General features: G+C 71.5%; 51 protein-coding genes, 2 tRNA genes and 1 riboswitch (2 of these 54 cut by a window edge). Of the genes, 39 read left to right on the top strand and 14 right to left on the bottom strand.

Features of this window, described 5'->3' with window-relative positions:
- On the bottom strand, positions 1 to 615 hold the 5' portion of the coding sequence (locus tag ACFYYN_RS15065) for a magnesium transporter CorA family protein (protein WP_500546127.1). Its footprint begins 351 nt before the window's first position; the window shows 615 of its 966 coding nt (coding positions 1-615); it begins with the start codon at positions 613 to 615; its stop codon lies beyond the left edge, outside the window.
- A 324-nt stretch (positions 616 to 939) separates the two neighbouring features.
- Between ACFYYN_RS15065 and ACFYYN_RS15060 the strand changes: the two genes are divergently transcribed.
- From ACFYYN_RS15060 to ACFYYN_RS15050, 3 genes are all read left to right on the top strand, one after another.
- Positions 940 to 1,302: a hypothetical protein gene (locus ACFYYN_RS15060; RefSeq protein ID WP_500546126.1), complete on the top strand. Its 363-nt coding sequence runs from the start codon at positions 940 to 942 to the stop codon at positions 1,300 to 1,302.
- A 709-nt stretch (positions 1,303 to 2,011) separates the two neighbouring features.
- On the top strand, positions 2,012 to 2,278 hold the full coding sequence (locus ACFYYN_RS15055; protein ID WP_500546125.1) for a hypothetical protein: 267 nt from the start codon (positions 2,012 to 2,014) through the stop codon (positions 2,276 to 2,278).
- Between the two features lie 915 nt (positions 2,279 to 3,193).
- Positions 3,194 to 4,426, top strand: a complete 1,233-nt coding sequence (locus ACFYYN_RS15050; protein WP_500546124.1) for an ice-binding family protein — start codon at positions 3,194 to 3,196, stop codon at positions 4,424 to 4,426.
- 384 nt (positions 4,427 to 4,810) lie between these two features.
- On the opposite strand, the gene ACFYYN_RS15045 is transcribed toward ACFYYN_RS15050, so the two are convergent.
- Entirely contained in the window at positions 4,811 to 5,278 is a 468-nt protein-coding gene (locus ACFYYN_RS15045; protein WP_500546123.1) for a DUF5994 family protein, read from the bottom strand.
- A 433-nt stretch (positions 5,279 to 5,711) separates the two neighbouring features.
- Here ACFYYN_RS15045 and ACFYYN_RS15040 point away from each other — a divergent pair, with 433 nt between their 5' ends.
- On the top strand, positions 5,712 to 5,933 hold the full coding sequence (locus ACFYYN_RS15040; RefSeq protein WP_500546121.1) for a tyrosine-type recombinase/integrase: 222 nt from the start codon (positions 5,712 to 5,714) through the stop codon (positions 5,931 to 5,933).
- A gap of 154 nt (positions 5,934 to 6,087) precedes the next feature.
- Here ACFYYN_RS15040 and ACFYYN_RS15035 read toward each other — a convergent pair.
- A tRNA-Gly gene (locus tag ACFYYN_RS15035) sits at positions 6,088 to 6,158 on the bottom strand.
- A 111-nt stretch (positions 6,159 to 6,269) separates the two neighbouring features.
- On the opposite strand from ACFYYN_RS15035, the gene ACFYYN_RS15030 reads away from it, so the two are divergent.
- The 5 genes from ACFYYN_RS15030 (at position 6,270) to clpX (ending at position 10,946) form a co-directional block, all read left to right on the top strand.
- Positions 6,270 to 6,346, top strand: a tRNA-Pro gene (locus ACFYYN_RS15030).
- A 165-nt stretch (positions 6,347 to 6,511) separates the two neighbouring features.
- Entirely contained in the window at positions 6,512 to 7,906 is a 1,395-nt protein-coding gene (gene tig / locus ACFYYN_RS15025; protein ID WP_500546120.1) for a trigger factor, read from the top strand.
- Positions 7,907 to 8,147: 241 nt separating this feature from the next.
- Entirely contained in the window at positions 8,148 to 8,750 is a 603-nt protein-coding gene (locus ACFYYN_RS15020; RefSeq protein ID WP_319156002.1) for an ATP-dependent Clp protease proteolytic subunit, read from the top strand.
- A gap of 99 nt (positions 8,751 to 8,849) precedes the next feature.
- Entirely contained in the window at positions 8,850 to 9,485 is a 636-nt protein-coding gene (locus tag ACFYYN_RS15015) for an ATP-dependent Clp protease proteolytic subunit (protein ID WP_499516835.1), read from the top strand.
- Positions 9,486 to 9,659: 174 nt separating this feature from the next.
- A complete protein-coding gene (gene clpX / locus ACFYYN_RS15010) occupies positions 9,660 to 10,946 on the top strand; it encodes an ATP-dependent Clp protease ATP-binding subunit ClpX (protein ID WP_329187895.1) in 1,287 nt (428 codons plus the stop codon).
- A gap of 67 nt (positions 10,947 to 11,013) precedes the next feature.
- Here the strand turns inward: clpX and ACFYYN_RS15005 are convergent, their stop codons facing one another.
- A complete protein-coding gene (locus tag ACFYYN_RS15005; protein WP_500546119.1) occupies positions 11,014 to 11,886 on the bottom strand; it encodes a hypothetical protein in 873 nt (290 codons plus the stop codon).
- 407 nt (positions 11,887 to 12,293) lie between these two features.
- Between ACFYYN_RS15005 and ACFYYN_RS15000 the strand changes: the two genes are divergently transcribed.
- The 18 genes from ACFYYN_RS15000 (at position 12,294) to obgE (ending at position 39,636) form a co-directional block, all read left to right on the top strand.
- The gene (locus ACFYYN_RS15000) at positions 12,294 to 14,930 is read left to right on the top strand and encodes a valine--tRNA ligase (protein ID WP_500546118.1); all 2,637 of its coding nucleotides are present in this window, start codon (positions 12,294 to 12,296) and stop codon (positions 14,928 to 14,930) included.
- Between the two features lie 127 nt (positions 14,931 to 15,057).
- Positions 15,058 to 16,542: a bifunctional tetrahydrofolate synthase/dihydrofolate synthase gene (folC, locus tag ACFYYN_RS14995; protein ID WP_500546184.1), complete on the top strand. Its 1,485-nt coding sequence runs from the start codon at positions 15,058 to 15,060 to the stop codon at positions 16,540 to 16,542.
- 24 nt (positions 16,543 to 16,566) lie between these two features.
- Positions 16,567 to 16,902 (top strand): DUF4233 domain-containing protein, encoded by a 336-nt coding sequence (locus ACFYYN_RS14990; RefSeq protein WP_499511878.1) that lies wholly within the window; start codon positions 16,567 to 16,569, stop codon positions 16,900 to 16,902.
- 96 nt (positions 16,903 to 16,998) lie between these two features.
- On the top strand, positions 16,999 to 17,412 hold the full coding sequence (gene ndk / locus ACFYYN_RS14985; RefSeq protein WP_500546117.1) for a nucleoside-diphosphate kinase: 414 nt from the start codon (positions 16,999 to 17,001) through the stop codon (positions 17,410 to 17,412).
- A 315-nt stretch (positions 17,413 to 17,727) separates the two neighbouring features.
- Positions 17,728 to 18,747 carry a rod shape-determining protein gene (locus tag ACFYYN_RS14980; protein ID WP_499516833.1) on the top strand — a complete coding sequence of 340 codons (1,020 nt, stop codon included), beginning with the start codon at positions 17,728 to 17,730 and terminating at the stop codon, positions 18,745 to 18,747.
- A 122-nt stretch (positions 18,748 to 18,869) separates the two neighbouring features.
- Complete coding sequence (gene mreC, locus ACFYYN_RS14975; protein WP_500322934.1) at positions 18,870 to 19,817, top strand: rod shape-determining protein MreC; 948 nt, start codon at positions 18,870 to 18,872, stop codon at positions 19,815 to 19,817.
- Positions 19,814 to 20,422, top strand: coding sequence for a rod shape-determining protein MreD (gene mreD / locus ACFYYN_RS14970; RefSeq protein ID WP_500546116.1), 609 nt, complete (start codon positions 19,814 to 19,816; stop codon positions 20,420 to 20,422). The genes mreC and mreD overlap by 4 nt, the downstream gene beginning before the upstream one ends.
- Before the next feature lie 85 nt (positions 20,423 to 20,507).
- Complete coding sequence (gene mrdA / locus ACFYYN_RS14965; protein WP_500546115.1) at positions 20,508 to 22,718, top strand: penicillin-binding protein 2; 2,211 nt, start codon at positions 20,508 to 20,510, stop codon at positions 22,716 to 22,718.
- A complete protein-coding gene (gene rodA, locus ACFYYN_RS14960) occupies positions 22,715 to 23,911 on the top strand; it encodes a rod shape-determining protein RodA (protein ID WP_500322937.1) in 1,197 nt (398 codons plus the stop codon). Before mrdA ends, rodA begins: the two co-directional genes overlap by 4 nt.
- Before the next feature lie 60 nt (positions 23,912 to 23,971).
- Entirely contained in the window at positions 23,972 to 25,507 is a 1,536-nt protein-coding gene (locus ACFYYN_RS14955) for a CYTH and CHAD domain-containing protein (protein ID WP_500546114.1), read from the top strand.
- 138 nt (positions 25,508 to 25,645) lie between these two features.
- Complete coding sequence (locus ACFYYN_RS14950; protein WP_500337119.1) at positions 25,646 to 27,574, top strand: TIGR03960 family B12-binding radical SAM protein; 1,929 nt, start codon at positions 25,646 to 25,648, stop codon at positions 27,572 to 27,574.
- A gap of 314 nt (positions 27,575 to 27,888) precedes the next feature.
- Positions 27,889 to 30,765 carry a bifunctional glycosyltransferase/CDP-glycerol:glycerophosphate glycerophosphotransferase gene (locus ACFYYN_RS14945; RefSeq protein WP_500546113.1) on the top strand — a complete coding sequence of 959 codons (2,877 nt, stop codon included), beginning with the start codon at positions 27,889 to 27,891 and terminating at the stop codon, positions 30,763 to 30,765.
- Positions 30,762 to 31,907: a glycosyltransferase gene (locus ACFYYN_RS14940; RefSeq protein WP_500546112.1), complete on the top strand. Its 1,146-nt coding sequence runs from the start codon at positions 30,762 to 30,764 to the stop codon at positions 31,905 to 31,907. The genes ACFYYN_RS14945 and ACFYYN_RS14940 overlap by 4 nt, the downstream gene beginning before the upstream one ends.
- A gap of 238 nt (positions 31,908 to 32,145) precedes the next feature.
- Entirely contained in the window at positions 32,146 to 32,919 is a 774-nt protein-coding gene (locus ACFYYN_RS14935) for a TIGR03936 family radical SAM-associated protein (RefSeq protein WP_500546111.1), read from the top strand.
- Positions 32,920 to 33,137: 218 nt separating this feature from the next.
- Complete coding sequence (locus ACFYYN_RS14930; protein ID WP_500546110.1) at positions 33,138 to 37,259, top strand: Rne/Rng family ribonuclease; 4,122 nt, start codon at positions 33,138 to 33,140, stop codon at positions 37,257 to 37,259.
- Between the two features lie 232 nt (positions 37,260 to 37,491).
- Positions 37,492 to 37,812 carry a 50S ribosomal protein L21 gene (gene rplU, locus ACFYYN_RS14925; RefSeq protein WP_018556584.1) on the top strand — a complete coding sequence of 107 codons (321 nt, stop codon included), beginning with the start codon at positions 37,492 to 37,494 and terminating at the stop codon, positions 37,810 to 37,812.
- A gap of 14 nt (positions 37,813 to 37,826) precedes the next feature.
- A complete protein-coding gene (gene rpmA / locus ACFYYN_RS14920) occupies positions 37,827 to 38,081 on the top strand; it encodes a 50S ribosomal protein L27 (protein ID WP_449706282.1) in 255 nt (84 codons plus the stop codon).
- A 115-nt stretch (positions 38,082 to 38,196) separates the two neighbouring features.
- Positions 38,197 to 39,636 (top strand): GTPase ObgE, encoded by a 1,440-nt coding sequence (obgE, locus tag ACFYYN_RS14915; protein ID WP_500322943.1) that lies wholly within the window; start codon positions 38,197 to 38,199, stop codon positions 39,634 to 39,636.
- A 93-nt stretch (positions 39,637 to 39,729) separates the two neighbouring features.
- Here the strand turns inward: obgE and ACFYYN_RS14910 are convergent, their stop codons facing one another.
- Complete coding sequence (locus tag ACFYYN_RS14910; protein WP_500546109.1) at positions 39,730 to 40,803, bottom strand: CDP-alcohol phosphatidyltransferase family protein; 1,074 nt, start codon at positions 40,801 to 40,803, stop codon at positions 39,730 to 39,732.
- Between the two features lie 265 nt (positions 40,804 to 41,068).
- Here ACFYYN_RS14910 and galE point away from each other — a divergent pair, with 265 nt between their 5' ends.
- Complete coding sequence (gene galE / locus ACFYYN_RS14905; protein WP_500546108.1) at positions 41,069 to 42,052, top strand: UDP-glucose 4-epimerase GalE; 984 nt, start codon at positions 41,069 to 41,071, stop codon at positions 42,050 to 42,052.
- A gap of 90 nt (positions 42,053 to 42,142) precedes the next feature.
- Here galE and ACFYYN_RS14900 read toward each other — a convergent pair whose 3' ends face one another.
- From ACFYYN_RS14900 to ACFYYN_RS14890, 3 genes are all read right to left on the bottom strand, one after another.
- Positions 42,143 to 42,616: a C40 family peptidase gene (locus ACFYYN_RS14900; RefSeq protein WP_500331259.1), complete on the bottom strand. Its 474-nt coding sequence runs from the start codon at positions 42,614 to 42,616 to the stop codon at positions 42,143 to 42,145.
- A 3-nt stretch (positions 42,617 to 42,619) separates the two neighbouring features.
- Positions 42,620 to 42,773: riboswitch (cyclic di-AMP (ydaO/yuaA leader) on the bottom strand.
- A gap of 348 nt (positions 42,774 to 43,121) precedes the next feature.
- Positions 43,122 to 43,427 (bottom strand): hypothetical protein, encoded by a 306-nt coding sequence (locus tag ACFYYN_RS14895; RefSeq protein WP_500546107.1) that lies wholly within the window; start codon positions 43,425 to 43,427, stop codon positions 43,122 to 43,124.
- Positions 43,428 to 43,433: 6 nt separating this feature from the next.
- Positions 43,434 to 44,075, bottom strand: a complete 642-nt coding sequence (locus ACFYYN_RS14890; protein ID WP_500534845.1) for an ATP-dependent Clp protease proteolytic subunit — start codon at positions 44,073 to 44,075, stop codon at positions 43,434 to 43,436.
- An 84-nt stretch (positions 44,076 to 44,159) separates the two neighbouring features.
- Between ACFYYN_RS14890 and ACFYYN_RS14885 the strand changes: the two genes are divergently transcribed.
- From ACFYYN_RS14885 to ACFYYN_RS14845, 9 genes are all read left to right on the top strand, one after another.
- Positions 44,160 to 44,453: a type II toxin-antitoxin system Phd/YefM family antitoxin gene (locus tag ACFYYN_RS14885; protein ID WP_500331264.1), complete on the top strand. Its 294-nt coding sequence runs from the start codon at positions 44,160 to 44,162 to the stop codon at positions 44,451 to 44,453.
- 101 nt (positions 44,454 to 44,554) lie between these two features.
- The gene (locus tag ACFYYN_RS14880; protein ID WP_500546106.1) at positions 44,555 to 44,692 is read left to right on the top strand and encodes a hypothetical protein; all 138 of its coding nucleotides are present in this window, start codon (positions 44,555 to 44,557) and stop codon (positions 44,690 to 44,692) included.
- 115 nt (positions 44,693 to 44,807) lie between these two features.
- Positions 44,808 to 45,110, top strand: a complete 303-nt coding sequence (locus tag ACFYYN_RS14875) for an urease subunit gamma (protein ID WP_499510356.1) — start codon at positions 44,808 to 44,810, stop codon at positions 45,108 to 45,110.
- Between the two features lie 10 nt (positions 45,111 to 45,120).
- Positions 45,121 to 45,432 (top strand): urease subunit beta, encoded by a 312-nt coding sequence (locus tag ACFYYN_RS14870; RefSeq protein WP_500546105.1) that lies wholly within the window; start codon positions 45,121 to 45,123, stop codon positions 45,430 to 45,432.
- The gene (locus tag ACFYYN_RS14865) at positions 45,425 to 47,146 is read left to right on the top strand and encodes an urease subunit alpha (protein WP_500546104.1); all 1,722 of its coding nucleotides are present in this window, start codon (positions 45,425 to 45,427) and stop codon (positions 47,144 to 47,146) included. The genes ACFYYN_RS14870 and ACFYYN_RS14865 overlap by 8 nt, the downstream gene beginning before the upstream one ends.
- A 16-nt stretch (positions 47,147 to 47,162) precedes the next feature.
- Positions 47,163 to 47,837: an urease accessory protein UreF gene (locus tag ACFYYN_RS14860; RefSeq protein ID WP_500546103.1), complete on the top strand. Its 675-nt coding sequence runs from the start codon at positions 47,163 to 47,165 to the stop codon at positions 47,835 to 47,837.
- A gap of 11 nt (positions 47,838 to 47,848) precedes the next feature.
- Positions 47,849 to 48,544: an urease accessory protein UreG gene (gene ureG, locus ACFYYN_RS14855; RefSeq protein ID WP_500326860.1), complete on the top strand. Its 696-nt coding sequence runs from the start codon at positions 47,849 to 47,851 to the stop codon at positions 48,542 to 48,544.
- Complete coding sequence (locus ACFYYN_RS14850; RefSeq protein WP_500546102.1) at positions 48,541 to 49,302, top strand: urease accessory protein UreD; 762 nt, start codon at positions 48,541 to 48,543, stop codon at positions 49,300 to 49,302. The genes ureG and ACFYYN_RS14850 overlap by 4 nt, the downstream gene beginning before the upstream one ends.
- Positions 49,299 to 49,742 (top strand): type II toxin-antitoxin system PemK/MazF family toxin, encoded by a 444-nt coding sequence (locus ACFYYN_RS14845; protein WP_500546101.1) that lies wholly within the window; start codon positions 49,299 to 49,301, stop codon positions 49,740 to 49,742. Before ACFYYN_RS14850 ends, ACFYYN_RS14845 begins: the two co-directional genes overlap by 4 nt.
- Before the next feature lie 60 nt (positions 49,743 to 49,802).
- Here ACFYYN_RS14845 and ACFYYN_RS14840 read toward each other — a convergent pair whose 3' ends face one another.
- Both ACFYYN_RS14840 and ACFYYN_RS14835 read right to left on the bottom strand, forming a co-directional pair.
- A complete protein-coding gene (locus tag ACFYYN_RS14840; RefSeq protein ID WP_499510349.1) occupies positions 49,803 to 50,114 on the bottom strand; it encodes an antibiotic biosynthesis monooxygenase family protein in 312 nt (103 codons plus the stop codon).
- A 51-nt stretch (positions 50,115 to 50,165) separates the two neighbouring features.
- The gene (locus tag ACFYYN_RS14835; protein ID WP_500546183.1) at positions 50,166 to 51,026 is read right to left on the bottom strand and encodes a LysR substrate-binding domain-containing protein; all 861 of its coding nucleotides are present in this window, start codon (positions 51,024 to 51,026) and stop codon (positions 50,166 to 50,168) included.
- 245 nt (positions 51,027 to 51,271) lie between these two features.
- Here ACFYYN_RS14835 and ACFYYN_RS14830 point away from each other — a divergent pair, with 245 nt between their 5' ends.
- On the top strand, positions 51,272 to 52,873 hold the full coding sequence (locus ACFYYN_RS14830) for an alpha/beta hydrolase (RefSeq protein WP_500546100.1): 1,602 nt from the start codon (positions 51,272 to 51,274) through the stop codon (positions 52,871 to 52,873).
- Between the two features lie 81 nt (positions 52,874 to 52,954).
- Here ACFYYN_RS14830 and ACFYYN_RS14825 read toward each other — a convergent pair whose 3' ends face one another.
- The 4 genes from ACFYYN_RS14825 to ACFYYN_RS14810 form a co-directional block, all read right to left on the bottom strand.
- Positions 52,955 to 53,317 carry a cupin domain-containing protein gene (locus ACFYYN_RS14825; protein ID WP_500326867.1) on the bottom strand — a complete coding sequence of 121 codons (363 nt, stop codon included), beginning with the start codon at positions 53,315 to 53,317 and terminating at the stop codon, positions 52,955 to 52,957.
- Between the two features lie 9 nt (positions 53,318 to 53,326).
- A complete protein-coding gene (locus ACFYYN_RS14820) occupies positions 53,327 to 54,157 on the bottom strand; it encodes a TIGR02452 family protein (RefSeq protein WP_500546099.1) in 831 nt (276 codons plus the stop codon).
- Between the two features lie 38 nt (positions 54,158 to 54,195).
- Positions 54,196 to 55,254 (bottom strand): NAD-dependent epimerase/dehydratase family protein, encoded by a 1,059-nt coding sequence (locus tag ACFYYN_RS14815; RefSeq protein WP_500546098.1) that lies wholly within the window; start codon positions 55,252 to 55,254, stop codon positions 54,196 to 54,198.
- 107 nt (positions 55,255 to 55,361) lie between these two features.
- Positions 55,362 to 56,078, bottom strand: coding sequence for a lysophospholipid acyltransferase family protein (locus ACFYYN_RS14810; protein WP_499510343.1), 717 nt, complete (start codon positions 56,076 to 56,078; stop codon positions 55,362 to 55,364).
- Between the two features lie 244 nt (positions 56,079 to 56,322).
- On the opposite strand from ACFYYN_RS14810, the gene ACFYYN_RS14805 reads away from it, so the two are divergent.
- A protein-coding gene (locus ACFYYN_RS14805; protein ID WP_500546097.1) for a S1 family peptidase crosses the window boundary here: on the top strand, positions 56,323 to 57,186 show its 5' portion. It continues 327 nt past the right edge of the window; only the first 864 of its 1,191 coding nucleotides appear in the window; its start codon is at positions 56,323 to 56,325; its stop codon lies beyond the right edge, outside the window.

Raw genomic sequence — 57,186 nt, 5'->3', positions numbered from 1 at the left:
CTGCCGCTCCTCCGGGAAGCTGCCGCTCATCATCCGCCGGGTGATGGTCTCGTCGGTCGCCTGCAGGTACGGCAGCAGGGCGTGGTGCAGCAGCGCCGCGCGCCGCCGCAGCTGTGCCAGCCGGTACACCTGCCGCGGGTTCCGGCTCTCGAACATCTCGTCCTCGAGGTCCTCCACCTGCAGCAGCGACTCCACGGCGGACTTGCGGAAGGTCTCCAGGGCGTCCTCCAGCAGCAGGAAGAGCGCGGCGGTGGTGTCCGCGGGCCGTTCGTGCGGCAGCCGGGTGATGAACCGCCCGACGAGCGTGTTCGGCCCCCGGCGGACCGTGACCAGGTACCGTCCGGTCACGAAGACGTGGAGGTGGGCGACCTCGTCGTCCTCGATGACCGGTACGACGAACCGGGCGTTGTCCCCGTGGAACTCCGCCCGCGCGCTCTCGCCCGCCCTGCCCAGCCATGCCAGGTCCTCCGCCTCCAGGCCGAGTTCGTGGGCGATCGGCGCCTCGTCGGGCCGTCCCTCCCCGGGCACCTCGATGTCCACGAGCAGGAAGCGCGACGCCGCGAGCCGCTCCCGCGCCTCCGACACGGCGGCGCGGGCGACGGTGCCCTCGGGCATCGACACCACCGTAACGATCATCGTTCCTCACCGTGGATCACCGGCACATCTCCCAGCCTGCGCAGACTCCGGCGTCCACGCATGCGGAGGTGCCCGGTCCAGGGGATCCGCGGTACCGGCGGGCCGTCTTTTAACCAGCCCCCGACCACATGTCAAGCCCCGAAATGCAGCGACGTGACGCGGGCCGAACGCCGGGGCTTACTGGAGTCAAGAGGTCGCGCAATACCGACCGAAAGGAACCACCGGGACATTCCCCCCGGTGCCGGAATACCCGAAAAGGGGTCATCCGGAATCCCCGCCCCGCATCGCCTGAGGAGAACCGCCATGTCCCGCACCCGCAAGATCGTCATGCTGACCGCCGCCACCACTCTTGCCGCCGGTGGCGCCCTGCTCCCGACCAGCGCGTTCGCGGCCGCCCCCGCCCACGTCAGCGCCGTCCAGGCCGCACCCCAGCAGCAGAGCCTTCACGTCGGTGACGGCGGCGGGGTGAACAACAACATCCCCCTCTTCAACAACACCGGTGGCTTCTTCGGAGGCCAGGTGAACAACAACATCCCGGTCTTCAACAACGGCGGCGGTGGTTTCTTCGGGGGCGGGGTGAACAACAACATCCCGGTCTTCAACAACGGGGGTGGCGGTTTCTTCGGGGGCGGGGTGAACAACAACATCCCGGTCTTCAACAACTGATCCCCCAGACTGATCCCCCAGCCCACCACCCAGGCGCGGCCGGCCCCCACCCCGGCCGCGCCACCCCGTCGGGGTGGTCCGGCAAGTGGCCCGCACGCCCACGGGCTTCGGGCGGCGGGGAACGGACGAGGCCCCGGGCCGGCGAACATGCCGCTGACCTGGGGCCTTCGCCTGCAGAGCGGGCGACGGGAACCGAATCCGCGTAGCCAGTTCGGAGGACGACGTACGCGCCGCTTCCCTACCCCTGGTCGCGGTACGGGTGCCCGGGAGCGGTGTCGCGCCCGGGATTCCCCGCTGTTCCCCCTCGATGGCCCTCGTTACGGGCACGTGGCGGGCACGAGGCCTCTGGCTGCGAGGCCCCCACCGCACAGCCCACAGGTGGTGGGGGCTCCCTCCGCCGCGCGGTGGCTGATGAGCGCACGAGACGGCCCCCGGCGCTTCTCGGCGTCGGGGGCCCGGCTCTCGGCCGAGGGGGCCGTCGGGGTGGAGGTGACGAACCCTCATGCACGGGCCCGATCCTGCCCCCCGCGGGCTGCGGCTGCCAGCCGGGGGACCCGGGCAGGCGACAGGGGCGACCCCGGGAGTACCCCGATCGGCTGGCCGACGGGCGTCGGGCTCGGCTGGGCCTGCCCGCATCCACAGAGTCGAACGTGTGCGCGCGTGGCGTGATGCGGTGAAGGTGTCGCTCCGGGAGCCCGGGGAGCCTCCCGTGTGCGTCGAGCCCGTCCCGGAGTACCGCTGGCAGCGCATGGGCTTCCAGTTCGACGGCCGCCTGTACCGCGGTGCGGCGACCGAGCGCCGCGAGCCCGTAGTGCACACCCTGCTGTGGTCGGAGGAGATCCGCGAACCGGATGACCTGTCCTCGGCGGCCCCGGTGACCGAGCGGGAGCGGGAGTTCGCAGAACTGCTGATGGACCAGCTCGCAGGGGTCAACTCCGGCGAGCCGCACGACGATTACGCGGCGGCACTTGAGTAGCTGGTGGTGGCGAAGATGACCGGCGCGGGGCCGCATGAGCCGGAAGAGCGGGCACCGGCCGTGGCTGGAGGAGAGCGTCCGGGAAGCGGGCAACCGCTGGCGGGGGCCCTGCGGTGCGCCGATAACCCTGTGCCCTTCTGCCTCTGCGTCGTGACCACCGCCTCACCAGTTCGTGCACAGCTGTATGTGTGCGCTGCCACCGCAGCGGCCGAGGGCAGGCATCCTGCTACCGCCAAAGTCCCGCGCATACGGTTTCGTTGTCGTTATCTCCTGCCGTGAGGAGCCGCAAGGCAGACCGGCATCCCGTCGATGCCGGTCGCACTCGGGAGGGATTCCTACCCTGGGCACGCCGGAGCCGGTCGATCCCCGGACGCGGCTTCACTCCGTCCCGGTGTGCTCATGCCGGCGCCGTCAAGCACGGCGGAGCAGTTAGCCCTTGGCCAGCGGCCCACTGTGCCCGCTCGAGGTCCGGCACGCCGGCAGATGACCACCGAGGTGCCCGGGCTTCCGCCTGTCGGACCTGGCCCAATGCCCCCGGTTGCGCGGAGACGCCACCAGCAGAGTGAACCAGGCGCGACCCATAACTCCTTTGGCTCTCCGCGCATATGCCCTTTATAGGATCATTGCTAGCTTTTGGCTGGTGAGCGGCGGTTTGTCGCTTTCTCCGGTGAGCACTTGCTCGCCGGCCCCCTTTGGTCGCGGACCGCTGATTTGGACACGCGACTGAGGTTCGGCGACCGGAGCTCACTACCCACGTTCGAAGTCCCCCTCGCAGGGGTGGCCGGGCTCGGCCACAAGAAAGGGTCTCTCCCTACGTCAGAGGTTTCCGTCCTGCCCGCTCCGCCCGGCAGGCGACGTATACGCGTACACAAGGGGCTCAAGGCACCGATGCTCTTGATACCTATCGCGGTGCTGATGGCGACGCTCACCATGATCACGACCCTCGCCCACGCCGTATCACCTCCGGCGGTGGGACTGGGAACCGCCAAGACCTACGGGGTCCTGGCCGGTTCAACGGTCACCAACACGCTCGGAACCATCATCATCGGGGATCTGGGGCTCAGCCCCGGCACTTCGGTAACAGGCTTTCCGCCCGGACGTGTCATCGGAGCGACGCACGTAGCCGACGCTGTCGCCGGTCAGGCGAAGTCAGACTTGGTCACGGCCTACAACGACGCGGCCGGCAGGCCGTCCAACGGCGTCGCGGGACCCCAGCTCGACACCCAAGCCTATTTTCCCGGCGTCTACTCTGCCGGGACGGCGCTCGATCTCGCCGTCAACGGGACTGTCACTCTCGACGCACAGGGCGACCCCAACGCCGTCTTCATCTTCCAGGTCGGCTCCACCCTGGTCATGAACGTGGGGAGCACCGTCCGGCTCATCAACGGAGCGCAGGCCTGCAACGTGTTCTGGCAGGTGGGCAGCTCCGCCACCATCGGGACCAATGCCGACTTCAAGGGCACCATCATGGCCCTGACGGACATCTCCGTGGGCGCCGACGCGGCGATCGCGGGCCGGTTGCTGGCGCGAAATGGCCAGGTCACCCTGATCAGGGACAACATCACGGTCCCGACTTGCGGTGTGGCTGGTCCGACCGGACCCACCGGCCCGACCGGACCCACTGGTCCGTCCGGTCCTGCCGGTCCCTCTGGTCCTCCCGGTGACACCGGCCCGACCGGCCCTGCCGGACCCACTGGTCCCTCTGGCCCTGCCGGCCCCTCGGGTCCTGCCGGTCCCTCTGGTGCTCCCGGTGACACTGGCCCGACCGGTCCTGCTGGACCTGCCGGACCTGGTGGTCCGGCTGGCCCCGCCGGCCCGTCCGGCCCGTCCGGCCCGTCCGGTCCTGCTGGTCCGAGTGGTCCCGCCGGCCCGACCGGTCCTGAAGGTCCGGCAGGTCCTGAAGGTCCTCCCGGGCGTCCCGGGCGTCCCGGCTACCCCGGCGGCTTCCCCGGCTACCCCGGTCTCCCCGGCGGTCCGGGCCTTCATGACCACCGCGACCACGACGGCAAGTACGACCACGGCGGCAAGTACGAGGACGGCGACGAGTACGACGACGAGCACGGCAGCAACTGCCACGCCAAGCCGCCGTGGAAGGAACCGGACGACGACGAGTTGGCATGGAGCTTCCAAATGACGTGCCGGGACTGAGCCAAGCCCCGTCCTCATCGCCTTGAGGAAGGAAGACCCCAGGGGGTGCCCCGAACAAGGGGCGCCCCCTGGGGTATCTGCGGCTTCGGCGAGTCCGCGAACCATTCGCTTGCGAGGCCGACGCTTCTCACACCCGTGCGCGGCGGGACCGGCGGCGTTGGGGCGGGCGCAGTCGCCCACGCCCCCCTTCGCGGTGGTCACGGCGGTCGTGCCTGACGGGAGGCGGCGCCGGCGGCGCCGGCGTGGTCGGTACGGTCCCGACCGGGAGGCGCGGGCCATGACCGCGTGTTCCCCCGTGCTGTGTGTCGCGCAGATGATTCATGAGCGCTCTCAGGGTGTTCGCCGCGTCAGCGAGGGCAGCGGTGACGCCGGCGTCCGAGCCCCTCATGTGCTTCCCGCCATGTGCGAGCGCTCCACTGCCAACAAACCGCCGGCGGTGGCGCTGATGCGGGGATCGGCTGCGGCGGACAACAAGCGGGCGGCGGTGTCGGAGTCCGTCTCCGGCGCAATGACCAGAAGGTCCCAGCGTCCGGCATCGCGGGAGAGCAGCAGGAGCTTGTGGGGGTCCTGGTCCGCTGTGAACCAATCGACGGGCACCACGTGCCCGGCCACGGCCACCCTGCGGGGGACGGCCGGCCAGAAGTGCGGGTTCACGGCGACACGGGCGATCCGCCCCCATGGGGCGTCCGGAGTGGCCGTAAGTGCGGAGATTTCCGCCGCCAGATCCCGTGAGCGGGGCCACCAGGCTCCGTCGAGGGGGCCCGAGGCGGCGCTGACCGGCTTCAGTGAGAGTCGTACGCCGTCAGGGCCGAGGGATTCATCGTGGGTCGTGTGATCAAGGATCAAGCCCATACGTTCACTTGCCCGGCTAGGCATTCGCCGAAAACGACGCCGGCACGGTAGCCGGGGTACGGAATGCCTTCGGTTCGTCCACCGTACTCTGCTGATGAGGCTTCCGTGCTTGCCGCATCCGGCAACCATGAGTGCACCTGCGGCCCGCTCCGGTGGTGGGCCGCAGGCATGTTCGGGCCAGGCTCCGTAACGGCGGCACGGTGCGCACCCCAGAGCGGCCTGGCGTCCATTTCGGAGGCTTTCGCCATTGCTGAGGCCATGCACCCGCGGTACAAGGCGCTCGTCCTCCTGGTGGCCTTCTACGGCGTCCGATGGGGTGAGTTGATCGGCTTGCGTCGTCACGATGTTGACCTCGACCACGGCATGATCCGCGTACGCCGTTCGGTGGCCGAGCTCACCAGAGACCGGCGCCACCGGGCGTGTCTTCGTCGGGGTGAAAGGCGCCACCCCGCGCCGGAATCACTTCAATCGGTGGTGGCACAAGGCATGCGGCAAGGCCGGCGTGAACGGCCTTCGAGTTCATGATCTTCGGCACACCGGCAACACCTTGGCGGCCTCGACGGGCGCGAGCACGAAGGAACTCATGACCCGGATGGGGCACAGCTCGCCCCGTGCCGCGTCTATCAGCACGCCAGCGCCCAGCGAGAACGCGTGATCGCCGACGCCGTGAGTGCCCTTATCGAATCGGCTCGCCAACGGCCGACGTGATCCGTGTGGCACGTGTGTGGCACGGTGGCCCGGATCGGACCGTGAACGACGTAGGCCCAGGCCGGGGAAAACCACCCCTGACCTGGGCCTACGTCCTGCAGAGCGGGCGACGGGAATCGAACCCGCGTAGCCAGTTTGGAAGACTGGGGCTCTACCATTGAGCTACGCCCGCAACGGCCAGTCATTCTGGCACATCAGATCGTAGCCGATCGACCCGGCTCCCGCGCACGGCACATATGGCCTTCAGGGTGTGCGGAGGCATGTACTCTACGTGTCGCACCGACGGGGTGTGGCGCAGCTTGGTAGCGCGTCCGCTTTGGGAGCGGAAGGTCGTCGGTTCGAATCCGGCCACCCCGACCAGTGCTCGGCCGCCCTGTGCCGAGCAGGGCCCGGCCGCAGGATTGTGGTACCGGTAGGATGGGTCGTCGGCCACTGAAACGCGGAAAAGCCAGGTCGAACACCAGCCGCCCCGCACGATCGCCGAGCGGCCGCCCATCAACGTAAAGCCCCCAAGGAGACCCAACCGTGAAGAGCGCCGTCGAGACTCTGAACCCGACCCGGGTTCGACTCACTGTCGAGGTGCCCTTCGAGGAGCTCAAGCCCAGCCTCGACGCGGCGTACAAGAAGATCAACCAGCAGGTCACGGTGCCGGGCTTCCGTAAGGGCAAGATCCCCGCGCGCGTCATCGACCAGCGGTTCGGCCGTGGCGCGGTCCTCGAAGAGGCCATCAACGACGCACTGCCGAAGTTCTACACGGAGGCGGTCAACGAGGGCGAGCTCAACGTCCTCGGCCAGCCCGAGGTGGACATCACCGAGTTCAACGACGGCCAGGAGCTGAAGTTCACCGCCGAGGTGGACATCCGCCCGGTCATCGAGATCCCGGACTATTCCGGCATCGAGGTCACCGTCGACGCCGTCGAGGTGTCCGACGAGGACGTCGACAAGGCCCTGGAGCAGCTGCGGGAGCGCTTCGCCTCCACCACCGTCGTGGAGCGTGCCGCCGCCGACGGCGACGTCGTCGTCGTGGACCTGGAGGCCTCGGTCGAGGGCGAGGTGCTGGAGGACGGCGTCGCCAGCGGCGTCACCTACACCATCGGCTCCGGCCAGCTGCTCGACGGCATCGACGAGGCCGTCACCGGCCTGGAGGCCGGCGGTTCGGCCACCTTCACCTCCGAGCTCAAGGGCGGCTCCGCCGCCGGCAAGCAGGCCCAGGTCAAGGTGGACGTCACCACCGTCCAGGCCCGTGAGCTGCCCGAGCTGGACGACGACTTCGCCCAGCTGGCGAGCGAGTTCGACACCCTCGAGGAGCTCCGCGCCGACGCCGTGAAGCGCCAGGAGCGCATCAAGCAGTACGACCAGGCCACCCAGGCCCAGGAGAAGGTGCTGGACGCCCTCCTGGAGCTGGTCGACATCCCGCTGCCGGAGAAGCTGCTCAAGGACGAGATCGAGACCCGCGTCCACAACCTGGAGCACCACCAGTTCCCGGCCATGGGCCTGGACTGGGACTCCTTCCTGGAGAACGAGGGCAAGACCCGCGAGGAGTACGACGAGGAGATCGAGGGGCAGGCGAAGAAGGGCATCAAGACCCAGTTCGTCCTGGACGAGCTCGTCTCCACCGAGAAGCTCTCGGTCAACCAGGAGGAGCTCACCGAGCACCTCATGCGCCGTGCCGCCTCCTCCGGCATGAGCCCGGACCAGTTCGCCCAGGCGGTCGTCGAGGGCGGCCAGGTGCCGCTGCTCGTCGGCGAGGTCGCCCGCGGCAAGGCGCTGGCCCTGGTCGTCGAGGCCGCCACGGTCAAGGACACCAACGGCGAGGTCGTCGACCTGGAGGACGAGGAGGACGAGACCGGCGAGACGGTCGAGGCCACCTCCGAGGACACGGACGCCGAGACCGCCAAGGGTGAGGGCTCCGAGGCCTGAGCCTCGCCCCGCAGCACCATCCGACGGGCCCGGACGACCAGTTCGTCCGGGCCCGTTCTGTTCGGTTTCGCTCTCCGCTTACACCCTGCCTGCGCTGACAGCGAACAGTTCCGCGTGGGGGATTGCTGGGCCCCACCTGCGCGTTAGGGTCCGTAAGTACGAGGGCCCGTGCCCTACGAGAAGACCCTGTGACGGCGTCCGCGCCGTCCGACAACGAGCAGGTGGATACGTGACGACTCCGATGCCTTCCGCCGCCGGCGAGCCGACCATCGGTGGCCTCGGCGACCAGGTCTACAACCGGCTGCTCGGCGAGCGGATCATCTTCCTCGGCCAGCCGGTGGACGACGACATCGCCAACAAGATCACCGCGCAGCTGCTCCTCCTTGCCGCCGAGCCGGACAAGGACATCTACCTCTACATCAACAGCCCCGGCGGTTCCGTGACGGCCGGCATGGCGATCTACGACACCATGCAGTTCATCAAGAACGACGTGGTCACCATCGCCATGGGCCTCGCGGCCTCCATGGGCCAGTTCCTGCTGACGGCCGGCACCCCCGGCAAGCGCTTCTCGCTGCCGAACACCGACATCCTGATGCACCAGCCCTCCGCCGGCCTCGCCGGCTCGGCCTCGGACATCAAGATCCACGCCGAGCAGCTGCTGCGCACGAAGAAGCGCATGGCCGAGCTCATCGCGGAGCACTCCGGCCAGAGCGTCGAGGCGATCACCCGTGACTCCGACCGCGACCGCTGGTTCTCCGCCGAGGCGGCCAAGGAGTACGGCCTGATCGACGACGTCATCACGCACGCCGTGAACGTGCCGGGCGGCGGCGGCACCGGGGCCTGACCGGGCCTGACGCCCGTACTGCCCCGCAGGACCGACCCCAGCCCACTGCTCATCTTCAGGACGGTGAACGTGACCACCCAGAACTTCCCCGGCAGCGGCATGTACGACCGCACGAACGCCGCCGAGGCCCGCTACGTGGTGCCGCGCTTCGTGGAGCGCACCTCGCAGGGCATCCGCGAGTACGACCCGTACGCGAAGCTCTTCGAGGAGCGCGTGATCTTCCTCGGGGTGCAGATCGACGACGCCTCCGCCAACGACGTCATGGCGCAGCTGCTGTGCCTGGAGTCGATGGACCCGGACCGCGACATCTCGGTCTACATCAACAGCCCCGGCGGCTCCTTCACGGCGCTGACGGCCATCTACGACACGATGCAGTTCGTGAAGCCCGACATCCAGACGGTCTGCATGGGCCAGGCGGCCTCCGCCGCGGCCGTGCTGCTCGCCGCCGGCACGCCCGGCAAGCGGATGGCGCTGCCGAACGCCCGCATCCTGATCCACCAGCCGTACAGCGAGACCGGCCGCGGCCAGGTCTCGGACCTGGAGATCGCCGCCAACGAGATCCTGCGGATGCGGGCCCAGCTGGAGGAGATGCTGGCCAAGCACTCCAGCACCCCGATCGAGAAGATCCGCGACGACATCGAGCGCGACAAGATCCTCACGGCCGAGGAGGCCCTCTCCTACGGTCTGGTCGACCAGATCGTCTCGACCCGCAAGGGTTCGGCGGTCGCGGTCTGACGCCCGGCAGGGCATTCTGCGACAAGAAGTCCCCTCTTGGAGCCGCGGGGTTGTGCAGGTCACGGCCCAGTAGCTCCAAGGGGGGCCCGCACTGGGGGCGCGGCAAGGTACCGTCGATAGGCAAGCACCAGGACTCGTCGAACTGACGGGACCCAGGCGAAGGGGAAGCACCTCGTGGCACGCATCGGTGACGGCGGCGATCTGCTCAAGTGCTCGTTCTGCGGAAAGAGCCAGAAGCAGGTGAAGAAGCTCATCGCAGGACCCGGTGTGTACATCTGCGACGAGTGCATCGACCTCTGCAACGAGATCATCGAGGAGGAGCTCGCCGAGTCCTCCGAGGTGCGGTGGGAGGACCTGCCGAAGCCGCGCGAGATCTACGAGTTCCTCGAGAGCTACGTCGTCGGCCAGGAGCCGGCGAAGAAGGCGCTCTCCGTGGCGGTCTACAACCACTACAAGCGGGTGCAGGCCGGTGAGAACGGCGGCGGCCGCGGCCACGACGACGGCATCGAGCTCGCCAAGTCCAACATCCTGCTGCTCGGTCCCACGGGCTCCGGCAAGACCCTGCTCGCCCAGACCCTGGCCCGGATGCTGAACGTGCCGTTCGCCATCGCGGACGCCACCGCGCTGACCGAGGCCGGGTACGTCGGCGAGGACGTCGAGAACATCCTGCTCAAGCTGATCCAGGCGGCCGACTACGACGTCAAGAAGGCCGAGACGGGGATCATCTACATCGACGAGATCGACAAGGTCGCCCGCAAGAGCGAGAACCCGTCGATCACCCGCGACGTCTCCGGCGAGGGCGTGCAGCAGGCGCTGCTGAAGATCCTGGAGGGCACCACCGCCTCGGTGCCGCCGCAGGGCGGGCGCAAGCACCCGCACCAGGAGTTCATCCAGATCGACACCACCAACGTGCTCTTCATCGTCGGCGGTGCCTTCGCCGGGCTGGAGAAGATCATCGAATCACGGGCCGGCGCCAAGGGCATCGGTTTCGGCGCGACCATCCGCTCCAAGCGGGAGATCGACTCCGCCGACCAGTTCTCCGAGGTCATGCCGGAGGACCTGGTGAAGTTCGGCATGATCCCCGAGTTCATCGGCCGTCTGCCGGTCATCACCAGCGTGCACAACCTCGACCGTGAGGCGCTGCTGCAGATCCTGGTGGAGCCGCGCAACGCCCTGGTCAAGCAGTACCAGCGGCTCTTCGAGCTCGACGGCGTCGAGCTCGAGTTCGAGCGCGGCGCCCTGGAGGCCATCGCCGACCAGGCCATCCTCCGCCAGACCGGCGCCCGCGGCCTGCGCGCCATCATGGAGGAGGTGCTGATGTCGGTGATGTACGAGGTGCCCTCGCGCAAGGACGTCGCCCGCGTCGTCATCAGCGAGGACGTCGTCCACTCCAACGTGAACCCGACCCTGGTCCCGCGCGAGCCCCGCATCATCGGCAAGGGCGAGCAGAAGAGCGCGTAGCGCACCCCGGCACACGAAAGGGGGCGCCCGGCAGCTGCCGGGCGCCCCCTTCGCCGTACGGGGCGGGTCACTTCTTGACGCGGACCTCGTCGCGGATCTTCACGGTGCTGTCCGCCCACTCCGTGAGGGAGGGGGGCTCGGTGGCGCCGGTGATGTCGACGTTCATGTCCATGGCCATGGCGACCGTGCTGTCGTCGGCCCATGCGCAGTACGGGAAGCTGACCCCGGCCGAGCCGATCGTGCCGCACTTCATGATGTCGCCGTCGAAGCCCGTGGGGTGGACCTCCTTCGGGGCCTCGCCGCCGGAGCTGCCGGCCTTGGAGGTGAAGGCGGCGAGCATCTTGTCCAGCACGCTGCCCGGGTCGCTGACGTCACCGTAGGCGCCGGTGACGATCAGCTGCTCGGTGGCGCCCTTCTTGTAGTTTCCGGAGACCGTGGTGGCGTCGTCGATGCCGGTGTCGTCCCCGGTCTCGCCGTTGCTGAGTCCGGGGTCGTTGCCGGACTTGGTGTACTGACCGTCCAGCAGCGTGGCCGGCATGGCGAGCTTGTGGTCACTGCCGCTGCCGCCGCTGCCCGTGAGGGCGAGGATGCCGCCGCCTATGACCGCGACGGCGACCACGACGCCGACCACGATGCCGATGATCTTGCCCTTGCCCCCGGACGGCGGCGGCGGGGCACCCCAGGCGCCGGGCTGCTGACCGTAGGGGCCCGGCTGCTGGGCGTACGGGCCGGGCTGCTGACCGTACGGGCCGGGCTGCTGCGGGTAGCCGTAGCCGGGGGCCGGCTGCGGGGCCGTGGGCTGCTGCGGGTAGCCGTAGCCCGGTGCGGGCTGCTGGGGCGGGCCGGGCGGGACCGGTGGCTGCTGGGGGTGGCCGGGCTGGCCCCCGTAGCCAGGCTGGCCGCCGTAACCCGGCTGCGGCGGCTGCTGGTTGAAGCTCATCGGTGAGTCCCCTCGTTGAACTGCTGTCTCCTCGTACTCATCCTTGCGGATTGTTTAGGCCGTCTTTACACCGACGTCGTCAGGACTTGGTAACAAGACGGTGCAGATGCCCGGTTGATCACCCTGACCACCGGTGCGGACGGGTACCACCGACCCGTCCGGTCTGCCGGTTTCCCGTCAGGAGTCGCTCGTCCGACGGTGGTTCGGAGGCGGTGGCCCATCCCCGGGGACCGGCGGGGGTCTCCCGGCTCCCGGCTCCCGGCACCACGCGCCCCCGGAACCGGACCGCGAGCGCCCCCGCCGGGCCCCGCGGCGGGCGTGCGTCGTCGGGGGCCCCGTCCCCGCGTCTCGCGCCCGGGCACCGGCGGATTCGTAACGGGGCCCGCCCCGCCCGTAAACTGAGCGCCGTGACCGACAACACTCAGCAGGCCGCCGAGAGCGGACCGAACAGCGCGACCCCCGAACTGCCGACCCAGTACGCGCCGGCCGAGGTAGAGGGGCCCCTGTACGAGCGCTGGGTAGAGCGCGGTTACTTCGAGGCCGACGCCAAGAGCGACAAGAAGCCGTACACCATCGTCATCCCGCCGCCGAACGTCACCGGCAGCCTCCACCTGGGCCACGCCTTCGAGCACACGCTGATCGACGCCCTCACCCGCCGCAAGCGGATGCAGGGGTACGAGACGCTGTGGCAGCCCGGCATGGACCACGCCGGCATCGCCACGCAGAACGTCGTCGAGCGCGAGCTCGCCAAGGAGGGCAAGTCCCGCCACGACCTCGGCCGCGAGGCGTTCATCGAGCGCGTCTGGCAGTGGAAGGCGGAGTCCGGCGGGCAGATCTCCGGGCAGATGCGGCGCCTCGGTGACGGCGTCGCCTGGTCGCGTGAGCGCTTCACCATGGACGAGGGCCTGTCCAAGGCCGTCCAGACCATCTTCAAGAAGCTCTTCGACGACGAGCTCATCTACCGTGCCGAGCGCATCATCAACTGGTGCCCGCGCTGTCTGACGGCCATCTCGGACATCGAGGTCGAGTACCAGGACGACGACGGCGAGCTGGTCTCGATCCGCTACGGCGAGGGCGAGGACTCCATCGTCGTCGCGACGACCCGCGCCGAGACGATGCTCGGCGACACCGCCGTCGCCGTCCACCCGGAGGACGAGCGCTACCGGCACCTCGTCGGCCGCGAGATCGAGCTGCCGCTGACCGGCCGCCGCATCCCGGTCGTCGCCGACGAGCACGTCGACCCGCAGTTCGGCACGGGCGCCGTCAAGGTCACGCCCGCGCACGACCCGAACGACTTCGAGATCGGCCAGCGCCACGGTCTGCCGAACCTCGCCGTCATGGACGAGCGCGCGGTCATCACCGCGCACGGTCCCTTCCAGGGACTGGACCGGCTGGAGGCCCGCTCCGCCATCGTCGCCGCGCTGCGCGCCGAGGGCCGGATCGTCGCCGAGAAGCGCCCGTACGTCCACTCCGTCGGCCACTGCTCGCGCTGCAAGACCACCATCGAGCCGCGGTTGTCCATGCAGTGGTGGGTCAAGGTCGGCCCGCTGGCGAAGGCCGCGGGTGACGCCGTCCGCGACGGCAAGGTCAAGATCCACCCCCAGGAGATGGAGAAGAGGTACTTCGACTGGGTCGACAACCTCCACGACTGGTGCATCTCGCGCCAGCTGTGGTGGGGTCACCGCATCCCCGTCTGGTACGGACCGGACGGCGAGATCGTCTGCGTCGGTCCCGACGAGGAGCCCCCGGGCGGCGAGGGCTGGACCCAGGAGACCGATGTCCTCGACACCTGGTTCTCCTCCGGTCTGTGGCCGTTCTCCACGCTCGGCTGGCCCGAGGAGACCGAGAGCCTCGCGAAGTTCTATCCGAACTCCGTCCTGGTCACCGGGTACGACATCCTCTTCTTCTGGGTCGCCCGGATGATGATGTTCGGTCTCTACGCGATGGACGGCACCCCGCCGTTCCACACCATCGCCCTGCACGGCATGGTCCGCGACCAGTTCGGCAAGAAGATGTCGAAGTCCTTCGGCAACGCGGTCAACCCGCTGGACTGGATGGACACCTACGGCTCCGACGCGCTGCGCTTCACGCTCGCGCGCGGTGCCAACCCCGGCACCGACGTGCCGATCGGCGAGGACTGGGTCCAGGGCTCCCGCAACTTCACCAACAAGATCTGGAACGCCACGCGCTTCGCGCTGATGAATGGCGCCACGGTCGAGGGCGACCTGCCCGCGCCCGAGGAGATGTCGGCCACCGACCGCTGGATCCTGTCCCGGCTGAACGCCACGGTCGCCGAGGCCGACGAGCTCTACGACGACTACCAGTTCGCCAAGCTCAGCGACGTCCTGTTCCACTTCGCGTGGGACGAGGTCTTCGACTGGTACGTCGAGCTGTCCAAGACCACCTTCCTGGCGGGCGGCCGCCCGGCCGAGGTCTCCCGGCGCGTGCTGGGCGAGGTCCTGGACAAGCTGCTGCGGCTGCTCCACCCGGTGGTCCCCTTCGTGACCGAGACGCTGTGGACCACGCTCACCGGGCGCGAGTCGGTCGTCATCGCCGACTGGCCGGCCGACTCCGGCTTCCGCGACGCGGCCGCCGAGAAGGAGATCGCGGCGGTGCAGTCGCTGGTCACCGAGGTCCGGCGGTTCCGCGCCGACCAGGGCCTGCAGCCGGGCCAGAAGGTCCCGGCCCGGCTCGACCTCGGCTCCACCGGCCTGGAGGCCCACGAGGCGGCGGTCCGCCAGCTGCTGCGCCTGCAGCCGGAGGGCGAGGGCTTCACCGCGACGGCGACCCTCCCGGTCGCGGGCGCGACGGTCGCGCTGGACCTCTCCGGGGCGATCGACGTCGACGCCGAGCGGAAGCGGCTCGCGAAGGACCTGGCCGCCGCCGAGAAGGAGAAGGCGCAGGCCACGGCGAAGCTGGGCAACGAGGCGTTCCTCGCGAAGGCACCGGAGCCCGTCGTCGCCAAGATCCGCACCCGCCTGGCGGCGGCCGAGGCGGACATGGCCCGCATCACCGCGCAGCTGTCCTCGCTGCCGCAGGGCTGACGCACCCGGGGTGGGCAGGCGGAAACGCCTGCCCACAACCCGGATCCACCTGGCCGCTTCGTACAATGTGGTCGTGAGCAACCCGCGCCCCGAGAACGACGAGCCCCTTTCCGACCCGCTGGCCGCGATGGGTCTGGGCGGCGACGAGGACGACGCCGACATCGACCCCGGCCGCGAGGCCGACCTGGCGGTGATCGAGGCGGGCAGCCGTACCCTCCGGGCCGGAGGACCGGTGCCGCAGGACGACGGCGTACCGGCCCGCCCCGCCGACCCGGAGGTCGACAAGGCCCTCCGCGAGGTCGAGGCGGAGCTGGCCGGCCGCTGGCCGGAGACGAAGCTGGAGCCGTCCCTGGACCGGATGACCGCGCTGATGGACATCCTGGGCGAGCCTCAGCGCTCCTACCCCTCGATCCACATCACCGGCACCAACGGCAAGACCAGCACCGCCCGCATGATCGAGCAGCTGCTGCTCGCCTTCGACCTGCGCACCGGCCGCTACACCAGCCCGCACGTGCAGTCCGTCACCGAGCGGATCAGCCTCGACGGCCGTCCCATCGCGCCGGAGAGCTTCATCGAGACGTACCGCGACCTCGAGCCGTACGTGCAGATGGTGGACGCCTCGCAGCCGTACCGGATGTCGTTCTTCGAGGTGCTGACCGGCATGGCGTACGCCGCCTTCGCCGACGCCCCGGTGGACGTGGCCGTCGTCGAGGTCGGCATGGGCGGCAGCTGGGACGCGACCAACGTGGTGGACGGCACGGTCGCCGTCGTGACCCCGATCGACCTGGACCACACCGACCGCCTGGGCGAGACGGCCGGCGAGATCGCGGTGGAGAAGAGCGGGATCGTCAAGAAGGACGCCACCGCCGTGCTGGCCCAGCAGCCCGTGGAGGCGGCCCAGGTGCTGCTGAAGCGGGCCGTCGAGGTGGACGCGACGGTGGCCCGGGAGGGCATGGAGTTCGGCGTCACGCACCGCGAGGTGGCCGTCGGCGGGCAGATGCTGACCCTGCGCGGTCTGGGCGGGGAGTACGAGCAGGTCTTCCTGCCGCTGCACGGTGAGCACCAGGCCCACAACGCGGCGGTGGCGCTCGCCGCGGTGGAGGCCTTCTTCGGCATCGGCACCCTGCACGCCCGCACCCTGGACGTCGACACCGTCCGCACCGCCTTCGCGGGCGTCACCTCGCCGGGCCGGCTGGAGGTCGTGCGCCGCAGCCCCGCCGTGGTGCTGGACGCGGCGCACAACCCGGCGGGGGCCCGGGCGGCGGCCGCCGCGCTGGGCGAGGCCTTCGGTTTCACCCACCTGGTGGGCGTGGTCGGGCCGAGCGGCGACAAGGACGTACGGGGGTTGCTGGAGGCCTTCGAGCCGGTCTTCACCGAGGTCGTGGTGACCCAGAACTCCACCCACCGCGCCATGGACGTGGACGAGCTGGCCGCGCTCGCGGTCGAGGTCTTCGGCGACGAGCGTGTGCAGGTCGAGCCGCGGCTGGACGACGCGATCGAGGCGGCCGTGACGCTCGCCGAGGATCAGGGGGAGTACTCCGGCGCCGGGGTGCTGATCACCGGTTCGGTGATCACCGTGGGAGAGGCCCGGCTGCTGCTGGGCCGGAAGTGACGAGCGGGAAGCGGAACCAAGCGGATGCGGACCCTGTGCGCGAGCACCCTGATCGGTGAGTTCTTCGTGATCGGCTTCGCCGGTCTGGTGGCGATGAAGCAGCCGGAGCTGACGGCCGGCACGGTATGGACGGTCAGCGGCATCGCCATGGCCCTGTGCGTGCTGCTGTGCGGCATGCTCGGGCGCCGCGGCGGGCTGGCCGTCGGCTGGCTGCTGCAGGCCGGGCTGATCGTGAGCGGCTTCGCCGTCCCGGTGATGTTCTTCCTCGGCGCGGTCTTCGCCGCCCTGTGGTGGGCCGCCGTCCACTTCGGCCGGAAGGTCGACGAGGCCAAGGCGGCGCGGGCCGCGCAGCCGGCCTGATCGCACGCCTCGTGCCCCGGACCCAGGGGGTGCCGTGGGCCGTGGGGATCCCCGGTAATGTCGTCGTACCCGCACCCCGCACATAGGAGTCACACCGTGTCCCAGCGCACCCTCGTCCTTCTCAAGCCGGACGCCGTACGTCGCGGCCTGGTCGGCGAGATCCTCGGCCGCATCGAGCGCAAGGCGGGCTGGAGCATCACCGCGCTGGAACTGCGCACGCTCGACCGCGCGATCCTCGAACAGCACTACGCCGAGCACGTCGGCCGGCCCTTCTACGAGCCGCTGGTGGAGTTCATGGCCTCCGGCCCTGCCGTCGCCCTCGTCGTCGAGGGCGAGCGGGTCATCGAGGGACTGCGCACGCTGGCCGGCCCGACCGACCCGATCGCCGCCGCCCCCGGTTCGATCCGCGGCGACTTCGGCACGATCGTCCGGGAGAACCTGATCCACGCCTCGGACTCCGAGGAGTCCGCCGAGCGCGAGATCAAGATCTTCTTCCCCGGCCTGGCCTGATCCTCCGCGACGATTCGCCCCGAATTCACTGCTGACGCCCGATCAGCTCAACGGGCGGCCGGAAATTTCCCGGCCGCCCGCAGGCATATGCCGGGGGTTCGGGGGAACCAATTCCGCCGACACGGCGTCACCATTGCAGAGGACAGCTGTGTGTTCTGATGACAATGGCGGCGGAACCCTGACCCCGTGCCCTGTCGGGCGCGACTACCATGGAATCTCCGCACCTCCGGCTCAGCGCACAGCAGCGCATCCGCCGTGCTCACCCCCACATCGCTCCAGCTCGGGAAGGCCAGACGTATCCTCATGGCGAACAACATGTCGTTCATCGGCCGTGACATGGCTGTCGACCTCGGCACCGCCAACACGCTGGTGTACGTCAGGGGTCGCGGGATCGTCCTCAACGAGCCATCCGTCGTCGCCATCAACACCAATACGGGCGGCATCCTGGCGGTCGGCTCCGAAGCGAAGAAGATGATCGGCCGGACCCCCGGCAACATCGTCGCGGTCCGTCCTCTCAAGGACGGGGTGATCGCGGACTTCGAGATCACCGAGCGCATGCTGCGCTACTTCATCCTCAAGATCCACAAGCGCCGCTACCTTGCGCGCCCCCGCGTCGTGGTCTGCGTGCCCTCCGGCATCACCGGCGTCGAGCGCCGCGCCGTCATCGAGGCGGCCACCCAGGCCGGCGCGCGCCAGGTGCACATCATCGAGGAGCCCATGGCCGCCGCGATCGGCGCCGGGCTCCCGGTCCACGAGGCGACCGGCAACATGGTCGTCGACATCGGCGGCGGCACCACCGAGGTCGCCGTCATCTCGCTCGGCGGCATCGTCACCGCGCAGTCCATCCGGGTGGCGGGCGACGAGCTGGACAACGCGATCATCCAGCACATCAAGAAGGAGTACAGCCTCCTGCTGGGCGAGCGCACCGCGGAATCGATCAAGCTCACCATCGGCTCGGCCTTCGCGGTCGAGAACGAGGAGCACACCGAGATCCGCGGCCGCGACCTGGTCTCCGGCCTGCCCAAGACGGTGGTCATCTCCGCAGCCGAGGTGCGCAAGGCGATCGAGGAGCCGGTCAACGCCATCGTCGACGCGGTCAAGACGACCCTCGACAAGTGCCCGCCCGAGCTGTCCGGCGACATCATGGACCGCGGCATCGTCCTGGCCGGCGGCGGTGCGATGCTGCGCGGCCTGGACGAACGGCTGCGCCACGAGACCGGCATGCCGATCCACATCGCCGAGTCCCCGCTGGACTGCGTGGCCCTCGGCGCCGGCAAGTGCGTCGAGGAGTTCGAGGCGCTGCAGCAGGTCCTGGACGCGCAGCCGCGCAGATGAGTCCTCACGATCCGTCGTACGGGTGAAGTCCCGCCCGTACGCCGGATCGTTCTACCTCCCGGCACGGCCCATCGGGCCCACGGGCTCACACGCTCTGACGAGGAAGGCACGGACTGGCCCCCGTGAGGGACACACGAGAGAGCCGGCTTCTGCTGGTACTGCTGGTGGCGATCGCTTTCGCGCTGATCACCGTCGACATCCGCGGCGGTGAGGACTCACCGCTCGACGGCGCCCGGTCCGCCGCGGCCGCCGTCTTCGGCCCCGTCGAGGACGGGGTCGCGGCCGCGGTCGACCCGGTGGACAACGCGGTGGACGCGGTACGCGACTCCGGCGACCGCAGCAGCCGCATCAGCGAACTGGAGCGGGAGAACGCCGAGCTGAAGCAGCAGCTCGGCAGCAAGGACGTCACGCGCGAGCGGGCCCGCGAACTAGACAAGCTGCTCAAGCTCGCCGGAGCCGGTCAGTACCGGGTCAAGGGCGCGCAGGTCATCGCGATAGGAGCCGCCCAGGGCTTCTCCTGGACGGTCACCATCGACTCCGGCGCCAACGACGGCATCCAGCGCGACATGACGGTCGTCAACGGTGACGGACTGGTCGGCCGGGTCACCACCGTCGGCCCCTCCACCTCGACCGTCCTGCTCGCCTGCGACCCGGACTTCACGGTCGGCACCCGGCTGGAGAAGTCCTCGGAGCTCGGCTTCGCCACCGGCCAGGGCAACCGGCCGATGCGGGTGCAGCTCCTCAACGGCAAGGCCCACGTGAAGAAGGGCTCCCGGCTGGTCACCTTCGGCTCGCAGGCGGACAAGCCCTTCGTCCCCGGCGTGCCGGTCGGCACGGTCGCCAAGGTCGACCCCGCGGGCGGCGGCCTCACCCGTACGGTCGAGGTCACCCCGTTCGTCGGCTTCACCAAGCTCGACATCGTCGGCGTCGTCGTCCAGGGCCCGCGCAAGGACCCGCGTGACGCGGTGCTGCCGGCCGGGCCGAAGCCGGTCCCGACGGTCACCGTCACGGCGACGCCCAGTGTGAGCCCCTCTCAGTCCTCGCTCTACGGACAGGAGGAGGTCCGATGAAGCGCGCGCTGCTCGCCACCGGCCTCGTCGTCGCCGGCATGGTCGTCCAGGTGTGTGTCCTGGCCCGCCTCCACCTGCCCGGCGCCGTCCCCGACCTGCTGCTGCTCGTCGTCCTCGGCCTCGCACTGACGTACGGCCACGTGGCCGGCTGCCTCATCGGCTTCGGCGCCGGCCTGCTCGCCGACCTCGCCCCGCCCGCCGACCACGCCGCCGGCCGCTACGCCCTGGTGCTGTGCGTCGTCGGCTACATCGCGGGCCTGGTCAAGCCCGACGGCGGCCAGCTGCGGTCGGCCACCCGGCCGATGCTGGTCGTGGTGGGCGCCGCCGTCGGCTCCACGGTGCTGTACGCGGCCGTGGGCGCCCTCGTGGGCGACACCGCGGCCCAGCACGTCGGCCTGGGCAAGCTGCTGTTCACCGCCGCCCTGTACGACCTGCTGCTCGCGCCGTTCACCGTGCCGTGGATCATGGCACTGGCCCGCCGGTTCCAGGGCGACCCGCTCGGGGAGGACGCCTCCGGCCCCGGCTTCGGCGCACGCATCGGCGGCCAGCGTTCGAGCCTTCTGGGCAGGGTGGGGAGCGTCGCCAAGGGAGGGCGGCGCTTGTGAGCGACGCACGCGAGGCCGCCGGGCCGCGGCCGACGACGAAGCGCGCGGTGTCGTGCCGGGCGGGCGGAGAAGCGGGAGTGGCGGCGTGAGCAACATCCCTGAGACGGGGCGGACGCCGCGGGTCACGATCCGGCTGGTGGTCCTGCAGATCCTCGTCCTGTCCCTGCTGTTCACCCTCGGCGGGCGGCTGTGGTTCCTGCAGATCCGCAACGGCCAGGAGTACACGGCGCAGGCCAACAGCAACAACGTCCAGGAGGTCGTCGCGCCCGCCGTCCGCGGGTCGATCCTGGACGACAAGGGCGTGGCGCTCGCCGACAACGAGACCCGGCTGGTGGTCTCCGCGAGCCGCACCGACCTGCTGAAGCAGAAGGACGACGGCAAGGCGGTGCTGACCCGGCTCGCGGACGTGCTGCACATGAAGCCGGAAGAGGTCCTGGGCAAGGTCCGGCTCTGCGACTCGCAGACCCCCAAGCCGTGCTGGAACGGCTCGCCGTACCAGCCGATCCCGATCACCGACGAGGCCACCACCCAGCAGGCGCTGCAGATCATGGAGCGCCGTGAGGACTTCCCCGGCATCACCGCCGAGCCCACCGCGGTGCGCCGCTACACCTCCCCCTTCGGGTCCAACACCTCCCAGGTCCTCGGCTACCTCTCGCCCGTCACGGACGACGAGCTGACCGCCGCGGAGAAGAAGGGCCGGTCCCTGCTGCGCTCGGACCAGATCGGCCGTTCCGGCCTGGAGCGCACCTACGACAGCGAGCTGCGCGGCAAGGCCGGCGTCACCCGCTACGAGGTGGACAACCTCGGCCGGGTCATCGGCAAGGCGGGCGAGACCGCCGCGGAGCCCGGCAGCCACCTGGTCACCAGCATCGACGCCCGCGTCCAGAGGGTCGCCGAGAAGGAGCTCGACGAGGCGATGAAGGTCGCCCGGAAGACCTTCGACAAGGTCACCGGCAGCCTCTACAAGGCGGACTCCGGCGCGGTCGTCGTCATGGACGTGCACACCGGCCAGGTCATCGCGATGGCCAGCGCGCCCACCTACGACCCGAACGTCTGGGTCGGCGGCATCTCCGCCAAGGACTACGCCAAGCTGACGGGCAAGAAGTCCAACTTCCCGCTGCTCAACAGGGCCATACAGGGTCAGTCGGCCCCCGGCTCGACCTTCAAGGCGATCTCCACCTCGGCCGCCGTGAAGGCCGGCTACGACATCAACGGGCGCTACCCCTGCCCGTCGTCGATGACCATCGGCGGCCGGGTCTTCAACAACTTCGAAGGGGAGAGCGCGGGCTCCATCACCCTCGCGCACGCCCTGGAGATCTCCTGCGACACCGTCTTCTACGGCCTGTCGTACGACCAGTGGCTGAAGGACGGCGGCACCAAGCCCAAGAAGCACCCCAAGGACTGGTTCTACAAGACCGCCAAGGAGTACGGCCTCGGCTCGGTGACCGGCATCGACCTGCCCTCCGAGGTGACCGGCCGGATCCCGGACCGGCAGTGGAAGCGGGACTACTACGAGGCCAACAAGAACTACTGGTGCAAGGTCGCCAAGAGCGACAAGCAGGACTACGCGAGCCAGATCGCGCGCGAGAACTGCGTCGACGGCTACGTGATGCGCGCCGGTGACTCGGTCAACTACGCCATCGGCCAGGGCGACACGCTGGTCACCCCGATCCAGATGGCCAACATCTACTCGGCCATCTCCAACGGCGGCACGCTCTACCAGCCCACCATCGGCAAGGCGATCATCAGCGCCGACGGCAAGAAGGTCACCCGGATCAAGCCGAAGGTGAACGGGCACGCGCCGGCCACCAAGAACACGCTGAAGTACATCAACGAGGCCCTGGAGGGCGTCGTCACGCACGGTACGGCCGCGTGGCGGTTCGGCGGCTGGCCGCAGGACAAGATCCCGCTGCACGCCAAGACCGGTACCGCGGAGGTCGCCGGCAAGCAGACCACGTCGTGGTTCACGACGTACAGCAAGGACTACGCGATCGTCATGACGATCTCCCAGGGTGGTACCGGTTCCGGTGGTTCCGGTCCGGCCGTCCGCAAGATCTACGAGGCGATGTACGGCGTCCAGGAGGACGGGTCGATCGACAACAAGAAGGCGCTGCTCCCGCACCCCTTGAGCAAGCTGCCGAAGATCGACTCCGACGGCACCATCAAGATCACCAAGGCCTCCTGGGCCGACGTGCCGCAGGTGCCCTCCGCGCCGCGGGACACGGCGCTGGCCGCCGCCGCGCTGCCCCCGGAGCGCACCGAGAAGCTCCTGCTGGGCAGGAGGTACTGGTCATGAGCGCGCACGGCTACGCGACGCGTCGCTTCACCCCGGAACGCGGCACCCTGGGCAAGCTCCTGGCCCGGGACTCGATACTGCGCCGGATGGACTGGCTGCTGCTCGGCGCCGCCCTCGCGCTGTCCCTGATCGGCACGGCGCTGGTGTTCTCCGCGACGCGCAACCGCACCGAGCTCACCCACGGGGACCCGTACTACTTCCTGCTGCGGCACATCCTCAACACCGCCATCGGCTTCGCCCTCGCCGCCGGCACGGTGGCGCTGGGCCACCGGCGGCTGCGGGGCGCGGTGCCGGTGCTCTACGCCATCTCGGTGCTGCTGGTGACCGCGGTCCTCACCCCGCTGGGGTCCACGGTCAACGGCGCGCACGCCTGGATCGTGCTGGGCGGCGGCTTCTCCCTGCAGCCGTCCGAGTTCACCAAGATCACCATCATCCTGGGCATGGCGATGATGCTGTCCGCCCGCGTCGACGCGGGCGACCGGCTCTTCCCCGACCACCGCACGGTCGCCCAGTCGCTCGGCTTCGCCATACTGCCGATGGCGATCGTCATGCTGATGCCCGACCTCGGCTCGGTCATGGTGATGGCGGTCATCGTGCTCGGCGTGCTGCTGGCCTCCGGCGCCTCCAACCGCTGGGTCCTCGGCCTGATCGCGGCGGGCGCCGGCGGCGCCATCGCGGTCTGGCAGCTCGGCGTCCTGGACCAGTACCAGATCGACCGCTTCGCCGCCTTCGCCAACCCCGCCCTCGACCCCGCGGGCGTCGGCTACAACACCAACCAGGCGCGCATCGCCATCGGCTCCGGCGGGCTGCTCGGCAAGGGCCTGTTCGACGGCAGCCAGACCACCGGGCAGTTCGTGCCCGAGCAGCAGACCGACTTCGTCTTCACCGTGGCGGGGGAGGAGCTCGGCTTCGTCGGGGCGGCCCTGATCATCGTGCTGCTGGGCGTGATCATGTGGCGCGGCTGCCGCGTCGCCCGGAACGCCACCGACCTGTACGGCACGATCATCGCGGCCGGCATCGTCGCCTGGTTCGCCTTCCAGTCCTTCGAGAACATCGGCATGACCCTCGGCATCATGCCCGTGGCGGGTCTGCCGCTGCCGTTCGTCTCGTACGGCGGATCGTCGATGTTCGCGGTCTGGATCGCCATCGGGCTGCTCCAGGCCATCCACATGAAGCGGCCCATGTCGGCCTGACCCCTTCCACCGGGTGAACGCACCATTGCGGCCGGGCGAACCCGCGATTAGGTTCCTGACATGGGGAAGCGTGTCGCGGAGACCGAGCGCAAGTACGAGGCCGCCGAGCAGACCGGTGAGCCCGATCTCGAAGGTCTGCCCGGGGTCGCGGCGGTGCGCGTCCTGGAACCGGCCGAGCTGGACGCCGTCTACGTCGACACCTCCGACCTGCGGCTGGCCACCCACAAGATCACGCTGCGGCGCCGCACCGGCGGCGACGACGCCGGCTGGCACCTGAAACTGCCGAGCTCACAGGCCGACACCCGCACCGAGGTGCACGCGCCCCTCGGCAAGCAGGGCCGCAAGGGCGGCCCCAGGGTCCCCAAGTCGCTGCTCGCCGAGGTCGCCGCCATCGTCCGCGACCGCGAGCTCGTCCCGGTCGTCCGGCTGCGCAACACCCGCAAGCGGGTGCACCTCGTCGACGCCGGGGGCGCACCCCTGGTGGAGATCGCCCACGACCACGTCCGGGCCACCCTCCTCGACCACGGCGACGGTTCGGAGACCGCCTGGACCGAGGTCGAGACCGAACTCATCGACGGCGACACCGCCCTCCTCGACGCCGTCGAGAAGCGGCTCCGTGCGGCGGGCCTGCGGCGCTCGAAGTCCCCCTCGAAGCTCGCCCGCGCCCTCGGAAAGCGCCTGGCCGACGCACCCGGGCCGCCGCAGCCGCCGTCCTCCACCGACACCGCCGGGGACGCCGCCCTGGCCTACGTGCACCAGCAGGTCGCCGCGATCACCGGCTGGGACCCGGAGGTCCGCCGCGACGAACCGGACTCCGTCCACCAGATGCGGGTCTCCACCCGGCGGCTGCGCAGCGCCTTCAAGTCCTTCCGCCGCGAACTCGACCGCGAGGCGACCGACCCCGTCGGCGACGAGCTGAAGTGGCTCGCCGGGGTGCTGGGCCTGGAACGCGACCGCGAGGTCCTCGCCGAGCGCCTCCGCGACCGCGAGGCCGAACTGCCGGAGGAACTCGTGACGGAGGTCCTCACCGCGCGCATCGGCGGCGACGCCCCCGTCCACGAGGGCGCCCGCAAGGAACTCCTGCGCGAACTCGGCGGCAGGCGCTACTTCCGGCTCCTGGACACCCTGGAGTCACTGCTCGCCGACCCGCCCCTGCTCGACGCGGCCGCGGCCCCGGCGACCGACGCCGTCCCCAAGGCCGTGCGCCGCGACCACCGACGGCTGCGCACCCGTGTCGAGTCGGCCCTGGAGATGGAACCAGGCCACGAGCGCGACCTCGTCCTCCACGACGCCCGCAAGGCCGCCAAGCGGGCCCGCTACAGCAGTGAGGCGGCCCAGGCCGTCCCGGCGCTGCGCAAGCCCGCCAAGAAGCACACCAAGCGCATGAAGGCCGTCCAGCAGCTCCTCGGCGAGCACCAGGACAGCGTCATCTGCCGCGACGCCGTCCTCCGCCTCACCTCGGACGCCCGCGAGGCCGGCGAGGACACCTTCGCGTACGGCGTGCTCTACCAGCTCGAACGCGACCGCGCGGCCGCCGCCGAACGGCAGCTCCCGGAGGAGTGGCCCCGGGCCGACCGCGGCACGCTGGCCGGCTGAGCCGGCCCGGGACGGCCACCACCGCGCCGCCGCGTCCCGGAGCGCCCGGGCCCGGCGCCGCGCGGACGCGGCCTGGAAGCCCTCTGTGACGCGTTACGCTGAATGGTCACCCTTGCCAGCTCACGAAAGACACCTCTGATGCCTGTCGAGTCGGTCTTCCCCCAGCTCGAGGCCCTGCTGCCGCATGTGCAGAAGCCGATCCAGTACGTCGGCGGGGAACTGAACTCCACCGTCAAGCCCTGGGACGAGTGCGACGTCCGTTGGTCCCTGATGTACCCGGACGCCTACGAGGTCGGGCTGCCCAACCAGGGCGTCATGATCCTCTACGAGGTGCTGAACGAGCGCGAGGGGGTCCTCGCCGAGCGCACCTACAGCGTGTGGCCGGACCTCGAGGCGCTGATGCGCGAACACGGCGTGCCGCAGTTCACCGTGGACGCCCACCGCCCGGTCAAGGCCTTCGACGTCTTCGGCCTCAGCTTCTCCACGGAGCTCGGCTACACCAACATGCTCACGGCCCTGGACCTCGCGGGCATCCCGCTGGAGGCCCGGGACCGGACCGAGGACGACCCGATCGTGCTCGCCGGCGGCCACGCGGCCTTCAACCCGGAGCCCATCGCGGACTTCCTGGACGCCGCCGTGATCGGCGACGGCGAGCAGGCCGTCCTGGAGATCACCGACGTGATCCGCGCCTGGAAGGCCGAGGGGCGCCCCGGCGGCCGCGACGAGCTGCTGTTCCGGCTGGCCCGCACCGGCGGGGTGTACGTGCCGAAGTTCTACGACGTGGAGTACCTGGCCGACGGCCGGATCGCCCGCGTCGTCCCCAACCGCTCCGGCGTGCCGTGGCGGGTGTCCAAGCACACCGTCATGGACCTCGACGAGTGGCCGTACCCCAAGCAGCCGCTGGTCCCGCTCGCGGAGACGGTCCACGAGCGCATGTCCGTGGAGATCTTCCGCGGCTGCACCCGCGGCTGCCGCTTCTGCCAGGCCGGCATGATCACCCGCCCGGTGCGGGAGCGCAGCATCACCGGCATCGGCGAGATGGTCGACAAGGGCCTGAAGGCCACCGGATTCGAGGAGGTCGGCCTGCTGTCGCTCTCCTCCGCCGACCACACCGAGATCGCCGAGGTGGCCAAGGGCCTTGCCGACCGGTACGAGGAGGACAAGATCGGCCTGTCCCTCCCCTCCACCCGCGTCGACGCCTTCAACATCGACCTGGCCAACGAGCTGACCCGCAACGGCCGCCGGTCCGGTCTCACCTTCGCCCCCGAGGGCGGCTCCGAGCGCATCCGCAAGGTCATCAACAAGATGGTCTCGGAGGAGGACCTGATCCGCACCGTCGCCACCGCCTACGGCAACGGCTGGCGCCAGGTGAAGCTGTACTTCATGTGCGGGCTGCCCACCGAGACCGACGAGGACGTCCTGCAGATCGCCGACATGGCGAAGAACGTCATCCAGAAGGGCCGCGAGGTCACCGGCCAGAACGACATCCGCTGCACCGTGTCGATCGGCGGGTTCGTGCCCAAGCCGCACACCCCGTTCCAGTGGGCCCCGCAGCTCGGCGTCGAGGAGACCGACGCCCGCCTGGAGAAGCTGCGCGACGCCATCCGCGGCGACCGCAAGTACGGCCGCAACATCGGCTTCCGCTACCACGACGGCAAGCCCGGCATCATCGAGGGCCTGCTCTCCCGCGGCGACCGCCGCGTCGGCGCCGTCATCCGCGCCGTCTACGAGGACGGCGGCCGCTTCGACGGCTGGCGCGAGCACTTCTCCTACGACCGCTGGGCCCGCATGTGCGAGAAGGCGCTCCCGGAGCAGGGCGTCGACCTCGACTGGTACACCACCCGGGAGCGCACCTACGAGGAGGTCCTGCCCTGGGACCACCTGGACTCCGGCCTGGACAAGGACTGGCTCTGGGAGGACTGGCAGGACGCCCTCGACGAGACCGAGGTCGACGACTGCCGCTGGACGCCGTGCTTCGATTGCGGGGTGTGTCCGCAGATGGACACCCACATCCAGATCGGCCCGACGGGGAAGAAGCTGCTTCCCCTCACGGTGGTCAATTCCTGATCACGTTTGCCCCAGGCCCCGCCGCCGTCCCCTGCCCGGGGCCGGCGGCGGGGCCTCGGAGTTCTTCGTTCCGGTGGGGCCCGGGGCGCGGCGTGACGCCCACCTCATGCCCGCCGGTGGGCTCTGGCCATGGGATACCCTTTTTGTAGCCTGCATTCATGGGAGAGACGGTTCCCGTGCACCTCGCGGTCATCGTGTAGCCGAGCCTGGCTCCGGACGACCGCAAATCCGTCTGTTTTGCCGCGCCCGGTGGACGCGTGCGCGGTTCTTCCCGTGGTGACCCTGTACCCCGACTAGAGGTGGCCGTGCCAAGTTTGTCCTCCGAAGCGGCGGAGACCGCGCCGGACGTAAGCGTTGTCGTCATCGTCTACAACGACGCGGAGCGGTTGCCCGTGGCGGTCCGGTCGGTGCTCGACCAGAGCCTCCGCACGGTCGAGGTGATCATCGCCGACGACTGCTCGACGGACGGGTCGTTCGAGGTCGCACGGTCCCTCGAGGCCGCCCATCCCGGCCGCGTGCGCGCCATCCGGCTGCCGGAGAACAGCGGCGGCTGCGGTGAGCCGCGCAACCAGGGCATCGCCGTGGCGCGGGGCAGGTACGTGATGTTCCTCGACAGCGACGACACCCTCGAGTCCGACGCCTGCCGGAACATGTTCGAGGCCGCCGAGCGCACCGGCTCCGACCTGGTCTCCGGGGTCTGCGTGCGGGTGTACGTCGACAGCCGGGACGGCAAGGAGACCGACTGGTACCCCGCGCTGTACCGGTCGACCCGCACCGTCGAGTCCATCGAGGAGGTGCCGGAACTCCTCTACGACACGCTGTCGACCAACAAGTGCTACCGGCGCGACTTCCTGCTCGAGAACGACCTGCGGTTCCCCCGGGGCATCCACTACGAGGACCTGCTCTTCTCGGCCCGGGCCTACATCACCGCGAAGCGGATCACCCTCATACCCAACCGGGTCTACTTCTGGAACGTCGTCCAGAAGTCGGAGGTCAAGTCGATCAGCAACCGGCGCGACGAGATCAGGAACTTCTCCGACCGGGTCGAGATCCACCGGCGCATCGACGCCGTCCTCGCGGCGCACGGGCTCGACGAGCTCAAGCAGCACAAGGACCGCAAGTTCCTCAAGCACGACATGGTGCTCTACCTCCGCGAACTGCCGTTCCTGGGCGAGGAGTACCGGAACCAGTTCACCGAGATAGCCCGCGACTATTTGCGGGGCTTCCCCGACGAGGCGTACGCGGAGACCAACTCGATCCAGCGGATCTGCTCGTACCTCCTGGTGCAGGGGGACTGGGCCAACCTCATGCCCGCGATCGACACGCTGATCAACCGTCAGAAGCTGTCCGCACCGCTGGTCGAGCGGGACGGCAGGATCTACTGGTGCGCCGAGCACCTCGACGACCCGCGGGGCCGCCGGATCCTCGACGTCACCGACCTCGGTTACCACGGGCGCCCGCTGGCGAAGATGAAGCTCCGCAACCGGCTCACGTCGTACACCGAGCAGTCGGGCACGGTCGCGATGTCCGGAACGGTGGTCAACCCGCTCGGCCGGATCACCCCGGACAGCAAGCTCAAGGCGACCCTGGAGTTCCTGCCGCGCAACAGCGGCGCGCGGCCCCTGCGCTTCCCCGTCGGCGCCGTCCGTCACGAGGGCGACGTCATCGCGTGGGAGGCGGAGGCCCCGCTGAGCCGCAAGCTGCGCCCGGTCGGCGTGGTGGACCCGGTGTGGAACGTGCGCCTGAAGCTGACCGTGGACGGCGTGAGCACCCTCAGCCGGATCACGGTGGGGGACACCGAGCTCCCGGAGCAGGGCACGATACGCATCCGGCCCCGGCTCACCCGGCTCGTCGCCGACCACCTCGAACCGGAGGTGTCGACCAAGCACCACCTCGCCTTCGTGCTCTCCCAGCAGGGCAAGGCGGCCCAGCGGGCCATGGCGCTCATGCACCGCAACCTCGACGGGTTCGTGGGCAGGCCCGCCAAGGCGGGCTACCGCATGGTCGCCGGCCTGCGCAAGAGCCTGAACTCCGGCCCGGTCAAGGTGCGCATGTACCACCGGATGCTGCGCGTCCTCCCGGTGCGCAAGGGCACGGTGGTCTTCGAGAGCCAACTCGGCAAGCAGTACAGCGACAGCCCCCGTGCGATCTACGAGGAACTGCGGCGGCGCAACGTGAAGTTCCGGCCGGTGTGGTCCTACGCGGACCGGCCGGAGGACTTCCCGGCGGACGTCCGGCTGGTGCGCCGCTGGTCGTACCGGCACCTGCGGGCCCTGGCCCAGGCGGAGTACTGGATCGACAACCAGGGCATGCCCCTGAAGCTCGGCAAGCGCCGCGGTACCACCTACATCCAGACCTGGCACGGCTCCGCGCTCAAGCGCATGGGCTTCGACGAGGCCGTGTACCGCATGAAGCCCGAGGCCGAGCGCGAGGCCTACCAGCGCTCGCTGGACCGCTTCGACCACTTCGTCCTGCGCAGCGAACACGACGCGCGCACCCTGGCCAGGGCCTACCGGGTGCCGGAGGAGAAGTGGCTGCGCACGGGCTACCCGCGCAACGACGCCCTCGTCCGCGGCCGCAACGCCACCACCCCCGACCCGGCGGTGCAGGCGCTCGCCGAACGGCTCGGCATCCGCAGGGACCTGCCGGTGGTCCTCTACGCGCCGACCTTCCGGGCGCAGGAGAACGGCAAGGTCGCGCCCTTCGAGTTCGCCTTCGACCTGCAGCGTTTCGTCGACGAACTCGGCGACCGCTGCACCCTGCTGGTGCGCACCCACTACCTGAACCAGGTGACCCTCCCGCCGTCCGTCGGGAACCGGGTCGTCAACGTCTCCGACGAGCACGACATCACGCCGCTCTACCTGCTGGCCGACGCGCTGGTCACCGACTACTCGTCGGTGATGTTCGACTACGCGCTGCTGCAACGGCCGATGGTGTTCTTCGCCTACGACTGGGAGGAGTACGCCAAGGACGCGCGCGGCACCTACTTCGACCTCCTCGAGCAGGCGCCCGGCCCGGTGGTGCGGGACGCCGACGGGCTGTTCGCGGCCCTCGCCGACCTGGACGGCACCGCGTCGGCGTACTCGGCACGGCTCAAGGAGTTCGTGGAGGCCTACGGGGAGTACGACCAGGGCGACGCCGCGGCTCGGATCGTCGACCGCTTCTTCGGTGCGAAAGGGGAGCCCCGATGACGGGCCGGGACATATTCTTCGTCGCCAACGAGGTCGACGAACTCGGCGGCGTGGCCCGCTGGCAGACCCAGATGGCGCGGTTGCTGGCAGGCCGTGACCACCAGGTGCGCGTCATCGGGATCGCGCCGGCGCGCAATCCGATGGACCTCGGTCAGGACCCGGGCTTCGGGACGGAGACCCTGCACGCCGTCCGGCCGAGGCCGAAGCGCCGCAAGGGACGGCCCCTCGGGCTGCTCGACGTCGTGGGCCTGTGGCGGGACGCCCGGCGGAAGGCCGAGGTCCGCAAGGCCGTGGACCGGCTGTCCGAGCTGTTCCGCGCCGCCCGCCCCGGTGCGGTGATCATCGTCACCCAGGTGTGGGCCATGGAATGGGTCCGGCTCGCGGACACCGCCGGGCACACGGTGATCGGCATGAGCCACGAGTCGTACGAGTACTCCCGCATGTCCTCCCGGTTCCGGCGTGTGGAGGAGTACTACGCCGAGGCCGACCGCCTGCTGCTGCTGACGCAGGAGGACGCCGACCGCTGGATCCGGCGGGGCCTGAACAACGTCGGGTTCATGCCCAACCCGCTGCCGATGATGCCCGGGTCGTCCTCCCCGCGGACCGAGAAGGTCGTCGCCAGCGTCGGCCGGCTCGACGACCAGAAGGGCATCGACATGCTGCTCGACGCCTGGGCGGAGGCGGCTCCGCAGGTGCCCGGCTGGAGGCTGCGGCTGTACGGCACCGGCGAGCTGGAGGCCGAGCTGCGCGCGCAGTGCACCGCACTGGGCCTGGACGACAGCGTCGAGTGGATGGGGCAGACCGACGACGTCGTCGGGGCGCTCCACGGCGCCTCGCTGTTCGTCCAGTCCTCCCGCGGCGAGGGTTTCCCGCTGGCGCTGATGGAGGCGATGGCCTGTGGGCTGCCGTGCGTGGCCTTCGACTGCGCCCCCGGCGTCCACGAGATCGTGCAGGACGAGGTCGACGGCCTGCTTGCCGCGCCGGGCAACGTCTCCGAGCTGGCGCGTCAGCTCGTGCGGATGATCCTCGACCAGGACCTGCGCGACACCATGGGCGAGCGGGCACGGGTCAACGTCCAGCGGTACTCGCCGGAGCGGATCACCGACCGCTGGGAGGAGCTCTTCGCGTTCATGGAGCGCTGAGCGGAAGCGGCCCGAGGGGCGCGCGGGGTGCGGACGGCACCCGGCGCGCCCCTCGGCGCGTCCAGGACCGCGTGGACGGCCCGGTCCGGACGGCCCCGGCGAGCCGTCCGGAACCGGAAGGCCGGAACCCCCAGTAATCTGGAAGGCACAAGCAACCCCGTCCGGGGTGACCAGACGTACGAAGGACTGAACGACACTGGGCAAGCGACAGCCCGAAGGCCCGCCGCCCGCACCCGCGGTGCAGCGCATTCGACTGCGCTACACCAAGCGCGGCCGCCTCCGGTTCACCAGCCACCGCGACTTCCAGCGCGCATTCGAGCGGGCTCTGCGCCGCGCCGGGGTGCCCATGGCCTACTCGGCGGGTTTCACCCCGCACCCCAAGGTGTCGTACGCCAACGCCGCACCCACCGGCGTCGGAAGCGAGGCCGAGTACCTGGAGATCGCGCTCGCGGAGGCACGTGAGCCGGAGAAGCTGCGCCTGCTGCTGGACGAGTCACTGCCGGACGGCCTCGACGTGGTCGAGGCCGTCGAGGCCCGCACGTCGGGGCTCGCCGACCGGCTGGAGGCGTCCGTGTGGCAGCTGCGGCTGGACGGTGTGGAGCACGCCGAGGCCGAGCGGGCCGTGGCCGCGTTCCTCGCCGCCGGCACCGTCGAGGTCCAGCGGATGACGAAGAACGGCGTGCGGACTTTCGACGCGCGCGAGGCCGTGACCCGGCTCGAAGCGGTCGATCCGCAGGTGGCCGGGGCCCAGGACGGCATTCTCGAACGGGATGCCGATAGGCCGACACCAGGAGCTTGTGCGATACTGCGGCTGGTTGTTCGGCATGTGACACCTGCTGTACGACCCGACGACGTCCTGTCCGGCCTCCGCGCGGTGGCCGACCTCGCGCCGCCGGTCCCCGCTGCGGTGACCAGGCTGGCGCAGGGGCCGCTCGATGAGGAGACCGGCACGGTGAACGATCCGCTCGCGCCTGACCGCGATGTCGCGGCGGCGCCGGAGGGATCCGCCTAGGACCGTCGTCGTCGTGCGGCCGACGCATCCGGGGAAACCCGGGTCCGGCAGCACACATCAGACGAGACTTTCGTCGGTCCGTCAGTGCGGTGCCGACGAGCTACACGACAGTTCCCGTGTGGCGCCCGCGCCCCCGGGCGGCGGCCCCGCTGAGACGCGGGCCGCCGCGTACCGGACCAGGACGCGGCGCCCGGGAACGCGACGGGAGAAATGCCCGCATGCTCGAGACCAACGAGCCGAACGAGGCGCCCGAGAACGGCGCCACCGAAGCCGCCTCCGGCGGCACCGACACGGAGGCGACGGTCGCTCCGCGCCGCCGTCGCCGCGCGGCCAGCCGCCCCGCGGGACCGCCCGCGGCCGGTGAGGCCGGTCAGGACCTGACGTCCGGCGCCCCCGCGGGGGCCGCCGAGCCGCCGGCCATACCGGCCGAGGCCCCATCCGCCGATTCCGAGGCCGAACCCGCCCCCGCGCGCACCCGGCGCCGGGCGACCCGCAAGTCCTCCGCCCCGGAGCCGCAGCCGGCCGGGTCCGCGGAGGAGGCGGCCGAGGCCGCCCCCGCCCCGGCCCGTCGCCGCGCGACGCGGAAGGCCACCGCTCCTGCGGCCGCTCCTGGGGCCCCCGCCGCGGTGACCCCTGCCGTGGAGGCCCCTGCCACCGAGACCTCCGGGGCCGAGCAGGCCGAGCAGCCTGCGGCTCCGGCGCGTACCCGGCGCCGTGCCACGCGCAAGGTGACCAGCCCCGAGCCGGTCGCGGGCGGCGAGGAGACGGCCGGCCCCACGGCCGCCGCCGACACGCAGGCCAAGGAGCTCCAGGCCGACCTGCCGCTGCACGCCGAGGCCGCCCCCGGGGCGGAGCAGGCCGAGCAGCCTGCGGCTCCGGCCCGTGGCCGGCGCCGTGCCACGCGCAAGGTGACCAGCCCCGAGCCGGCCCCGGCCGAGGACGCGGCCGTGGTCGCCGCCGACGCGCCCGCGAAGGCCCTGCAGGAGGAGCCCGCGGAGAAGCCGAAGCGGGGCAAGGCCGAGAAGCCCCAGGCCGAGAAGTCCAGGACGACCCGTTCGCGGCGGCGTACCGCTCCGGCCGCCTCCTTCCTCGCCGCCGACGACGGCTCCCGCCGTCTGAAGCCGGGCGCTCTCGCGCCGCGTGACGAGGCAGCGGCCCAGGCCGGGGACGAGGCCGCCGAGGGCGCCGCCCCTGAGCAGCGCACCTACACCGCCAAGGCCGTCCCGGACGGTTCCGGCTGGGCCGTCGAGGTCGAGGACGCCTACGAGATCCGCGGCTACGGCGACACCGTCGAGGAGGCCCGCGTCGCCGCGGTCGCGGCCGTCGCGGAGGCGTTCGGCGTCCCCGCGGACACGATCGTCATCGAGGTCCGGGAGGCGCAGGGCGCCGAGCCCGCCGCGGTCCCCGAGGCCGAGGCCGCCCCTGAGGTCGAGCCCGAGGCGGAGCCCGCCCCCGTGCGGGGCCGCCGCCGGGTCGTACGGCCGCCCATGGCCGTGTTCCAGGCTCCGGTGTTCCAGGCCCCCGGTGTGGTGCAGGCGGAGCAGCCCGCCGAGCGCGAGGAGCGCGAGGAGCAGGAGGAGCCCGAGGCGGACGAGTACGCCGCCGAGACCGGTGGGCGCCGTCGTCGCCGCCGCCGGCGCGGGGAGCCCGTGGAGGCCGCGGAGGCGGTCGTGACCGAGCACGCCCCCGAGGAGCCCGCCCCCGCGCAGGAGGACGAGGCGGAGGACGAGGCCGACGAGCACGAGGCCGACGAGCACGAGGGAGAGGGCGGCGAGCGGCCGTCCCGCCGTCGCCGCCGCGGTGGCCGCCGCCGTCGTCGCGGCGAGGCCCTCGACGGCGAGGAGGGCGCGGTCGGCGAGGACGAGGAGGGCGAGGACGCCGGGGACGAGTCCGAGGAGGACGAGGAGTCGGCCGAGAGCAGCAGCACCAGCCGCCGCCGTCGCCGTCGCCGTCGCCGTGGTGGCGAGGGGACGGCCGAGGAGAGCCTGGGCGAGGACGCTCCGGAGCGCACGGTCGTCAAGATCCGTGAGCCGCGCAAGCCGGCGGAGCCGGTCGACGAGGTGCAGTCCATCAAGGGCTCCACCCGTCTGGAGGCCAAGAAGCAGCGGCGCCGCGAGGGCCGCGAGCAGGGCCGCCGGCGTGTGCCGATCATCACCGAGGCCGAGTTCCTGGCCCGCCGTGAGGCGGTCGAGCGCGTCATGGTCGTCCGTGAGAACGGCGACCGGACGCAGATCGGCGTGCTGGAGGACGGCGTCCTCGTCGAGCACTACGTCAACAAGGAGCAGGCCACCTCGTACGTCGGCAACGTCTACCTGGGCAAGGTCCAGAACGTGCTGCCGTCCATGGAGGCCGCGTTCGTCGACATCGGCAAGGGCCGCAACGCGGTGCTGTACGCCGGTGAGGTCAACTTCGAGGCGCTGGGCATGGGCAACGGCCCGCGGCGCATCGAGGCGGCCCTCAAGTCCGGCCAGTCGGTGCTGGTCCAGGTCACGAAGGACCCGATCGGCCACAAGGGCGCCCGCCTGACCAGCCAGGTCTCGCTGCCCGGCCGCTACCTGGTCTACGTGCCCGAGGGCTCGATGACCGGCATCAGCCGCAAGCTGCCCGACACCGAGCGCGCCCGGCTGAAGCAGATCCTCAAGAAGATCGTCCCCGAGGACGCGGGCGTCATCGTGCGCACCGCCGCCGAGGGTGCGAGCGAGGACGAGCTGCGCCGTGACGTCGAGCGGCTGCAGTCGCAGTGGGAGGACATCCAGAAGAAGGCCAAGAGCGGCAACGCCCCGTCGCTGCTCTACGGCGAGCCGGACATGACCGTCCGGGTCGTCCGCGACATCTTCAACGAGGACTTCGGCAAGGTCATCGTCAGCGGTGACACCGCCTGGGAGACCATCCACGGCTACGTCTCGCACGTCGCGCCGGACCTGGCCGAGCGGCTGGGCCGCTGGACCTCCGAGGTCGACGTCTTCGCCACGTACCGGATCGACGAGCAGCTGCTGAAGGCGCTGGACCGCAAGGTCTGGCTGCCGAGCGGCGGCTCGCTGGTGATCGACCGGACCGAGGCGATGGTCGTCATCGACGTCAACACCGGCAAGTTCACCGGCCAGGGCGGCAACCTGGAGGAGACGGTCACCAGGAACAACCTGGAGGCGGCCGAGGAGATCGTGCGCCAGCTGCGGCTGCGCGACCTGGGCGGCATCATCGTGATCGACTTCATCGACATGGTGCTGGAGTCCAACCGCGACCTCGTCATGCGCCGGCTGCTGGAGTGCCTGGGCCGGGACCGCACCAAGCACCAGGTGGCCGAGGTCACCTCGCTGGGCCTGGTTCAGATGACCCGCAAGCGGGTCGGCCAGGGCCTGCTGGAGTCCTTCTCCGAGACCTGCGTGCACTGCAACGGCCGCGGCGTCATCGTCCACATGGACCAGGCCACGGCGGCCGGTGGCGGCGGCAAGCGCAAGCGCCGTCGTGGCGGCGCGGCGGAGGAGCCGGCGGTCGCGGAGACCGCCGCCCTCACCGAGGCCGAGGAGGCCGCGGAGGAGGCTCCCGAGCTGGAGCCGGTCGCGGTCACCGAGGCCGAGCTGGTGCCCGCCGTCGGCGGGGACGAGGACTGGTACGGCAGCCCGGCCGAGGCCGAGGCGGCGGCGGGCCGGCGTTCCCGGCGGCGCGCCTCGCGGCGGGTCACCGCCCCCGTGAGCTCGCCGGACGCCACGGCCGAGATCGTCACCGTCGTCCCGTCGGCCGCCCCGGTCACCGAGCCCCAGGCGGCGGAGGCCGCGACGGCCACCGCCCCCGAGGCGCCCGCCGTCGTGGGCACCGCCGAGGCGGCGCAGGAGCCCGCCGCACCGGTCCGCGGCCGGCGCCGGGCGACCCGCAAGGCCACCGCGCCGAGCGCCCCCGCCGGTGAGGCCGCCACCGTGGTCGTCCCCGCGGCGGAGCCGGCCGTTCCGGCCCCGGCCCCGGCCCCCGAGCCGGAGCCGGTGGCGGAGGTCCAGGCGCCCGCTGCGCCGGTGCGCCGTCGCGCCACGCGCAGGGTGTCCGCCCCCGCGGGCGCGCCGTCTGCCGGCGAGGAGGCCGCGGTCGTGGTCGTCCCCGGCACCGAGGCGCAGCCGGAGGAGACCCCGGCGGCAGAGGCCGGGACGGAGGCCGCCGAGGCCGGGCAGGCGGAGCCGAAGAAGCGGGCCGCGCGCAAGACGGCCGCGAAGAAGGCACCGGCGAAGAAGGCCGCCGCGAAGAAGACGGTCGCCAAGAAGACCGCCACCAAGAAGACGGTGGCCAAGAAGACGACGGCGAAGAAGGCCGCCGCCAAGGCCACGGCCGAGGCGCCCACCGAGGCGTCCTGACCCCGCGTCACCGTCCGCGGGCCGTTCCCCACCGGGGGACGGCCCGCGGCGCGTACGGGGTCGCGCAGGCCCCGGTTTGACCCCATCGGGGACGCCCCGTAACCTTGACCTTCGGCGTTTTGACGCCCATTCCTGAGCATCTTCCTACCGGCCACGGCCGGCAGAGGCCCCCCAGCACCGCAGGGACGGCTGGCGTCAGGAGTGACGATCCGAGCGAGAGAGTGAGTTCCGCGTGTACGCAATCGTGCGCAGCGGTGGCCGCCAGCACAAGGTGGCCGTCGGCGACATCGTCGAGGTTGACAAGATTTCCACTGGCAAGGTTGGCGACGCGGTCGAGCTCTCGACGCTCCTCGTCGTCGACGGCGACGCCGTCACCAGCGACCCGTGGGTGCTGGCCGGGATCAAGGTCCAGGCCGAGATCGTGGACCACCACAAGGGCCAGAAGATCGACATCCTGCGGTACAAGAACAAGACCGGCTACCGCCGTCGTCAGGGTCACCGTCAGCAGTACACGGCCCTGAAGATCACCGGCATCCCCGCCGCTGCGAAGTAAGGGACTGAGGAGAGATGGCACACAAGAAGGGCGCATCGTCCACCCGGAACGGTCGCGACTCCAACGCCCAGCGGCTCGGCGTCAAGCGCTTCGGCGGCCAGGTCGTGAACGCCGGTGAGATCATCGTCCGCCAGCGCGGCACCCACTTCCACCCCGGCTCGGGCGTCGGCCGTGGCAAGGACGACACGCTGTTCGCCCTCGCCGCCGGTGCGGTCGAGTTCGGCACCAGCCGTGGTCGCAAGGTCGTGAACATCGTCCCGGTCGCCTGATCGGCCGCGATACGACTTCACCGAGGGCGGACCCTGTTTCCCGGACCGGGAAGCAGGTCCGCCCTCGGCGCGTTAACCCACAGACATTCCCGTACGCATCTGGAGGAACATCCGCATGACCACCTTCGTGGACCGCGTCGAGCTGCACGTCGCCGCGGGTAACGGGGGCCATGGCTGCGCCTCCGTGCACCGGGAGAAGTTCAAGCCGCTGGGCGGCCCGGACGGCGGCAACGGCGGCCGTGGCGGCGATGTGACGCTGGTCGTCGACCAGTCGGTCACCACGCTCATCGAGTACCACCACCACCCGCACCGCAAGGCCACCAACGGCAAGCCCGGCGAGGGCGGCAACCGTTCCGGCAAGGAGGGCACGGACCTGGTCCTGCCCGTCCCGGACGGCACCGTCGTCATGGACGGGCACGGCAACGTGCTCGCGGACCTCGTCGGCCACGGCACCACCTTCATCGCCGGCCAGGGCGGCCGCGGCGGCCTCGGCAACGCGGCGCTGGCCTCGGCGCGCCGCAAGGCGCCGGGGTTCGCGCTGCTGGGCGAGCCCGGTCAGAGCCGGGACCTCGTCCTGGAGCTGAAGACGGTCGCCGACGTGGCGCTGGTCGGTTACCCGAGCGCGGGCAAGTCCTCGCTCATCTCCGTGCTCTCGGCGGCCAAGCCGAAGATCGCGGACTACCCCTTCACCACGCTCGTCCCCAACCTGGGCGTGGTCACGGCCGGTTCGACCGTCTTCACCGTCGCCGACGTCCCCGGGCTCATCCCGGGCGCCAGCGAGGGACGCGGCCTGGGCCTGGAGTTCCTGCGGCACGTCGAGCGCTGCAGCGTCCTGGTGCACGTCCTGGACACCGCCACCCTGGAGTCCGAGCGCGACCCGCTGAGCGACCTCGACGTGATCGAGGCGGAACTGCGGGCGTACGGCGGTCTCGAGGACCGTCCGCGGATCGTCGTCCTCAACAAGGTCGACATCCCCGACGGCCAGGACCTCGCCGACATGGTCCGCCCCGACCTCGAGGCGCGCGGCTACCGGGTCTTCGAGGTGTCGGCGGTGGCCCACAAGGGCCTCAACGAGCTGTCCTACGCCCTCGCCGGCATCGTGGCCGAGGCGCGCGCCGCCCAGCCGGTCCAGGAGGCCACCCGTATCGTCATCCGGCCCAAGGCCGTGGACGACGCCGGCTTCACCGTCACCGCCGAGGACGGCTTCTACCGCGTCCGCGGTGAGAAGCCCGAACGCTGGGTGCGCCAGACCGACTTCGCCAACGATGAGGCCGTCGGCTACCTCGCCGACCGGCTCGCCCGCCTCGGTGTCGAGGAGCAGCTGGTCAAGGCCGGCGCCCGTGAGGGCGACGAGGTCGTCATCGGTGCCGAGGACGACGCCGTGGTCTTCGACTGGGAGCCGTCCGTCGCGGCCGGCGCGGAGATGCTCGGACGCCGCGGCGAGGACCACCGCTTCGACGAGCCCCGGCCGGCCGCGCAGCGCCGCAAGGACCGGGACGCCGAACGGGACGACGTCCAGAAGGAGTTCGAGGGTTTCGACCCGTTCGACTCCTGAGCCGCGACCGCGAAGGACAAGGGCCGGCCCCCTCACCGAGGGGGCCGGCCCTTGTCCTTGCACGGCCGGCCGGGGGACCGGCCGGCGAGCGGTTCAGCTCATGGACGTCTGCAGAGGCGTCGCGCTGTCGCTCTCGTGGTACGAGCGGGCCTCCTCGTCGAGGTCGGCCATCACGCGCTCGAAGTCGCGCGTGGAGAGCAGCAGCTTGTAGATGATGGCGAACTCGAAGATCAGCAGCAGCGCGGCCGCGGCGATCGTGGTCCCGATGATGGCACCGGTCAGCGGCGCGATGATGAAGACCGCCATCTGGAACTCGATGCCGCTGATCAGGTGCGGCCGGACCCGGTGCCGGATCAGGAAGTCGCGGAAGGCCGCGTAGGGGCCGAAACGGTCCTTGAACGTCACCTGAAGGTCGATGACCCGTCCGGGCGCGGCGTCCGAAGCCTGGTCGGCCGGGGTGGCGGCGTCCGCCGCGACCGTGGCGGCCGGCCGGGCGGCGTCAGGACCGGTCCACTGCGCGGGGACGGTCCGCACGGACGCGTCCGCCTCCGTCTCGGCCTCGTTCCTGGCCTCCGCCTCGGCCTGCGTCTCGTCCTCCGAGCGCTCGCGCAGCAGGTCCTCCATGAAGGCGTGCGGCTTGGCGGAGTCGAGCTCCTGCAGGCGCTTCTGGATCTTCTTGCGCATGCCGTGCCGCACCTTGAAGATCTGCAGCGCGTCGAGGTACCGCAGCGCGTCGAGGAAGATCACCGCGAGGGCGAGCCACATGTAGACGGGGTTGTCCGTGCGGTAGAACTGGCCGCCCATGAGGGCCGCGGCGCAGCACACCACGCGGATGCGGTCGAAGATGTAATCGAGCCAGCCGCCGAACTCGGAGCCCTTGCCGGTGAGCCGGGCCAGCTTCCCGTCCATGCAGTCCAGGATGAAGCTGAAGTGGTACAGCACGGCGCCGATGATCAGGTACTTCCAGTCGGCGAGCGCGAAGCAGGCCGCGGCTCCCAGGCCGAGGAAGAGGGCGCCCCAGGTGATCTGGTTGGGGGTGAGTCGGGTCCACCTGGCCGTCCAGCGCACCAACGGGGTCGCCACGGGGTCGACCAGGAAAACGGTCCACCAGGCGTCCCGCTTCTTCTCGGTGAGGCGCCGTACTTCCGCGAGCGGCGGTATTTCCATGGACCAGAACCCTTTCGAGGCGAATCAGGCACCGAACCGGGGCAGCGGATCGGTTGAGGCTGGGACGCGTCCGCGATGCTGCGCGGGCCGTCGGGCGAGCGGTGTCCCGCGGTGGGGCCTGCTCCAACCGTTCCTACGACGCGGGGCGACGGCAAACGGTTGTGTGGATGAATGGATAGTAAACAAAAAGTCGGCGGAGTGTACCGCGGGGCCCGTCCCGCAGGGGGTTCGGGGCCGCCGTGGGAGAGCCGTTAGGATGCGTCGGATGACGTGGTTGATTACTGGCGGTGCCGGATACATAGGGTCGCATGTGGTGAAGGCCATGGTCGACGGCGGCGAGCAGGTCGTCGTCGTGGACGACCTGAGCACCGGCGACCCGCAGCGGCTGCCCGCCGGGGTGCACCTGGAGAAGGGCTCCGTGCTGGACGCGGAGCTGCTGGACCGGGTGCTGCGCGATCACTCGGTGCGCGGGATCGTGCACATCGCGGCGAAGAAGCAGGTCGGAGAGTCGGTGGAGCGTCCGCTCCACTACTACCGGGAGAACGTCCAGGGCCTGCAGACCGTCCTGGAGGCCGCGGTGCGCGCCGGGGTGACCAGCTTCCTGTTCTCGTCCTCCGCCGCGGTCTACGGGATGCCCGACGTCGACCTGGTGACCGAGGAGACCCCGTGCGCGCCCATGAGCCCGTACGGGGAGACCAAGCTCGTCGGCGAGTGGATGGTCCGGGCGACGGGTGCCGCCCACGGCATCGCCACCGCCTGCCTGCGCTACTTCAACGTGGCCGGCGCGGCCACGCCCGAGCTGGGTGACGCGGGGATCTTCAACCTCGTGCCGATGGTCTTCGAACGGCTCTCCCAGGGGAAGCCCCCGCTGATCTTCGGCGACGACTACGAGACCCCCGACGGCACCTGCGTACGCGACTTCATCCACGTCGAGGACATCGCCTCCGCCCACGTCGCCGCCGCGCGCCGGCTGGCGGAGGACCCGACCGCCGCCCTGGTGTTGAACATCGGCCGCGGCGAGGGCGTCTCGGTCGCCGAGATGGTGGGCATCATCGGCTCGGTCACCGGCCGCACCGACGCGACGGCGCAGGTCATCGAGCGCCGCCCCGGCGACCCCGCCCGGGTCGTCGCCTCCGCCTCGCGGATCGAGGAGGAGCTGGGCTGGACGGCCCGCCACGAGGTGCGCGAGATGGTCGCCTCCGCCTGGGCCGGCTGGTGCCTGCGCCACCCGGAGCAGGCCCGGCACTGAGTTCCGTCCCCAAGACCGCGGGAGGGGGGGGGGGGGGGGGGGGGGGGGGGGGGGGGGGGGCGCCCCCCCCCCCCCCCCCCGCGACCGGGGTCACTTCACCCGTCCGTACCAGACGCTGCGGCTCCAGATCTTCTCCAGCCGCACCCGCCCGCCGGGTTTGGGGGAGTGCCAGATCTTCCCGTGCCCGGCGTACATCCCCACGTGGTACACGTTGCTCCCGTAGTGGAAGAAGACCAGGTCACCACGGGTCCGTGAGGACTTCCGGATGTGCCGGACGCTGTTGTACTGGGCGCCCGCGGTACGGGGGAGCTTCTTGCCCGCCTTCTTGAAGGAGTAGAAGGTGAGCCCGGAGCAGTCGAACCTGCCGGGGCCGGCGGCCCCGTACTGGTACGGCGCGCCCCTCTTGGATGCCGCGATCTTCAGCGCCTTGGCGGAGACCGCCGCCGCGTCTGCCTGCTGGGCGAGCTCCGGCAGTACGGCGGGACCGGCCACGGCGGCCGCCGTGAGGGCGGAGACCGCTCCGAGCCGGCACAGGACCCCGGACATGGCTGTTGGCGCACTCATGCGCAACCCTTCGTCGTCCGCCTGCGAAGGATGACCTGTCGGGTTCGGGCAGGCGAAGATGCCCGGCCGCGGCTGCGGCTTCACCCCAAGGGTCCGGCGACCGGACCCGTAGTGCTCGGGTCCTCCGCTCCTGCCGATGAGTCGTCGTCGACCTGGCATCCGCGCGGCGGCAGGATTCGGCGTCCGCGCGGACCGCCCCGCCGGGATGACGGGGGCTTGTCGTCGAAGGGATGATCACCCACCGAAGCGGCCGATTCCCAGCACAACCGGTCGAATGTGAGTCTGTTCACGACTCACCTATTCGGGTGGACTCCGCGACACGGGACCCGGACTGACGACTCGAAAGGAGTCGAACACCAGGGACGGAGCGTCAGATTCCGGATGTGTGCGGCCATATCGCGCAACTCGGGGCCACTCGGCCGTCCACGGCAGATACAACGATCGGGCGAGTCCATTCGGTTCGAGTTCGCGCCGCCCGAACGGACCAGTGTGTCGTGACGCTCCGTCAGCACGGCCGTGATGGCGGCAAGGTGACCTGACCGGTGCGCCGTTCGCCGTCCAGCACCCGCAGCGCCCGTTCCATCGTCGCCGTGTGCACCTCGCCCTCCCCGCGCATGTGCATCAGCGTCAGCGCGTCCCGCAGCTCAGCCGCCCTCCCCACCAGGGCCTGCGCGGCGCGCAGCGCCCCGTAGGTGTCCCGGGAGCGGGACGGGTTGATCCGGCCCAGCAGGTCCACGACCTGCAGGTAGGTGTCGATCAGCTCGCCCTCGGCCCGCGTCAGTGCGGGGAGCGGGGGCAGTTCGGGTACCACGGCCCGTCACCGCAGGGCGCGCGGGGCGCGGCCGGCGCCGTCCTTGCGGCTCAGCGTCAGCCGGTCCACCAGGCCGTAGGCGAGGGCCGACGGTGCGTCAAAAATGGTGTCCCGTTCGATGTCGGCCCCGATCCGCTCCGGTGCCTGACCGGTGTGGCGTACCAGCAGTTCCTCCAACTGCTCCCGACGGCGGAGCAGTTCCCGGGCCTGGATCTCCAGGTCCGCGGTGGTGCCCTGGATCACCTCCGCGAACGAGGGCTGGTGGATCAGCACCCGCGCGCCGGGGGTCATCAGCCGCTTGCCGGGCGCTCCGGCGGCGAGCAGGACGGCCGCCGCCGAGGCCGCCTGGCCGACGCACACCGTCGACACGTCGCAGCTGACGAACTGCATGGTGTCGTAGATCGCGGTCATCGCGGTGAAGGACCCGCCGGGAGAGTTGATGTAGAGCGAGATGTCCTGTTCCGGGGCGGCGGCCTCCAGGTGGATGAGCTGGGCCATCACGTCGTTCGCCGAGATGTCGTCGATGGGCGTCCCGAGCAGGACGATCCGCTCCTGGAGCAGCTTGGAGTACGGGTCCATGGTCCGTACGCCCTCGCTGGTGCGCTCGGTGAACTCGGGCAGGACGTGGCGGGCGGTCGGTCGAAGCATCGCTGCACCTCCGTGGGCACCCGGGCAGGGGTGCCCGTCGCTGTAAAAAATGTACAGGACGTACATCTCGTTATGATGGGGAGCATGGCCCATGAAGTCCCGGTGACACAAGCGCGTGCGGAGCTGGCGGAACTGATCAACCGCGTCGTCTACGGCGGTGAGCGGGTGGTCGTGACGCGTCACGGCAAACCGCTCGTCGCCCTGGTATCCGCCGCTGACCTGCAACGACTCCAAGAACTGGACGCCGCTCCCGAGGAGGCGGTGGTCAGTACGGTCTCCTCGGTGCGCGGGGTGGTGTCCGCCACGGGCGAACGCCGCCGGTTCGGCATCGCCGCGGAGCACCGCGGTACGACGGACGCCCATCACGACGGGGTCTGAGCGGTTCGTGGCGGCGCGGACCTGAGGGAGCCGATCCGCCGGCCGTCCCCGAGGGGGTCGTGTGCCGGCTCGCCCGGCGGCCGGGGCAGGGGTGCGCCCGGGTGGTCGCCGGACTCGTGTCGTACGCGGAGGAGCGGGAAGGCCGTGGCATGCTGCCGGAGGAGGCCGGGCCCGACGAGGTCGCCCGCACCCCGCTCCCCCGCGCGCCCGCCGGCTTCACCCCGGAGCCCGGGAGTTAACGCGGACGAAACGCCGCCGAACTAGCCTGCGGCTGCCGGACAACGGCAGGGCGGATCTGCCGGCCGGGGACGCCCCCGTGGGTCCGTTCACCCGGGACGACTGCGAGGTGTGGCCATGCAATTGACCCCCCACGAGCAGGAACGCCTGCTCGTCCATGTCGCCGCGGACGTGGCGGAGAGGCGGCGGGCCAGGGGCCTGAGGCTGAACCACCCCGAGGCCATCGCCCTGATCACCTCGCACCTCCTCGAGGGCGCCCGGGACGGCCGCAGCGTCGCCGAACTCATGGCCTCCGGCCGCAAGGTGCTCACCAGGGACGACGTGATGGAGGGCGTGCCGGAGATGATCCACGACGTCCAGGTCGAGGCCACCTTCCCGGACGGCACCAAGCTCGTCACCGTCCACGAGCCGATCGTCTAGGGGGCGCCGCGTGATTCCCGGGGAGATCCTCCACGCGGGTGGGCCCGTCGTGCTCAACGCGGGCAAGCCGGTCACCCGGCTGACCGTGCTCAACTCCGCCGACCGGCCGGTCCAGGTCGGTTCCCACTACCACTTCGCCGAGGCCAACCCGGGTCTCGTCTTCGACCGCGCCGCCGCCCGCGGCAAGCGCCTGGCCGTCGCGGCCGGGACCGCCGTGCGCTTCGAGCCCGGCATCCCCGTCGAGGTCGAGCTCGTGCCGCTGGGCGGCGCGCGGATCGTGGCGGGGCTGCGCGGAGAGACCGGAGGTGCCCTCGATGGCTGAGCTCTCGCGTGCCGTCTACGCCGACCTGTTCGGGCCGACCACCGGGGACCGTATACGGCTCGCCGACACCGACCTGCTGATCGAGGTCGAGCGGGACCTGTCGGGCGGCGCCGACGGCTCGGGCGACGAGGTCGTCTTCGGCGGCGGCAAGGTGATCCGCGAGTCGATGGGGCAGGCCCGGGCCACCCGGGCCGAGGGCACCCCCGACACGGTGATCACCGGCGCCGTCGTCCTGGACCACTGGGGCGTGGTCAAGGCCGACATCGGCATCCGCGACGGGCGGATCGCGGCGCTGGGCAAGGCCGGCAACCCCGACACCATGGACGGCGTCCATCCGGACCTCGTCATCGGGCCCGAGACGGAGGTCATCGCCGGCAACGGCAGGATCGTCACCGCCGGGGCCGTCGACGCGCACGTCCACTTCATCTCCCCGACGATCGTGGACGAGGCGCTGGCCGCCGGCATCACCACGCTCGTCGGCGGCGGCACCGGCCCGGCCGAGGGCACCAAGGCCACCACCATCACGCCGGGGCCCTGGCACCTGGAGCGGATGTTCGCGGCGCTGGAGCACTACCCGGTCAACATCGGCCTGCTCGGCAAGGGCAACACCGTCTCCCACGAGGCGATGCTCTCCCAGTTGCGGGGCGGGGCCGTCGGCTTCAAGATCCACGAGGACTGGGGCGCCACCCCGGCCGCCATCGACGCCTGCCTGACGGTGTGCGAGGCGACCGGCGCGCAGCTCGCCGTCCACACCGACACCCTCAACGAGGCCGGCTTCGTCGAGGACACCCTCGCCGCCATCGCCGGCCGGGGCATCCACGCGTACCACACCGAGGGCGCGGGCGGCGGGCACGCGCCGGACATCATGACCGTCGTCGCCCACCCCAACGTCCTGCCGTCCTCGACCAACCCGACCCGGCCGCACACCGTCAACACCGTCGAGGAGCACCTCGACATGCTGATGGTCTGCCACCACCTCAACCCCTCCGTGCCCGAGGACCTCGCCTTCGCCGAGTCGCGGATCAGGCCCGGCACGATCGCGGCCGAGGACGTCCTGCACGACCTGGGGGCGATCTCGATCATCTCCTCGGACTCGCAGGCCATGGGACGGGTCGGCGAGGTCGTCCTGCGCACCTGGCAGACCGCGCACGTCATGAAGCGGCGGCGCGGGGCCCTGCCCGGCGACGGACGGGCCGACAACCTGCGCGCACGTCGATATGTCGCCAAGTACACCATCAACCCCGCCGTCGCCCAGGGCCTCGACGGCGAGATCGGCTCGGTCGAGAGCGGCAAGCTCGCCGACCTGGTGCTGTGGGACCCGGCGTTCTTCGGCGTCAAACCGCACCTCGTGCTCAAGGGCGGCCAGATCGCCTACGCGCAGATGGGCGACGCCAACGCCTCCATCCCGACCCCCCAGCCGGTCCTGCCGCGCCCGATGTTCGGCGCGATCGGCCACGCTCCCGCCGCCAACTCCTTCACCTTCGTGACGCACACCGCCCTCGACGACGGCCTCCCCGAACGCCTCGCCCTCGGCAAGCGGTTCCTCCCGATCCGCGACACCCGGCGCGTCACCAAGGCGGACATGCGCGAGAACGACGCCATGCCGCACGTCGAGGTCGACCCCGACACCTTCACCGTCCGCATCGACGGAGACGTCGTCGAACCCGCCCCGGCCGTGGAACTCCCCATGGCCCAGCGGTACTTCCTGTTCTGAACGGAGCAGGGGGACGATGAACCGCGCCGCGCTGCTGCTGCTCGCCGACGGCCGCTTCCCCGCCGGGGGCCACGCCCACTCCGGAGGGGCCGAGGCGGCCGTCACGGCGGGCCGCATCACCGGCCCCGGCACGCTCGAGGAGTTCTGCCGGGGCAGGCTGCACACCACGGGCCTGGTGGCCGCGGCGCTCGCCGCCGCGGCCACCGCGGGCGCCGACCCGCTCGCACTGGACGAGGCCGCCGACGCCCGTACCCCCTCGCCCGCGCTGCGGCAGACCGCCCGCCGCCTCGGCCGCCAGATGACGCGGGCCGCCCGCGCCGCCTGGCCGTCGCCCGCGCTCGACGCGCTCACCGCCGCCCGGCCGCGGGGGGCCCACCAGCCCGTCGTGCTCGGCGTGACCGCCCGGGCCGCCGGCCTCACCCCGCTGGACGCCGCCCACGCGGCGGCGTACGAGGCCGTGACCGGCCCGGCCACCGCCGCCGTACGCCTGCTGAGCCTCGACCCGTTCGCGGTGACCGCCGTGCTGGCCCGGCTCGCCCCGGACCTGGACGAGGTCGCCGGCCGGGCCGCCGACGCCGCCCACCGATGCCTCACCGAGGGCACCGACGCTCTGCCCGCCGCCTCCGCGCCGCTGCTCGACGTGTACGCCGAGGCCCACGCCGGGTGGCCCGTCCGCCTCTTCGCCTCCTAGGGGGACCCCTCATGCACCTCGACCACGACCACACCGTCTTCCCGCAACGGCACACCTGGGCCACCCCCACCGCCCGCCCCGACGGCAGCCGCCGCGCCCTGCGCATCGGCCTCGGCGGCCCGGTCGGCTCGGGCAAGACCGCCACCGTCGCCGCGCTGTGCCGCGCGCTGCGCGAGGAGTTGTCCATCGCCGTCGTGACCAACGACATCTACACCCGCGAGGACGCCGACTTCCTCCTGCGTAAAGCCGTGCTGCCGCCCGAGCGGATCGCCGCGGTGGAGACCGGTGCGTGCCCGCACACCGCGATCCGCGACGACATCTCGGCCAACCTCGAGGCCGTCGAGGACCTGGAGGACAGCGTCGGGCCGCTCGACCTCGTCCTCGTGGAGTCCGGTGGCGACAACCTCACCGCCACCTTCTCCAAGGGCCTGGTCGACGCCCAGGTCTTCGTGATCGACGTGGCCGGCGGCGACGACATCCCGCGCAAGGGCGGCCCCGGGGTCACCACCGCGGACCTGCTGGTCGTCAACAAGACCGACCTCGCCCCGTACGTCGGCTCGGACCTCGGCCGCATGGCGCGCGACGCGAAGCGGCAGCGCGGCGACCTGCCGGTGGTCTTCACCTCCCTCGTCGCCGAGAACGGCGTCGCCCCCGTCGCCGAGTGGATCCGTACGCGGCTGACGGCCTGGGCGGCGGTCCCCGCGTGAGTGGCGTCCACGCCACCGCCCGGATCACCGCCGTCCCGGACGGCCGCGGCGGCACCGCACTGCCCGAACTCACCGGGGAGGGGCCGCTCGCGCTGCGCCGTACGCGGTCCGCCGATGCACGGGCGGCCCGGGTGACGGTCGTCGGCGCCATGAGCGCGCCGCTGGGCGGCGACCGGCTGGCCGTGCACGTCACCGCCCGGCCCGGCGCCGTGCTCCACGTGGACGCGGCGGCGGCCACCGTGTCGCTGCCCGGCCGGGGCGGGGAGCAGGCGCGGTACGACGTACGGCTCACCGTCGGCGAGGACGCCGTGCTGCACTGGCTGCCGGAGCCGCTGATCGCCGCGGAGGGCAGCGACCTGCTCATGACCACGACGGCCGAACTCGCCCCGGGCGCCCGCCTCGTGCTGCGCGAGGAGCAGATCCTCGGCCGGGCGGGGGAGCGGCCGGGCCGGCTCACCACCCGCCTCACGGTACGGGTCGGGGGCCGTCCGCTGCTGGACCAGCAGCTCTCCTTCGGGCCGGGCGTGGCGGGCTGGTCAGGGCCCGCCGTCCTGCACACGCACCGGGCGGCGGGCCAACTGCTGGTCGTGGACCCCGCGTTCACGGACAAGCCGGTGGAGGCGCGGGTGCCGGTGCGGGACGCAGAACACGGCGAGGCCGTGCTGACCCCGCTCGCCGGTCCCGCCGCGCTGCTGACCGCGCTCGCGCCGGACGGGCTGTGCCTGCGCCGCATCCTGTCGGCTAGCGTGGCCCCGTGACGTCGATAGACACCGAGAACCCGGGCCGTTACGGCCCCAGTGCGACCATCGAGGCCCAGCCGGAGCAGGTCGGCCCCGTCCGCACCGAGTACGCACCCGCCCACGACGGCGACCCCGACCCGGGCGAGATCGTCTGGACGTGGGTGCCCTACGAGGAGAACGACGGCCGCGGCAAGGACCGTCCGGTCCTCGTCGTCGCGCGCGAGCGGACCGACACGCTGCTCGCCGTGCAGCTGTCCAGCAAGGAGCACAACGACGACCGGGAGTGGGTCGCCATCGGCTCCGGCCCGTGGGACAAGTCCGGCCGCCCGTCCTGGGTGAACGTCGACCGCGTGCTGCGCGTCCACCCCGACGGCATGCGCCGCGAGGCCTGCGCGCTGGACCGGGGCCGCTTCAACATCGTCGTGAACCGGCTCAAGGAGCTGTACCGCTGGCGCTGACGCGCACGCGGACCGGCCCCGGGGGCGGCTACCGTCCCCGGGGCCGGGGCCTTCACGGCGTCACGGCTTCACGTCGGCGACGACCGCGTACTGCGTCGACTCGTGCTCCACGATGCACTCGCGCAGCCCGACCCGCCGCGCCTTGAAGTCCTCGCTCGCCAGGTAGGCGAGGTACTGGTCGAGCGACCGCCACTCGCTGGTCACGATCCAGCTGTCCGGGTCCGCGTGGGACCGGCACAGCTGCGAGCTGATGAAGCCGTCTGCCGAGACGATGCCTTGGTGCACGAGGTCGTATGCCGCCGCATACTGATCCCCCTTGCCCTCGTGCAGGCGAATCCGCAGAACGACGCGTGTCTTCGGTGTGCTGTCCATGGGACCTCGATCCTTGGGGGCGCGAGGACCGTGCGCACGCCGCAGCCGCGCTCAGGACGGTGGCGTGGGGCCCGGGCGGGCCGTTCGATCGCACGGGGCGGCGCGGGAGTCGCGTGGCAGGGGCCGTCGAGCGCGGGTCCCGGGACGGTCGCCCGGGGGACCGCCTCGTCCACCCCGGGGGGATGGGGCGCCCAGATACCGCCGTCCCTCGACTGTGCGGCCGTCACCTGGGCGGGGCAAAAGGCACTGGGCCGAACGGGTGAGCCCCGTCGGCCGCTGCGGGCCGGGTGCCCTGGTCAGCAGGCCGGTCAGCACCCTCGCCGCCCCGCCCGCGCCGCCGCGGTGCAGCACCTCCGTACGGCGGACCAGCCGCGGTGCGGTGAGCGGCACCACGGCGACGCCGGGCGCCCCCTGCGGCCGCGGAGCACGGCAGCAGCGCCGGACCGAGTCCCGGCCTGACGAGTCACCGTCCAGACCTCGGGCCCCTCGTGCCGCACGCCCGCCCGGAAGCCCTCCCGGCCGCCGCCGGATGCAGCAGCGCCGGTGGCAGCGCGGCGGCCGGCGCGTCGACCCACAGGGCGTCCGTGAGGTCCGGCCAGCCGCACTCCCCGCCGGCGGGGCCGGCGGGGCCGGCGGATGATCCTCCGCCAGGACCACCGTCAGGTCCGCCTCGGCGCAGCGCACCGCGTGCAGCGGGCCGGCCTCGGGCAGCCGCAGCCGCAGCCGCAGCCGATCGCCGGACGCCGCGCCGTCGACCAGCCCGACGTCGAGCCCTCCCGCTGCCACCCCGGTGACGACCTCCGCGCGGTCCAGTTCCCGCAGCGTCACCCGGGCGCGCGGGCGCAGTTCCCGCAGCCGTGCCAGGGCCCTCGCCGTCCGGGCGCCGGCCGCCAGGGGCGGGGCCCCGGCCACGACCCCGACGGCGAATCCCGGGTCGCCGGACTCCCGGGCCACCCCTTCCACCTGGCGGCCCTCGTCCAGCCGGAGCCGGCCGGCGACGGTCCGGTGCCCCGCGCACGCCGCCAACCGGAGCTCCCGCCTTATGCGTTGGTAAAGAAACACTCATAAGATCTTCTCCCCGGGGCTTCCGGGACGAAAGGATCCCCCTGCAGTTGCGTTCAGGCCGCCACGAGCGGCATCAACAGCAGGGGGAGTTCATGGTGAGACGCACGGCCGTGCTCGGGCTGACCGCGGCCCTGATAGCCGGCACCGTCGCCACGGCGGCACCGCAGACCGCGGTCGCCCGCAGCGCGCCGAAGGCCCACGGACACAGCGGCGCCGCCGAGGCCCGCGGCGTCCGGATCGCCGCCGCGCACGCCGCGAAGAAGGGCATCGACTGGGCCGCGTGCCCGGCCGACTGGGGCATCGCGAACCCCGTCCAGTGCGGCTGGGTGACCGTTCCGGTCGACTACGCCAAGCCCTTCGGCAAGACGATCAAGATCGCCGTGGACCGCATCGGCAACACCGGCACCGCCGCCGAGCGCCAGGGCGCCCTCATCTACAACCCGGGCGGCCCCGGTGGCTCCGGGATGCGCTTCCCGCTCCGCGTGACGACCAAGAACCCGATCTGGGCGGCGACCGCCAAGGCCTACGACTTCGTCGGCTTCGACCCGCGCGGCGTCGGCCACTCGGCGCCCATCTCCTGCGCCGACCCGCAGGAGTTCGTGAAGGCCCCCAAGGCCGACCCGGTTCCCGACAGCGAGGCCGACAAGCGGGCCCAGCGCAAGCTGGCCGCCGAGTACGCGGAAGGCTGCAAGGAGCGCACCGGTGCCGCGATGCTGTCGCAGATGACGACGGCCAACACCGCCCGCGACCTCGACGTCGTCCGCGCCGCCCTCGGCGAGCGCAAGCTCAACTACCTCGGTGTCTCGTACGGCACCTACCTCGGCGCCGTCTACGCCACGCTCTTCCCGTCGCACGTGCGCCGCATGGTCGTCGACAGCGTCGTCAACCCGTCCCGCGACCAGATCTGGTACCGGAACAACCTCGACCAGGACGTCGCCTTCGAGGGCCGCTGGAACGACTGGAAGGCCTGGGTCGCCAAGTACGACTCCGTCTACCACATCGGCAACACCCCGGCGAAGGTCCAGGCGAAGTGGGAGCAGTTGCGGGCCGCCGCCAAGGCGCACCCCATCGGCGGGCTCGTGGGCCCGGCCGAACTGCTCGGCCTCTTCCAGAGCGCCCCGTACTACGACTCGTCGTGGGCGGCCGTGGCCGGGATCTGGAGCGCCTACCTCGCGGGTGACACCCAGGCGCTGGTCGACGCCGCGGCGCCCGACCTGTCGGACACCGCGGGCAACATCTCCTCGGAGAACGGCAACGCGGTCTACACGGCGGTGGAGTGCACCGACGCCAAGTGGCCCCGTGACTGGCGCACCTGGGACCGCGACAACACCCGTCTGCACGCCAAGTACCCGTTCCTGACCTGGTCCAACGCGTGGATGAACCTGCCGTGCGCCACCTGGGGCGTCCCGCAGCAGAACCCCGTGGAGGTGCGGACCGGCCACGGCCTGCCGCGCGTCATGATCGTCCAGAGCACCCGTGACGCGGCGACCCCGTACACCGGCGCCGTGGAGCTGCACAAGCGGCTCAAGGGCTCGCTCATGATCACCGAGAAGGGCGCCGGTTCGCACGGCGTCACCGGCCTGGTCAACCCCTGCATCAACGACCGGGTCACCGGCTACTTCGTGACCGGCAGGCTCGACCGGTCCGACGTGACGTGCGCTCCGCACGCCACGCCGGTGCCGCCCACGAGCTGACCCTCCGCGGTGCACAGGCGGACGGCCCCGCGGCGCCCACAGGGGCGCGGCGGGGCCGTCCGGCGTTCCGGGCCCGGGCGGCTATCCGAGCCGTACCCCGGTCGTGCCCGTGCCCTCGTTGCCGTCGCCGGTGTTGACCGTGCCGCGCGGCTCGAACATCAGGATGCGGGTGCCCTCCTCGGCGCGCGGGCGGTGCGGGACACCGCGGGGCACGGTGAACACCTCGTGCGGGCCGAGGGTCACCGTACGGTCCGGCAGCTCCAGGTGCAGACGGCCGGCGAGGACGAGGAAGAACTCGTCGGTGTCCGCGTGCGCGTGCTCGGTGAAGTCGCCCTCGACGTTGGCCACCTTCACGTCGTAGTCGTTGACCTCGGCGAGGACGTGCGGCATCCACTTCTGGTCCACGGCGTCCATCACGGTGTCGATGTTGCGTTTGTCGCTCATGGGACTCCTCTACCCGGGGAAGGCGGCGGCGAAGGCCGCCCGGGTGGGCGAGTCCGCGCGCCGGTCCAGTACGGCGAAGACGACCCGGCCGAAGCGGTCCGCGAACCGGCCGCCCGGCCCGAGGTGCTCGCGGAAGGCGGCCGCGACCGCGGCCGGGTCGTTGCGGAACACCCCGCAGCCCCAGGCACCCAGCACCAGGCAGGGGTAGCCGTGCGCCGCGGCGACCTCGAGCACCCTGCCCGCCCGCGCCGTCAGGGCGGCCGGCACCCGGTCCGTGGCGCCGGGGTCCTGGCGGGCGATCACCCCCGCGTTCGGCGCGGCGGAGGTGAGGAAGCCGGCCTCGAAGGGCTCGTCCAGCAGGACGCCGTGCTCGTCGCGGAAGACCGGGACGGCGGGGGAGTGGATCACCCGGTCGCTGTAGAAGGGGCTGCGGTCGGCCCGGTGCCAGTCGTAGAACTGCCTCGCCGTGAGCAGCGTCGTGTACAGCGCCGACGCGCGGCACACCGCCTCCTCCTGGGCCTGCGCCCCGTTGAGGTAGCCGCCGCCGGGGTTGCGCGCCGAGGCGAAGTTCAGCACGGCGACCGGGACCCCCGGTGCCTGCCGCACCAGGCGGCGCGCGGCCTGCAGGCTGTCCTCGCCGGTCACCTCGAAGGCCGTGGGCCCGGTGCGTTCCGTGCGGGGGCCGGGATCGACGGGCCCGGGGCCGTACATCCGCGTCCCCCGCACGGCCCGCGCGACGGCCTCCCCGATCGCCACCTCCACGCCGCGTGCCGTGCGGTACCGGCCGGTCGCGACGAGGCCTTCCGTCTCCTTGGCGAGGGCCCGCAGCCGCGCACTCATGTCCGGTCCTTTCCCACGCCCCGAGGCTAGTGGGGCTCTCAGGGCGCGACGAGCGGTTTTCCGGAGGCCAGCCAGCGGTCCTCGGCCGCGTAGTCGAACAGGTCGCCGAACCGGTCGTACGTCGACGCCAGGACGGGGAAGGCCTCCCGCCAGTCCCGCCCGCCGAGCCGCTCGACCAGCCAGGCCACGTTCTCCGGCAGCGACTGCACGTAGCCGGTCACGGCGCGGTAGCCCAGCTCGCGCTCCGCGGCCGACATGTCGAGCACGAAGGGGTGGGCCGTGGTCCACGGGGTGTCGCCGACGTTCTTCGCCGGGGGAGGGCCGTCCACGGTGTACGTCTCCGTCTCGTGGCCCAGCACCGCGCCGACGGCGTCCGCGATCTCCGCCACCGTCGGGGCGTACGGGTCACCGGCGTTGAGCACCCGGGAGCCCGGGCGGCGGGCGGCCAGCCGCACCAGTTCGGCGAGGTTCGCGGCGTGCACCGGGTGGAAGCGACTCTCCCCGCCGTACGCGAGCACCCGGAACGGCCGCCGGTCCACGGCCCGCTTGACGAAGTACAGCTCCCTGGGCCGCAGGCTGTGCGGGCCGTGGACGGCCCCGGCGCGCAGCAGCGTGACGGGCAACCGTCCCTCCGCCGCGAGGAGGTCGCGCTCCAGCGCCACCTTGCGCGGCGAGTAGCCGCCCTCGCCCGGGGCCAGCACCGGCTGTGCCTCCGTGACGGGTACCGGGAAGACGGGCGCGCCGCCGGGCTCCCCGTCGGTGTCCAGGCTGCGGCCGCGGCCGTCCTCGTAGACGGAGCAACTGGACACGACGACCGCGGAGCCGATCCGGTCCGCCAGGTCCGTCAGCTGCCGCGCGTGCTCCGGACCGTAGGCGACGCAGTCCAGCAGCACGTCGCAGCCCTCGCCGAGCGCCGACGCCAGGGCCGCGGTGTCCTCGCGGTCCACGGCCACCGGCCGTACCCCGTCGGGCCAGTCCACGTCACCGCCGCCCCCGCGGGAGGCGGCCCGCACCTCCCAGCCGTCCTCGGCGAGGGCGCGTACCGACGCCCGGCCGATCTGTCCCGTCGCCCCGATCACGAACGCAGTCCTCGTCATGACGGCGACGCTAGGCGGCCGGTGACGGCGGGGCCAGGCCCGTTCGCCGTGCGCGGATCCGCCCAGGGCGCAACCGCCCAGGGTACGACCGGTCAGGGTGCGACCGGTCAGGCGCTGCGGCGCAGCCGGGAGCCGATGCCGGACTGGCCCTGCTGCTCCGCCTTGACCTCGGAGGCGTACCGGTCGACGTACTCCTGGCCGGACAGGCCGAGGATGGCGTACATGATCTCGTCCGTGGCCGAGCGCACCACGAAGCGCTCGTTGTCCATCCCCTCGAAGCGGGAGAACTCCAGCGGCGCGCCGAAGCGGATCGTCACCGGCTTGATGCGCGGCAGCCGCCGGCCGGCGGGCTGGATCTCGTACGTGCCGATCATCGCGCACGGGACCACCGGGACCCCGGCGCGGATGGCCATGGTGGCCACGCCGACCTTGCCCTTGTAGAGGCGTCCGTCGTGGGAGCGGGTGCCCTCGGGGTAGATGCCGAGGAGCTCGCCCTTGGCGAGCACCTTCAGCCCCTCGCGGACCGCCGACTCGCCCGCCTTCCCGCCGGAGCGGTCGACCGGGATCTGCCCGATGCTGTGGAAGAACGCCGCGGTCAGCCGTCCCTTGATGCCGGTTCCGGTGAAGTACTCGGCCTTCGCCAGGAAGGTGATCCGGCGCGGCAGGATCGCGGGCATCAGGAAGTGGTCGGAGAACGACAGGTGGTTGCCCGCGACGATCGCCGCGCCCTCCTCCGGGATGTTCTCCATGCCCTCGATCCTCGGGCGGAACAGCACCCGCAGCAGCGGGCCGAGGACCACGTACTTGAGCACGTAGTAGAACACGGACTGACTCCCAACTGGCGCCGATCGGCTCCGGGGCGGCGTTCTGCCAGGTCACAACGCGGTTCGAGGATGGTCAGTCTAGGCGCGGCGGGTGCCGTGCGTCACCGGGCCCGCACGCGTGCGCCGAGCGATTGGTATGGACATGACTAATCGTCACCTCTAGGCTCGCGGCGACGTCAGTTTTGAGAGCGCTCTCACAACCTCCCCTGCACCACTTCCTCCCACACCAGTTAGGGGAACTGCCATGAGACGCAGGATCAGCGCGCGTGCCGCCCTGTCCGTGCTGCTCGTCCTGGCGGGACTGGGCGCGACCTCCACCGCGCTCACTCCCGCCGCCGCCTCTCCCGCCACGGGGAGCGCACCCGCTTCCGCCGCCGGCACGCCGTCCGCCGGGCTCGTCCGGGCCCTCGCCGGCGACCTGGGCCTGAGCGAGGCGCAGGCGCGCGAACGCCTGCGCGACGAGGCCGCCGCCACCCGCCTGGAGCCCGCCGCCCGGCGTGCCGCGGGCGCGGACTACGGCGGGTCCTGGTTCGACGCGCGCACGGGCGCCCTCGTCGTCGCCGTGACCGGCGAACGCAAGGCCGCGGCCGTCCGCGGGACCGGGGCGGCCGTACGGGTCGTCGAGCACTCCGCGGGCGAACTCGACGCGGCGAAGGCGGTCCTGGACCGCGGGGCCAGGGCGGGGGCCGCTCCGGCGGCCGTGACCGGCTGGCGCGTCGACCCGCGGGCCAACCGCGTCGTCGTCGACGTCCGCGCGGGCGCGCGGGACACCGCGGCGGTGCGCGCCTTTGTCGCCTCCGCCCGCCGGGCCGCACCCGGCGCCGTCGTCACCTCGGTACGCCGGGCCGCGCAGGCACCGGCGACGCTCTCCGCGGGGACGGTCGGCGGGGACCCGTACTACAGCCACAACATCCGCTGCTCCATCGGCTTCTCGGTGTACGGCGGCTTCGTCACCGCCGGGCACTGCGCCCAGCCCGGCGCCGCCGTGTACGGCTGGGACGGCTCCTACGTCGGCGCCTTCCAGGGCGGCACGTTCCCCGGCAACGACTACGGCTGGGTTAACGTCGGCAGCGGCTGGTGGACGGTTCCGGTGGTGCTGGGCTGGGGC

Origin of the sequence: Streptomyces sp. NPDC001902, assembly GCF_042891295.1 — a bacterium.
Taxonomy (GTDB): domain Bacteria; phylum Actinomycetota; class Actinomycetes; order Streptomycetales; family Streptomycetaceae; genus Actinacidiphila.
Note: the sequence above shows the minus strand (reverse complement) of the source record. Positions and strands in the feature narration are given on the sequence as shown.

Bases quoted from the DNA above. Each gene is read 5' to 3' on its own strand.
- ACFYYN_RS14815 (WP_500546098.1), bottom strand. From the start codon at position 55,254: ATGACGAGGACTGCGTTCGTGATCGGGGCGACGGGACAGATCGGCCGG.
- ureG (WP_500326860.1), top strand. From the start codon at position 47,849: ATGCACCTCGACCACGACCACACCGTCTTCCCGCAACGGCACACCTGG.
- ACFYYN_RS14830 (WP_500546100.1), top strand. From the start codon at position 51,272: ATGGTGAGACGCACGGCCGTGCTCGGGCTGACCGCGGCCCTGATAGCC.
- ACFYYN_RS14955 (WP_500546114.1), top strand. From the start codon at position 23,972: ATGGGGAAGCGTGTCGCGGAGACCGAGCGCAAGTACGAGGCCGCCGAG.
- ACFYYN_RS14840 (WP_499510349.1), bottom strand. From the start codon at position 50,114: ATGGACAGCACACCGAAGACACGCGTCGTTCTGCGGATTCGCCTGCAC.
- ACFYYN_RS14860 (WP_500546103.1), top strand. From the start codon at position 47,163: ATGAACCGCGCCGCGCTGCTGCTGCTCGCCGACGGCCGCTTCCCCGCC.
- ACFYYN_RS15015 (WP_499516835.1), top strand. From the start codon at position 8,850: ATGTACGACCGCACGAACGCCGCCGAGGCCCGCTACGTGGTGCCGCGC.
- ACFYYN_RS14885 (WP_500331264.1), top strand. From the start codon at position 44,160: ATGGCCCATGAAGTCCCGGTGACACAAGCGCGTGCGGAGCTGGCGGAA.
- ACFYYN_RS14930 (WP_500546110.1), top strand. From the start codon at position 33,138: ATGCTCGAGACCAACGAGCCGAACGAGGCGCCCGAGAACGGCGCCACC.
- ACFYYN_RS14900 (WP_500331259.1), bottom strand. From the start codon at position 42,616: ATGAGTGCGCCAACAGCCATGTCCGGGGTCCTGTGCCGGCTCGGAGCG.
- ACFYYN_RS15060 (WP_500546126.1), top strand. From the start codon at position 940: ATGTCCCGCACCCGCAAGATCGTCATGCTGACCGCCGCCACCACTCTT.
- rodA (WP_500322937.1), top strand. From the start codon at position 22,715: ATGAGCGCGCACGGCTACGCGACGCGTCGCTTCACCCCGGAACGCGGC.
- ACFYYN_RS14990 (WP_499511878.1), top strand. From the start codon at position 16,567: ATGCGGACCCTGTGCGCGAGCACCCTGATCGGTGAGTTCTTCGTGATC.
- ACFYYN_RS14825 (WP_500326867.1), bottom strand. From the start codon at position 53,317: ATGAGCGACAAACGCAACATCGACACCGTGATGGACGCCGTGGACCAG.
- ACFYYN_RS14820 (WP_500546099.1), bottom strand. From the start codon at position 54,157: ATGAGTGCGCGGCTGCGGGCCCTCGCCAAGGAGACGGAAGGCCTCGTC.
- ACFYYN_RS14890 (WP_500534845.1), bottom strand. From the start codon at position 44,075: ATGCTTCGACCGACCGCCCGCCACGTCCTGCCCGAGTTCACCGAGCGC.
- mreD (WP_500546116.1), top strand. From the start codon at position 19,814: ATGAAGCGCGCGCTGCTCGCCACCGGCCTCGTCGTCGCCGGCATGGTC.
- rpmA (WP_449706282.1), top strand. From the start codon at position 37,827: ATGGCACACAAGAAGGGCGCATCGTCCACCCGGAACGGTCGCGACTCC.
- ACFYYN_RS15005 (WP_500546119.1), bottom strand. From the start codon at position 11,886: ATGAGCTTCAACCAGCAGCCGCCGCAGCCGGGTTACGGCGGCCAGCCT.
- ACFYYN_RS15045 (WP_500546123.1), bottom strand. From the start codon at position 5,278: ATGGGCTTGATCCTTGATCACACGACCCACGATGAATCCCTCGGCCCT.
- galE (WP_500546108.1), top strand. From the start codon at position 41,069: ATGACGTGGTTGATTACTGGCGGTGCCGGATACATAGGGTCGCATGTG.
- ACFYYN_RS14910 (WP_500546109.1), bottom strand. From the start codon at position 40,803: ATGGAAATACCGCCGCTCGCGGAAGTACGGCGCCTCACCGAGAAGAAG.
- folC (WP_500546184.1), top strand. From the start codon at position 15,058: ATGGGTCTGGGCGGCGACGAGGACGACGCCGACATCGACCCCGGCCGC.
- obgE (WP_500322943.1), top strand. From the start codon at position 38,197: ATGACCACCTTCGTGGACCGCGTCGAGCTGCACGTCGCCGCGGGTAAC.
- ACFYYN_RS14940 (WP_500546112.1), top strand. From the start codon at position 30,762: ATGACGGGCCGGGACATATTCTTCGTCGCCAACGAGGTCGACGAACTC.
- ACFYYN_RS14980 (WP_499516833.1), top strand. From the start codon at position 17,728: ATGTCGTTCATCGGCCGTGACATGGCTGTCGACCTCGGCACCGCCAAC.
- ACFYYN_RS15050 (WP_500546124.1), top strand. From the start codon at position 3,194: ATGGCGACGCTCACCATGATCACGACCCTCGCCCACGCCGTATCACCT.
- ACFYYN_RS15020 (WP_319156002.1), top strand. From the start codon at position 8,148: ATGCCTTCCGCCGCCGGCGAGCCGACCATCGGTGGCCTCGGCGACCAG.
- ACFYYN_RS14865 (WP_500546104.1), top strand. From the start codon at position 45,425: ATGGCTGAGCTCTCGCGTGCCGTCTACGCCGACCTGTTCGGGCCGACC.
- ACFYYN_RS14875 (WP_499510356.1), top strand. From the start codon at position 44,808: ATGCAATTGACCCCCCACGAGCAGGAACGCCTGCTCGTCCATGTCGCC.
- ACFYYN_RS14950 (WP_500337119.1), top strand. From the start codon at position 25,646: ATGCCTGTCGAGTCGGTCTTCCCCCAGCTCGAGGCCCTGCTGCCGCAT.